At 37.0% G+C, this 57671-nt stretch carries 53 protein-coding genes and 1 pseudogene (2 of these 54 cut by a window edge); 16 read left to right on the top strand and 38 right to left on the bottom strand.

The genetic code is table 11. The features are described 5' to 3' along the window. The 3 genes in view from ACSSV9_RS12960 to bshB1 are tightly spaced (at most 11 nt apart) and all read right to left on the bottom strand, a layout consistent with a single transcriptional unit that may run on beyond the window. On the bottom strand, positions 1–1216 hold the 5' portion of the coding sequence (locus tag ACSSV9_RS12960; protein WP_437347681.1) for an SLC13 family permease. It extends 263 nt beyond the left edge of the window; only the first 1216 of its 1479 coding nucleotides appear in the window; its start codon is at positions 1214–1216; its stop codon lies beyond the left edge, outside the window. 9 nt (positions 1217–1225) lie between these two features. Continuing rightward, positions 1226–2086 carry an NAD(P)-dependent oxidoreductase gene (locus ACSSV9_RS12955; protein ID WP_437347680.1) on the bottom strand — a complete coding sequence of 287 codons (861 nt, stop codon included), beginning with the start codon at positions 2084–2086 and terminating at the stop codon, positions 1226–1228. Positions 2087–2097: 11 nt separating this feature from the next. Continuing rightward, positions 2098–2808, bottom strand: a complete 711-nt coding sequence (gene bshB1 / locus ACSSV9_RS12950) for a bacillithiol biosynthesis deacetylase BshB1 (protein WP_437347679.1) — start codon at positions 2806–2808, stop codon at positions 2098–2100. A gap of 105 nt (positions 2809–2913) precedes the next feature. On the opposite strand from bshB1, the gene gatB reads away from it, so the two are divergent. Beyond that, positions 2914–4356 carry an Asp-tRNA(Asn)/Glu-tRNA(Gln) amidotransferase subunit GatB gene (gatB, locus tag ACSSV9_RS12945; protein ID WP_437347678.1) on the top strand — a complete coding sequence of 481 codons (1443 nt, stop codon included), beginning with the start codon at positions 2914–2916 and terminating at the stop codon, positions 4354–4356. A 6-nt stretch (positions 4357–4362) separates the two neighbouring features. Here gatB and ACSSV9_RS12940 read toward each other — a convergent pair whose 3' ends face one another. Beyond that, complete coding sequence (locus ACSSV9_RS12940; RefSeq protein ID WP_437347677.1) at positions 4363–5244, bottom strand: SDR family oxidoreductase; 882 nt, start codon at positions 5242–5244, stop codon at positions 4363–4365. A gap of 74 nt (positions 5245–5318) precedes the next feature. Between ACSSV9_RS12940 and ACSSV9_RS12935 the strand changes: the two genes are divergently transcribed. Next, positions 5319–6170, top strand: coding sequence for a deoxyribonuclease IV (locus ACSSV9_RS12935; protein WP_437347676.1), 852 nt, complete (start codon positions 5319–5321; stop codon positions 6168–6170). A gap of 1 nt (position 6171) precedes the next feature. Here the strand turns inward: ACSSV9_RS12935 and ACSSV9_RS12930 are convergent, their stop codons facing one another. From ACSSV9_RS12930 to rplM, 16 genes are all read right to left on the bottom strand, one after another. Then, positions 6172–7026, bottom strand: coding sequence for an N-acetylmuramoyl-L-alanine amidase-like domain-containing protein (locus ACSSV9_RS12930; protein ID WP_437347675.1), 855 nt, complete (start codon positions 7024–7026; stop codon positions 6172–6174). A gap of 17 nt (positions 7027–7043) precedes the next feature. After that, entirely contained in the window at positions 7044–8486 is a 1443-nt protein-coding gene (gene dnaB / locus ACSSV9_RS12925; RefSeq protein WP_437347674.1) for a replicative DNA helicase, read from the bottom strand. 4 nt (positions 8487–8490) lie between these two features. After that, positions 8491–9216 carry a uracil-DNA glycosylase gene (locus ACSSV9_RS12920; RefSeq protein WP_437347673.1) on the bottom strand — a complete coding sequence of 242 codons (726 nt, stop codon included), beginning with the start codon at positions 9214–9216 and terminating at the stop codon, positions 8491–8493. Between the two features lie 78 nt (positions 9217–9294). Further along, positions 9295–9585 (bottom strand): DNA-directed RNA polymerase subunit omega, encoded by a 291-nt coding sequence (gene rpoZ, locus ACSSV9_RS12915; RefSeq protein WP_437347672.1) that lies wholly within the window; start codon positions 9583–9585, stop codon positions 9295–9297. Continuing rightward, positions 9566–10156: a guanylate kinase gene (gene gmk / locus ACSSV9_RS12910; protein WP_437347671.1), complete on the bottom strand. Its 591-nt coding sequence runs from the start codon at positions 10154–10156 to the stop codon at positions 9566–9568. The genes rpoZ and gmk overlap by 20 nt, the downstream gene beginning before the upstream one ends. Before the next feature lie 7 nt (positions 10157–10163). Continuing rightward, entirely contained in the window at positions 10164–11039 is an 876-nt protein-coding gene (locus ACSSV9_RS12905; RefSeq protein WP_437347670.1) for a YicC/YloC family endoribonuclease, read from the bottom strand. Positions 11040–11405: 366 nt separating this feature from the next. Further along, a complete protein-coding gene (locus tag ACSSV9_RS12900; RefSeq protein ID WP_437347669.1) occupies positions 11406–13577 on the bottom strand; it encodes an Ig-like domain-containing protein in 2172 nt (723 codons plus the stop codon). Positions 13578–13717: 140 nt separating this feature from the next. Then, positions 13718–15838: a BamA/OMP85 family outer membrane protein gene (locus ACSSV9_RS12895; RefSeq protein WP_437347668.1), complete on the bottom strand. Its 2121-nt coding sequence runs from the start codon at positions 15836–15838 to the stop codon at positions 13718–13720. 8 nt (positions 15839–15846) lie between these two features. After that, complete coding sequence (locus tag ACSSV9_RS12890) at positions 15847–16365, bottom strand: L,D-transpeptidase family protein (RefSeq protein ID WP_437347667.1); 519 nt, start codon at positions 16363–16365, stop codon at positions 15847–15849. A gap of 159 nt (positions 16366–16524) precedes the next feature. Then, complete coding sequence (pta, locus tag ACSSV9_RS12885) at positions 16525–18777, bottom strand: phosphate acetyltransferase (protein ID WP_437347666.1); 2253 nt, start codon at positions 18775–18777, stop codon at positions 16525–16527. A 158-nt stretch (positions 18778–18935) separates the two neighbouring features. Then, the gene (frr, locus tag ACSSV9_RS12880; protein WP_437347665.1) at positions 18936–19496 is read right to left on the bottom strand and encodes a ribosome recycling factor; all 561 of its coding nucleotides are present in this window, start codon (positions 19494–19496) and stop codon (positions 18936–18938) included. Positions 19497–19520: 24 nt separating this feature from the next. Further along, positions 19521–20240 (bottom strand): UMP kinase, encoded by a 720-nt coding sequence (pyrH, locus tag ACSSV9_RS12875; RefSeq protein ID WP_437347664.1) that lies wholly within the window; start codon positions 20238–20240, stop codon positions 19521–19523. Positions 20241–20321: 81 nt separating this feature from the next. Then, complete coding sequence (gene tsf / locus ACSSV9_RS12870) at positions 20322–21191, bottom strand: translation elongation factor Ts (RefSeq protein ID WP_437347663.1); 870 nt, start codon at positions 21189–21191, stop codon at positions 20322–20324. A gap of 60 nt (positions 21192–21251) precedes the next feature. Further along, positions 21252–22163, bottom strand: a complete 912-nt coding sequence (gene rpsB, locus ACSSV9_RS12865) for a 30S ribosomal protein S2 (protein ID WP_437347662.1) — start codon at positions 22161–22163, stop codon at positions 21252–21254. Between the two features lie 116 nt (positions 22164–22279). Then, complete coding sequence (gene rpsI, locus ACSSV9_RS12860; protein WP_437347661.1) at positions 22280–22666, bottom strand: 30S ribosomal protein S9; 387 nt, start codon at positions 22664–22666, stop codon at positions 22280–22282. A gap of 12 nt (positions 22667–22678) precedes the next feature. Continuing rightward, positions 22679–23119: a 50S ribosomal protein L13 gene (gene rplM / locus ACSSV9_RS12855; RefSeq protein WP_437347660.1), complete on the bottom strand. Its 441-nt coding sequence runs from the start codon at positions 23117–23119 to the stop codon at positions 22679–22681. A gap of 258 nt (positions 23120–23377) precedes the next feature. Between rplM and ACSSV9_RS12850 the strand changes: the two genes are divergently transcribed. Further along, entirely contained in the window at positions 23378–24424 is a 1047-nt protein-coding gene (locus ACSSV9_RS12850) for a 1,9-bis(guanidino)-5-aza-nonane synthase (protein ID WP_437347659.1), read from the top strand. 112 nt (positions 24425–24536) lie between these two features. On the opposite strand, the gene ACSSV9_RS12845 is transcribed toward ACSSV9_RS12850, so the two are convergent. From ACSSV9_RS12845 to metH, 6 genes are read right to left on the bottom strand one after another with little or no spacing between them, the layout of a single operon-like run. Continuing rightward, a complete protein-coding gene (locus tag ACSSV9_RS12845; RefSeq protein WP_437347658.1) occupies positions 24537–24992 on the bottom strand; it encodes a NanQ anomerase/TabA/YiaL family protein in 456 nt (151 codons plus the stop codon). Positions 24993–25018: 26 nt separating this feature from the next. Further along, positions 25019–25555, bottom strand: coding sequence for an outer membrane protein (locus ACSSV9_RS12840; protein ID WP_437347657.1), 537 nt, complete (start codon positions 25553–25555; stop codon positions 25019–25021). A gap of 10 nt (positions 25556–25565) precedes the next feature. Then, positions 25566–27428, bottom strand: coding sequence for a CocE/NonD family hydrolase (locus ACSSV9_RS12835; protein WP_437347656.1), 1863 nt, complete (start codon positions 27426–27428; stop codon positions 25566–25568). A gap of 16 nt (positions 27429–27444) precedes the next feature. After that, a complete protein-coding gene (locus ACSSV9_RS12830) occupies positions 27445–28179 on the bottom strand; it encodes a nucleotidyltransferase family protein (protein ID WP_437347655.1) in 735 nt (244 codons plus the stop codon). Beyond that, positions 28179–29606, bottom strand: a complete 1428-nt coding sequence (locus tag ACSSV9_RS12825) for a RapZ C-terminal domain-containing protein (RefSeq protein WP_437347654.1) — start codon at positions 29604–29606, stop codon at positions 28179–28181. The genes ACSSV9_RS12830 and ACSSV9_RS12825 overlap by 1 nt, the downstream gene beginning before the upstream one ends. Positions 29607–29615: 9 nt before the next feature. Further along, positions 29616–33287: a methionine synthase gene (metH, locus tag ACSSV9_RS12820; RefSeq protein ID WP_437347653.1), complete on the bottom strand. Its 3672-nt coding sequence runs from the start codon at positions 33285–33287 to the stop codon at positions 29616–29618. A 120-nt stretch (positions 33288–33407) separates the two neighbouring features. Between metH and rfaD the strand changes: the two genes are divergently transcribed. From rfaD to ACSSV9_RS12805, 3 genes are read left to right on the top strand one after another with little or no spacing between them, the layout of a single operon-like run. Next, positions 33408–34382 carry an ADP-glyceromanno-heptose 6-epimerase gene (gene rfaD / locus ACSSV9_RS12815; protein ID WP_437347652.1) on the top strand — a complete coding sequence of 325 codons (975 nt, stop codon included), beginning with the start codon at positions 33408–33410 and terminating at the stop codon, positions 34380–34382. A 16-nt stretch (positions 34383–34398) separates the two neighbouring features. Continuing rightward, complete coding sequence (locus ACSSV9_RS12810; protein WP_437347651.1) at positions 34399–34749, top strand: four helix bundle protein; 351 nt, start codon at positions 34399–34401, stop codon at positions 34747–34749. A 16-nt stretch (positions 34750–34765) separates the two neighbouring features. After that, complete coding sequence (locus ACSSV9_RS12805; protein ID WP_437347690.1) at positions 34766–35224, top strand: NUDIX hydrolase; 459 nt, start codon at positions 34766–34768, stop codon at positions 35222–35224. 3 nt (positions 35225–35227) lie between these two features. Here the strand turns inward: ACSSV9_RS12805 and ACSSV9_RS12800 are convergent, their stop codons facing one another. Continuing rightward, positions 35228–36133, bottom strand: coding sequence for a DNA-methyltransferase (locus ACSSV9_RS12800; protein ID WP_437347650.1), 906 nt, complete (start codon positions 36131–36133; stop codon positions 35228–35230). Further along, positions 36123–37016 carry a hypothetical protein gene (locus tag ACSSV9_RS12795; protein ID WP_437347649.1) on the bottom strand — a complete coding sequence of 298 codons (894 nt, stop codon included), beginning with the start codon at positions 37014–37016 and terminating at the stop codon, positions 36123–36125. The genes ACSSV9_RS12800 and ACSSV9_RS12795 overlap by 11 nt, the downstream gene beginning before the upstream one ends. 147 nt (positions 37017–37163) lie before the next feature. Between ACSSV9_RS12795 and ACSSV9_RS12790 the strand changes: the two genes are divergently transcribed. Both ACSSV9_RS12790 and ACSSV9_RS12785 read left to right on the top strand, forming a co-directional pair. Then, positions 37164–37694, top strand: coding sequence for a hypothetical protein (locus ACSSV9_RS12790; RefSeq protein ID WP_437347648.1), 531 nt, complete (start codon positions 37164–37166; stop codon positions 37692–37694). Between the two features lie 10 nt (positions 37695–37704). Beyond that, a complete protein-coding gene (locus ACSSV9_RS12785; RefSeq protein ID WP_437347647.1) occupies positions 37705–38100 on the top strand; it encodes a phosphoribosyltransferase in 396 nt (131 codons plus the stop codon). A 35-nt stretch (positions 38101–38135) separates the two neighbouring features. Here the strand turns inward: ACSSV9_RS12785 and ACSSV9_RS12780 are convergent, their stop codons facing one another. From ACSSV9_RS12780 to ACSSV9_RS12755, 6 genes and pseudogenes are all read right to left on the bottom strand, one after another. After that, on the bottom strand, positions 38136–38396 hold the full coding sequence (locus ACSSV9_RS12780) for a DinB family protein (RefSeq protein WP_437347689.1): 261 nt from the start codon (positions 38394–38396) through the stop codon (positions 38136–38138). A gap of 280 nt (positions 38397–38676) precedes the next feature. Beyond that, positions 38677–39980, bottom strand: a pseudogene (locus tag ACSSV9_RS12775) (NCS2 family permease). Between the two features lie 52 nt (positions 39981–40032). Beyond that, complete coding sequence (gene speD, locus ACSSV9_RS12770) at positions 40033–41100, bottom strand: adenosylmethionine decarboxylase (RefSeq protein ID WP_437347646.1); 1068 nt, start codon at positions 41098–41100, stop codon at positions 40033–40035. A gap of 773 nt (positions 41101–41873) precedes the next feature. Beyond that, positions 41874–42326 carry a hypothetical protein gene (locus tag ACSSV9_RS12765; protein ID WP_437347645.1) on the bottom strand — a complete coding sequence of 151 codons (453 nt, stop codon included), beginning with the start codon at positions 42324–42326 and terminating at the stop codon, positions 41874–41876. A gap of 59 nt (positions 42327–42385) precedes the next feature. Further along, positions 42386–43177, bottom strand: coding sequence for an AMP nucleosidase (locus ACSSV9_RS12760; protein WP_437347644.1), 792 nt, complete (start codon positions 43175–43177; stop codon positions 42386–42388). A gap of 8 nt (positions 43178–43185) precedes the next feature. Then, on the bottom strand, positions 43186–43749 hold the full coding sequence (locus ACSSV9_RS12755) for a phosphatase PAP2 family protein (protein ID WP_437347643.1): 564 nt from the start codon (positions 43747–43749) through the stop codon (positions 43186–43188). A gap of 149 nt (positions 43750–43898) precedes the next feature. Between ACSSV9_RS12755 and ACSSV9_RS12750 the strand changes: the two genes are divergently transcribed. Beyond that, positions 43899–46139 carry a PAS domain-containing hybrid sensor histidine kinase/response regulator gene (locus tag ACSSV9_RS12750; protein ID WP_437347642.1) on the top strand — a complete coding sequence of 747 codons (2241 nt, stop codon included), beginning with the start codon at positions 43899–43901 and terminating at the stop codon, positions 46137–46139. Between the two features lie 38 nt (positions 46140–46177). On the opposite strand, the gene rocD is transcribed toward ACSSV9_RS12750, so the two are convergent. Beyond that, positions 46178–47380, bottom strand: a complete 1203-nt coding sequence (gene rocD / locus ACSSV9_RS12745) for an ornithine--oxo-acid transaminase (protein ID WP_437347641.1) — start codon at positions 47378–47380, stop codon at positions 46178–46180. A 120-nt stretch (positions 47381–47500) separates the two neighbouring features. Between rocD and ACSSV9_RS12740 the strand changes: the two genes are divergently transcribed. Genes ACSSV9_RS12740 through ACSSV9_RS12730 form a run of 3 tightly spaced genes read left to right on the top strand, consistent with a single transcriptional unit; the run spans position 47501 to position 49279 of the window. Then, positions 47501–47920, top strand: a complete 420-nt coding sequence (locus tag ACSSV9_RS12740) for a secondary thiamine-phosphate synthase enzyme YjbQ (RefSeq protein WP_437347640.1) — start codon at positions 47501–47503, stop codon at positions 47918–47920. Between the two features lies 1 nt (position 47921). Then, positions 47922–48752, top strand: a complete 831-nt coding sequence (locus ACSSV9_RS12735) for a phospholipase C/P1 nuclease family protein (protein WP_437347639.1) — start codon at positions 47922–47924, stop codon at positions 48750–48752. Further along, entirely contained in the window at positions 48749–49279 is a 531-nt protein-coding gene (locus ACSSV9_RS12730) for an LOG family protein (protein ID WP_437347638.1), read from the top strand. Before ACSSV9_RS12735 ends, ACSSV9_RS12730 begins: the two co-directional genes overlap by 4 nt. Here ACSSV9_RS12730 and ACSSV9_RS12725 read toward each other — a convergent pair. The 3 genes from ACSSV9_RS12725 to ACSSV9_RS12715 form a co-directional block, all read right to left on the bottom strand. Beyond that, positions 49268–50335, bottom strand: a complete 1068-nt coding sequence (locus ACSSV9_RS12725; RefSeq protein ID WP_437347637.1) for a glycosyltransferase family 9 protein — start codon at positions 50333–50335, stop codon at positions 49268–49270. The two genes, ACSSV9_RS12730 and ACSSV9_RS12725, sit on opposite strands and share 12 nt — an antisense overlap. A 78-nt stretch (positions 50336–50413) precedes the next feature. Next, a complete protein-coding gene (locus ACSSV9_RS12720; protein WP_437347636.1) occupies positions 50414–53296 on the bottom strand; it encodes a protein O-mannosyl-transferase family in 2883 nt (960 codons plus the stop codon). 27 nt (positions 53297–53323) lie between these two features. Further along, positions 53324–53560, bottom strand: coding sequence for a hypothetical protein (locus ACSSV9_RS12715; RefSeq protein ID WP_437347635.1), 237 nt, complete (start codon positions 53558–53560; stop codon positions 53324–53326). Between the two features lie 91 nt (positions 53561–53651). Between ACSSV9_RS12715 and ACSSV9_RS12710 the strand changes: the two genes are divergently transcribed. The 4 genes from ACSSV9_RS12710 to ACSSV9_RS12695 form a co-directional block, all read left to right on the top strand. Then, on the top strand, positions 53652–54290 hold the full coding sequence (locus ACSSV9_RS12710) for a glycosyltransferase family 2 protein (protein ID WP_437347634.1): 639 nt from the start codon (positions 53652–53654) through the stop codon (positions 54288–54290). Between the two features lie 67 nt (positions 54291–54357). Further along, positions 54358–55272, top strand: coding sequence for a DUF362 domain-containing protein (locus ACSSV9_RS12705; protein ID WP_437347633.1), 915 nt, complete (start codon positions 54358–54360; stop codon positions 55270–55272). Between the two features lies 1 nt (position 55273). Next, positions 55274–56842: a 4Fe-4S dicluster domain-containing protein gene (locus ACSSV9_RS12700; protein ID WP_437347632.1), complete on the top strand. Its 1569-nt coding sequence runs from the start codon at positions 55274–55276 to the stop codon at positions 56840–56842. Between the two features lie 230 nt (positions 56843–57072). Continuing rightward, positions 57073–57671 carry the 5' end (the start) of a T9SS type A sorting domain-containing protein gene (locus ACSSV9_RS12695; protein WP_437347631.1) on the top strand. The gene runs 2530 nt beyond the window's last position, so only the first 599 of its 3129 coding nucleotides appear in the window; it begins with the start codon at positions 57073–57075; the stop codon falls past the right edge of the window.

Here is a 57671-nt window from a genome sequence, read left to right as displayed (position 1 = left end):
TGGATGTCAGTTCTGTCAAAAAAGTTACGATCAAACAAATTGAAAAAATCAAGTAATAAGGATGAAGTCCTTTTAAAGTAATAAATTGTTTACCTATAATTTCAGATAACCCCGAATCAACGAAAGCGTATGCCAGGCCAAATCCACCTCCAAATAGAAGTACAATATCCCACGGAATTTTATTAATAGCATCCCTTTCGAGTACGAATCCTATATCACTGTTAGAATAACTTACGGGTATCATAAATAGAAGAAGAGCCATTGCAATTGCGATAGTGCCATCATCTATAAATTCACTATTAGGCATCAATTTTGTCCAACCTGGAATTACAAACAAACCGGTATTGATATCACTACGGAAAATCCAGAGAAGCGAAGTGGCGACAAATATAATCAGTACCGATTTCTCACCACCCTTTAATTTACCGAGTGTACTTTTCTCTTCTTTAATAATTAACCTGTCAATACTAATTTCATCCGTAGTTCTATAAATTATTCTATTCAATAGAAACCACACAAACGCAAGCAATGTAATTGTAATTGGCAGAGCAAGCATCATCCAGCGGGCAAAAGTAATTTGCTCATACTCAGGAAAGTTGATCTTGAAGACACGTTGAAAAACAAGATTAGGGGGAGTCCCGATAGGCGTAGTAAGCCCTCCAATCGAACAGGAATACGCTATTGCGAGCATTAATGCAATTGAAAAATTTTTTACATCGTTGTTTTTATTTTCCTCTTCAACTTTTTTTATTACTGACAATCCGATTGGTAGTAGCATTACAGCAGTAGCAGTATTTGAAATCCACATAGAAATAAAAGCAGAAGCCAGCATAAAACCGAGAATTATTTTGCCCGGCGAATTCCCCAGCAAATAAATTATGTTCACTGCTATTCTTTTATGCAGTTTCCATTTTTCCATTGCTATAGCAATAATAAACCCACCTATGAACAAAAAAATTGTCGAATTAATGTAAGCCTGGGAAATTGATTTAGCGGAGATTACACCAGTCAATGGAAAAATTACAAGCGGGATTAGCGAAGTTGCAGCCAGTGGTATCGATTCGGTAATCCAAAGTAGTGCCATCAAAGTAGCCGTGGCAGCAACAATTTCGGCTTTTTCATTTCCAGCACCAAGTTCCAGCAGTAAGTAAACTGCCATCGATAAGACTATACTAACTATAATCGTAATCTGTTTTACTTGGAAAACCCTTTTCATTTATTTTATTTATTCTTGTTTTGGATAAATCACATTGAACAAAGCTGAATAATCTTTATCCGCCAAATTCATATCAATTCCTTGCAGAAGTATGTTTTTGACTTTTTCAATAATCTCTGTATTTACTTTTTTTTCTGAAAATTCTTCGTTAATAAGATTAATGTCCTTTAGCATGTGCTTTAAAGGGAAATTCGCTTTATCGAAATCTCTCTTCAGCATCCCATTCAACTTTTTATCGAATGTAGGAGCATATAGCGAACTCTTTCTAAGAATTTCCATAAATTGATTTACGTCCACATTACTCGAAAGGACATAACCAAGACTCATCGAAAAGACCGAAGTAAGCGATGCGATCATTTGATTTAATGCGAGCTTCATCGCCGAAGCACTTCCTACCTCACCGATGTGATAAACCCCGTCACCAAAGTTCTTCAATAACTTTTTCCACTTATTGTAATTATCTTTCGAAGCGCCAACCATCACAATTAACTGCCCTTCTTCGACTTGCGGGATGCTACCCAGAACCGGGGCTTCGATGTATTCACCTTCGTATTCCTCGATCCTGTTTTTCAGTAAAAGACTCTCCTTTGGTGAAATGGTACTCATCTGAATTAAAGTTTTTCCTTTGAAGGGAATTCTTTCAGCAAACAACGTTTCGTTTATTGCGTTAAAATCCGTGAGCATTGTAATTATCACCGATGTTTCCCTTATTGCATCAGCAGGCAAATCAAATACTTTTGCCTGATGTTTTTTCAGGCGTTCAGTTTTGGATTTTGTTCTATTAAATACAAATAAATTGTAGCCCGCTTTCAACAATCTGAAAGCCATTGGTTCTCCCATTAATCCGGTACCGATAAAAGCTACCTTCATTAACTTACTCCTTATTTAATTAATTGGACTATATCAAGTTCAATTTCTTCTTCGCAAAAGAACGGCTCTCCATAATCCTTCCCGATTTTGAAACCGAAAACTTTTGCACGTGCTTCGATATACTTGAGAAAATTCGGCTGACTTATGAACGTCTCGGGCTCATGACTGTCGGGATTGTAGAACTGAGATTTATATGCACGCACGGCATTCATTTTTGTTTCGAACGTTTTACTTATATCAATTACAAAAGAAGGTTTGAATTCATAAGTTTGCATATAATAAAAAAGTCGTTTGGGTCGATAAGCTTTCTGCTCTGTTGAGATTTTAGGCAATCCCGAAAAGAAGAATGCTTCTTTGACAAGATTTCCAACACCAATATGGTCGGGATGGCGGTCGTTGAAGTAGGGCGCAAAAATTATTTTCGGTTTGTATTCCCGTATTTTACGAATTAATGTACGCAGATAATCTTCGGAGTGTTTAAGATTACCATCTTTAAATCCGAGATTTTCCCTGTGTGTCAGTTTAAGTATTTGGGAGGCTTCCTCAGCTTCTTTTAACCTGAGTTCTGGTGTGCCACGCGTTCCGAGCTCTCCTTGAGACAAATCCACAATACCGACTTTGTATCCTTCGCCGGTTAATTTTGCAATTGTACCACCCATCGATAATTCAGCATCATCAGGATGAGCAGCAAATATAAGTATATCGAGCTCCATAGTATCCATTCATATTTTTATTTATTAATATGTATAAAATTTTTGTGAGTGCAAAATAGTTCATTATGCGAGAAAATAATTATATTCGTGAGACAAATTTTTCTAATCTAAATTATGAACGAAAAATATGAAGCGGTTATTGGACTCGAAGTCCACGCACAATTATTAACCGACACAAAAATTTTTTGCGGATGTTCGACAAAGTTCGGCTCTGCACCGAATACAAATGTGTGTCCCGTTTGCCTTGGACAGCCGGGTGTTCTGCCTGTGTTGAACAAAAAAGTTGTTGAATATACAGTATTAATGGGACTTGCAACAAATTGCACAATTAATCGTAAATCAATTTTTGCCAGAAAACATTACTTCTATCCCGACCTGCCGAAGAATTACCAGATTTCACAATACGAAGAACCGATATGCGAACACGGATATATAACTATTGAACTAAAAGATGGAACAAAGAAAAAAATTGGGATAACTAGAATTCATATGGAAGAAGATGCAGGTAAATCGATTCACGATCAGGATTTCGATACATTGATTGATTTGAACAGAACCGGTACTCCTTTAATGGAAATTGTCAGCGAACCCGATATCAGAACTCCGGAAGAAGCATATTTATATCTGAACAAGTTAAAACAGATTCTTACTTATCTCGGCATTTGCGATGGTAATATGGAAGAAGGGTCTCTACGGTGCGATGCCAACATATCGGTACGTCTTAAAGGAGAAACAAAATTTGGGACAAAAACAGAAGTAAAAAACATGAACTCGTTCCGTAACGTGGAACGCGCTCTGGCATTCGAAATTGAACGTCAAATCGATTTGCTTGAAGATGGGAAAGAAATCATTCAGCAGACACTATTGTGGGATGCCGATGCCAATGTCGCCCAGCCAATGCGTTCCAAAGAAGAGGCTCACGACTATCGCTATTTCCCCGATCCCGATCTTATGCCGGTAGTAATTGAAGATAAAATGCTCGGCGAATTAAAAAGCCACATGCCAGAACTTCCCGACGCTAAGAAAAATCGTTTTATCGAAAAATATGCGCTACCTCCCTACGATGCAGAAATTCTTACATCTTCACGAGAACTTGCAGATTACTACGAAAAAATTCTTACCGTAACAAACGATTTTAAATCCGCCAGCAATTGGGTCATGACCGAAGTTTTGAAAGTTATCAACGAAGAAAAAATTGATATTTCCAGATTCCCCGTAAGTCCAGAAAACCTTGGCAAGTTGATTGAATTGATAAACAACAAAACAATTAGCGGCAAAATTGCCAAAGATGTTTTTTCAGAAATGCTTAAATCCAATAAAGACCCTGAAACTATCGTCAAAGAAAAAAATCTTGTACAGATAACCGACTTTTCCGAAATCGAGTCAATTGTAGAAAAAGTTCTATCCGAAAATCAAAAGCAGGTGGAAGAATTCCTGGCTGGCAAAGAAAAAGTGCTCGGCTTTTTAGTAGGCCAAATAATGCGCGAGACAAAAGGAAAAGCCAATCCACAAATTGTCAATGATATTTTGAAGGATAAGCTGAGCTCCTTAAAATAAAGAGGGTTATTTATTGAATACTTCGGCAATTGATTCTTCAATCGGAGCCGGCGAAAGTCCGTATGATTTGAGTTTGTCAATATTTAGAGAAACGTCATAAACTTTATACGGATAGCCAATCTCATCCATCGTTGTTTTGATCAACAAATTTTCATCGATTCCTGCCTGCTTAGACGCCAGCTTAATTAAATCGTATCTCGATAACCTTTCATTTCCACCAAAGTTTATGGTATCGCCTCTAATATCTTCAATCTCTATTAACTTCTTAATCATTCTTGCTGCTTCAATCAAAGAAAGGGGTGTGCGGAATTGATCGGTGAATAACCTAACTGTCTCGTGATTTTTTAATTTTTTCAGAGTTTCCTGAAAAAAATTAGTCGAATGATTCAGGCCGAAACCAAAGAGTAATGCTTCTCGAAGAATAATATAATTACCTGTAACTTCCTTTATTTTCTGTTCTCCCATCAACTTCGTTTCAGCGTACAATGATACTGGTATTAGTTTTGCGTTTTCGTCAAGGTAAGAACCTCTGTATCCAGCATAGACGAGGTCGGTTGACAAATAAATAATCCTGGCATTATAACGTTCGCATAATTCTGCAATTTTCTTCGTAACATTTACATTAATATCATAGACATATTTACGCGGCAATGAATCTGCTTTTTCGTTGTTCGATACTGCTGCGGTATGAATAACTATTTCAGGTCTAAAATTCTCAAATACTTCCTCAAGTTTAATATAATTATCCAGTTGAAGCTGAATGGAATTGTACTGGTTGCAATTGCCGATATTTTTATAGTATTGAGTTAAGATGATGTGTTTTTCCGAAAGATGATAATTGAGATATTGCCCGAGTAATCCACTACCTCCTGTAATGAATATTTTCATATTTTCTTTTATATCATTTATTATTAAACTTAGATAACAATTTAATATTATTTTACAATAAAGAAGAACTCTAAATGAAACAATTATTAGGCGCACATACATTTGTCAAAGGCGGACCTGCATCGGCTATCGAAACGGCCGAGAAACTTGGATTTACAGCAATCCAGATTTTCACCAAAAACAACAATAGATATTTTGAACGCGATTTAACTGAAGACGAAATTAACGACTATAAAGAGAAACTTAAAAATTCGGGAATTAAGTTCGTTGTTTCGCACGATTCATATTTGATAAATCTTTGTTCAAAAGATCCAGAAGGTTTAAAAAAGTCGCGAGCAGCTTTTATAAAAGAGCTTGAAAGATGCGAGCAGCTCGGCATACCTTATTTGAATTTTCACCCCGGAGCCCACGGAGGACAGGGAGAAGAAGACGGCCTTAAATTAATTGCTGAATCGCTCAATTATGTTCACGAAAAAACTAAAGGATTTAAAGTAAAAAGTATGCTCGAAGCAACAGCCGGGCAGGGGACAGCACTTGGTTATAAATTTGAGCACCTCCGTAAAATTATCGATATGGTAGATGAACCGGAGAGAATAACGGTTTGTATCGACACCTGCCATATTTTTGCTGCAGGTTACAACATTCGCGACGCAAAAGAATATAAAAAAGTAATGAAGGAATTCGACGATATTATCGGGCTCGATTTATTGAAATGTATTCACATGAACGACAGCAAGAAAGAATTGGGCAGTAAGATAGATAGGCACGAACACATTGGAAAAGGATTCATCGGACTCGAAGGTTTTTCGAACATCATGAACGATAAAAAGATTGAACATGTGCCAAAAATTCTCGAAACTCCCAAGGGCAAGGATCAAAAAGAAGATTTGGAAAATATTAAAGTATTATTGAGCTTAATTAAATAGATTAGTTTATACGCAGCACCATTATTCCGGTTTGTTTTGAATGTGATTTGATATATTCAGAGAGAGGGAGTTTTGAAATCTCAACTTTTTTTCCTATGTCTGGAGCATGTAGCAAATATATTCTTCCATCATTCCCTTTAAGTGCAATCCCTGTATGAGAGATATCGAGTCCCGGGATATTGGTAGTTATGCCGATTATATCGCCACTTTTAATTTTATCTTCTATTTGCCCTATCATATTTTGAGGAATGTAAAAGTATTCTCTTGATGAAATCTCATTCTCAATAATAGCAATAGAATCCGTCAATTCCTTGTTACCTGCTAACTGTTTATAGCTTTTCGTATGAGTCGACATAAAATTAATTTTTTTATTGTAGGGAATTCCACCAATTTCTCTTGTTATATCTTTACCAATTCCTCTTTTTTCCATTTCATAAATCCAGTCTGAAAAATAATGGAGACGCGAGGCATAACCATTCATAATTCCATTTCTATATCTTATTTTTTCAATTTCTTTAAGAAATGCATTGAAGGAGGTATCATTATTTTTGATACACCTTGCCAGAGCAACTGTGGCTTCGACAAATGTATAGCAATCAAGACCTTTTAGATTAATAATCAATGATTCTCTATCTGCTGCTTCGAGAGTATGCGCTTGATAATCTGTCCCGATAAAACTTAATCCGATTTGCTCTATTATTTCATTAATTGGTCTTCCACTTAATTCCATTTTGTATGCCAGCTCAAATTTATTACGGCACACAGCAACATCTTCAGGACTGTAAACCTGTGCATTTGTAATAAATGTTATTAACATCAGCAGTAAAAAAAGTAAAAGGAAATTAAGTTTATTCATAATTGCTCTTACGTTAATCAGAACGGTTCTTCAGATTCGGTATCGCCTTGAGTTATTTCTTGTCTAAATTTTTCTAAATTTTCGAATCGGGCGTATTCCTTGATAAATTTCAATTTAATTTCGCCTATCGGACCATTACGTTGTTTGCCGATAATAATTTCGGCAATTCCTTCTGTACTTTCGCCACCAGCTTCACCATTTGTATAAGTAGTAATATTATAAACTTCGGGGCGATACAAAAAAATTACCACGTCGGCATCTTGTTCAATGGAGCCGGATTCACGCAGGTCGGAAAGCATCGGTTTTTTATCTGACCTCTGCTCTACAGCACGATTAAGCTGCGAGAGAGCAATAACCGGCACATTCAATTCTTTAGCAAGTGCTTTCAATGAGCGGGATATCGTCGATATTTCTCTTTCACGACTTTCGAGTGTGGCGGAGGGATTGACTAATTGAAGATAATCTACAATGATCATCCCGATATTCTTTTCATTTTTTAGCCGCCTGGCTTTAGCCCTGAGCTCCAGGACAGTAATACCTGGTGTATCATCGATATAAATTGGAGCTTTACTTAACTTATGTACTGTTCTGCTAATGCGTGCATAATCTTCGGCTTTGAATTTACCTGTTCGCAGGCTATGAGCATTTATTTTCGCCTCAGCAGAAATCAAGCGTGTGGCTAATTGTATGGTGGACATTTCGAGTGAAAAAACTGCTATCGGGACCTGATTATTAACTGCAGCATTACGGGCAATCGACATTGCAAAAGCCGTTTTGCCCATCGAAGGACGCGCAGCAATTATAATCAGGTCAGACTTCTGGAAGCCACCCAGTAATGCATCGAGTTCATAGTATCCTGATGGTACTGCATTGAACGACGTTTTTTTTGAGTGAATTGCTTCGATCAGTTCGAGCGATTCCTTTACCGCTCTGTCCATTGACGTAAAAGATTCTTTGATTCCTTCTTCTGAAATTCTGAATATTTTTGATTCTGCCGCATCGAGTAAATCGAATACATCTTCTTTACCCTGGAATGCCATTTCAGCAATTTCGCTGGAAGTTGAAATTAATTGGCGTAAAATCCATTTTTCGAGCACAATACGCGAATGATAATCGATATTGGCTGCCGATGTTGTATCTTCTGTTAATTGACTGATATATGCGGCGCCGCCAGCTTTTTCGAATTTACCCGACTTTTTCAGTTCTTCATAAAGAGTTACAAGATCAATAGGCTCGTCGGATTCATAAAGCGATAGCATTACCTCGAATATCGTTCTGTTACGCGGATCATAAAAAGCATCGGGTTTCAGTACTTCGACTGCTTTGGGAACAGCATTATTGTCCAATAGCATTGCACCCAGAACAGCACGTTCCACTTCTATTGCAGATGGTGGTTGACGTACACCTTCATCTTTTGGAAGTCGTGTCGAATCTTTGTTGTCTTTTTTAGTTCTGGCCATATTTTCAGTTCAATTCGTCGTACAATTTTTTGAATTTCTTTACATCTTCCCAGCAGCCTTTTTTCCAGCCCGGATTTCTGAGTAAAGCTGCGGGATGATAGGTAACGACAACTTTAATTCCATTGAATTCGTAAATATTTCCTCTCAATGCGGAAAGCGAAAGTTTTTTATTCAACAAACCGTTCGCTGCTATTCTACCAAGGCATAAAATAATTTTGGGATTAATCAATTCAATCTGTTTATATAAGTACGGTATGCAGGTTTCCATTTCTGAGGGCAGCGGGTCCCTATTGCCGGGTGGTCGGCATTTCAAAATATTTGCAATGAATACGTCGTCTCTGGTTAAGTCGATTGCTTTCAAAATGTCGTTCAACAATTTACCGGCCTTTCCGACAAACGGTTCGCCCTGTTTATCTTCATCCGCACCAGGGGCTTCTCCAATTAACATCGCACGCGCGTGTGGATTGCCGACTCCGAAAACAAATTTCGTACGCGATTTTGACAATTCGCACTTTGTGCAAGTGTTTATCAAACTGTCGAGTTCTTCGAGGCTTTCAGCTTTTTGAAATGGTTCATCAAACAGACTGTTGTTCAGGTTTTTTTCTATCTTTTCTGTTGTTTTAATTTCGGATTCCAGAATTTCTTCTTCCTTTAAAACAAAAAGGTCGTCGCCGAAAATTTCTCTTTGAAGTTGCAAGGCTTCTATTAATTTTTTCCCCAGCGACGACATTAACCTACCTTTCTCAATTAAATAATTTAGACAGTCGAAAAGACAGTCTTAAAACTAATAGATCAGCTAAGTAATTTTCTACCTTTCTTTATAACGGTATTCGATGCCTTCATTTAACAATTCATTGATAGCACGAATCTGCGGCTTTTCCCTTTTATCGAACTCTAGAGCAAGTTTAAGTTGTTCGGGATTTTCTTTGTCTTCAAATTCATCGTCGTTGTTCGTTACAACGGTATTGAGAAGAGTATTGAATTCGAGTTTATAGTCGTCGTTAATCTGACGGGCTCTGCGTGCAGCTACGACAACAGCTTCATAGAGATTCGGAATTCTCGACTTTATTTTTCTTAAATCAACCGGTCTGAGTGTCATGATAATTTACCTCCGATATTTCTTTATTTATTATTTTTTTTACTTCTTCAATTGCTCGTTCTAAATCGCTGTTTTCAACGACATAATCGAACTTATCTTTATAACCGAGTTCCATTTCTGCGCGTTCGATTCTCTTTTTAATATCCTCTTCTGTTTCTGTCTTGCGATTTAGCAATCTTTTTTTCAACGCTTCGATATCTGGTGGCACAATAAAAATCAGAACTGCATCTGGAAAAAACTTCTTAATATTTAATGCGCCCTTAACATCCACTTCGAATACTGTATTATATCCATTTGCCAGATTATCTTCAACGGCATTTTTCAAAGTACCGTAATAGCAGTCGTAAAATTTTTCCCATTCAACAAATTCATTATTTTCAATTTTCTTTTTGAATTCTTCTTCGGTAAGAAAGTAATAATCAACCCCTTCGATTTCACCAGGACGTTTTTTACGCGTAGTGGCAGAAACCGAATATTTAAGTTCGGGAAAAGTTTTTAGTAATTCCTTAAGGATCGTAGTTTTACCTGCACCACTCGGAGCAGAAAACACAAAAAGCTTGGGCTTGGTCACTCTTATCTCACTCAATGTTTTGAATTTGTTCTCTTATCTTTTCAATTTCTTCTTTTATTTCGATACCTAAGTGCGATATATGTTCGGAAATCGATTTACTGTTTATAGTATTTGCTTCACGATTCATTTCCTGAAGAATAAAATTGAGCTTTCTGCCCGCATCGTCTGTATTTTTCATTGTATCGAGAAATAATTTAAGATGGCTTCTGAGTCGAATGCACTCTTCAGTAATATCGTATCTTTCGGATATTATCGCAAGTTCATTAATTAATCTTTGCTGGTCATCAACCAATTCACTTACCAGTTGAGCCGCTTTTTCCTTAAACTTTTCGTAATACTCTTTGAGATAAAACTCTTTACTTTTTTCTATTTTCGTTAAAGATTCATCAATCTTATTTATTCTAAGAAGAATGTCCTTTTCTAATTCCTTGCCTTCTGCACATTTCATTTTATTCATTTCTTCAATTGCTGCTTCAATTGAAGCAAGAACAAATTTCATTTCCTCTTCAATTTGGTCATTACTTCCGTCGAAAAAGGCATCCTGAAATACAAACAGATCCGTCAATTTGATTTCATCTTTAAGACCTAATGTGTCTTTTATTTTTAATAATACTTTATATGCATCCCTAACTGCTTCTGTATTTAATTCGCCATATTTATCTTCCAGACCGTCTTTTTTCAGAGAAATGCTCAAATAAACTTTCCCTCGTTTAATACTTTTTTTAATTTTTTCACGTATTTCGAATTCTTTACTCGAGAGTGCTTTGGGCAGCTTTACCGATAAGTCAAGAAACCTGCTATTCAGACTTTTTATCTCGGTTTCAATAGTATAATTTCCGAAATGGGTTTCATTTTTCCCGTATCCGGTCATACTAACGAGCATTTAAAATCTCCGAAAAAATTGACTCTAAATTTAGATAAAAATTGGCTCTTTACAAAATAACGGAGCCTGTTCTGAAGTATAGACCTCTTCATTTACAGTTTTGCAAATCAGACAGGTTCTCTAATGAGTGTTAAGTTAGAAACAATTATTAGCAGATTTAGTCGCAGATAAATTTAATTGCAAGCAACTCGGTTGCAGTTATTTACGAGTTATATTATCCAGTTTGTAAATTCAAAAATATCTTTTATTAATTTATCTTCATTAAATTCATTCCTGAGATAGCTAAATCGGTTCCCTCAATATCAAGTTGATTTAATAAGTCAGGAACCGATTTTTTTTATTTAAGAAGAAAGTGCAAAAAATATTTTACTTCATCAAAAGCATAGTTTTTACATCACTCCAGTACTCAGTTTCTATTCTGTAAAAATAGATACCGCTTGTAAGTCCGGTGCCATCAAATTCGACTGTATAGTTACCAGGAGTTTTAATTTCATTTACCAATTTTTTTACTGTCCTCCCGAGTAGATCGTATACTGTTATTTCTACTTTTGAAGTTTTCGATATTTTGTAAATTATTTTTGTTGAAGGATTAAAAGGATTTGGATAGTTTTGAAGAAGAGCAAACTCTGATGGAATTTTAGCAGTCGTATTGATATCTGTTGCAACATCGCGAGGCACTGCGAGATAATCCACCTGCATCCATCCCCACGACATTCTCATTTCCACTTTATTTTCCCCTTCTTTAAGGTGTACCATAAGAGGAAATTCCTTCCACTCAGAAGTACTGCCTGTAAATTCGTATTGGGTAACAAGCTCGTCATTTACATATATAAACTGGCTTTTCGGTGTATCGTAAGCCAGTCGTGCAGCGAAACGAATTTCGTAGTCGCCTTCCTGAAGGTAATTCACGAATGTCCAGATAATTTTTGCATTCGTGTTGTTTGTTTTAATATCGACGTACGCAAATCCACTGGCGTTCGGATCGCTGACGATATTCATACCAGAACCGAAGCGTTGTGCTCTCTCGGCTTCGATGCGAATAAACGGTGGTTCTCCTACAGTAATTGCAACCGGTTCCGATTCTCTTTTCAATCCTTTGTTGTCGGTTGCCACAGCGGTTAATTTATAATTGTTCGGGGCAATATTTGTCCATACGATTTTATAAGGAGCTTGATTTACTTCGCCTATTTTAATTGTATCGTTAGCAAAAAATTCCACTTTTACCACTTCGCCGTCTGGGTCACTCGCATCGGCTTCGATAGTTACATCTGAACCTTCTTCGAAAACGGTTTTATCCAATGGAGAAATAATTTTTATCAATGGCCAATCGCCACTTATTCCATTCAGGTCAACTTCTGCTTTATAAGAATCCCATAAAGATTTGATGCCTGCAAGAATTTGTTCTGGCTTTGTGACCTGATTGTCTGTCCACGACCAGGCAAGCGCACCAGCATAGCCGTTAAAAAAAAGTGTTTTATAGAGGTCAGCTGTTGCCACACCTAAAGTATTTTTCATATGAAACTCGGCAACGACCAGCGGCTTGGACAATCCCCACTTCGACACTGAATTATGAAAAGGCGAAACTGATGTACCTTCTCCGTGATCATAGTAGTGAACGGAATAAAAATCGAGAGTACCGTCGGGGTCGCCACCAGCTTCGATTAATCTTTCGTCACTGTAATAATTATAATTCATAACGCTTGAAATTCGATTGAGATAGTCGGCCATCTCTTCAGAAGTCAACGACAAATTATGAGAAGAGTTAAATTCATTTGTAATTTCATTTAATCGATTTTCTGGTAATTGTCTATAATCGATTTTAACCATTTTTGCCGTAGGTACGTCAGTTAGAGCTTTTATATGCCACGTTCCATTTGTTACTTGTGTAGTCGAATCGGTTCTGTGAATTGCTCCCGCGCAAAGATTAACAAATCTCTGGATTGCAGACATTGGTACATGGTCAATTTCAGACCATCCAAATTCGTTACTCATTCCCTCCGGCTCGTTAAAAATTTCCCAGGCAATAATTGCAGGATGACCTTTTAATGAGTCAACCATCGGAATCAATGCATTTGAAATATAAGCTTTAGTATAAGTTGTATCAGTGAGTAGCATTTTATTTCTATTGACAACTGAAGTGCCATTATTAATACGCAGCATATCGAAAGACCAGAGGCAAAGTATTACCCCGATTTCATGTTCCCACGCGATATCCAGAGCCTGTTTTAAATCCTCAATAGTTCCATTACCAGGTCCTACGACAAATCCATTTTGATCAAACTCCGGCGTATTTGTGCCATTTGTATGGATCCACCATCTAAGAGCGTTTCCACCGTTATCGTGAAGTTTCAGCAGTATATTACCAAATGTTTTGAAATCTGTCTCACCCGGCCCTACGTCGTTTGCAAAATTGAGCCAGGCTAAATTTGTCCCATTTAAAAACAAACTTTGATTATTGTATTGAATTCTGTTTGATTGCGGAAATATTGTTGCATGAAAATAAATTAAAACCGACAATATCATAGACCAACTTTTCATCTATTTCCTCTGTTTTAGTTTACTTTACACAATAACATATAAAGTGCCAACAAAAAGCAACTGCATATTTTAGAAAAAAAATGAAGATAGGAGTGGAATTGATCATGAGGGAATTATCATTTTAATAAATATTATTAATATCAGAAAGCTTCGCCAATGCCAATATGAAATTGTAATAATTCATTCCATAATTGTTTATGGAAGAAATTGCGTTTGTCGTACGGGTCATAAATTTTAAAACCAAAGTCGATTCTTAAAGGAGCAAATTCGGAATAGTAGCGGAATCCAAAACCTGCGGCAACTGCAAGGCGATCGAATCGAAAATCTGCAGCACCGTTTAATGTATTTCCGAAATCAATAAATGCGACACCGCCAAAATCTCCGATTATTCTGTTCCTGGTTTCAAGAGAACCTTCCAGTAGAAAAAATCCTCCCGAAGGAGCTCCTTTTGCCAAAATGGCTTCTAAATCTTCAAACGTTAGTTGATTTAATTTTTCAAAAGGCAATAAAATTTGTGGCGGCACCAATTGCCTTGTACTCCACCCCCTGATCGAATTACTTCCTCCAGAATAAAAACGCTGGTTAATCGAAATGCCTGCTTTATCTCCATAATAATTAAAAATGTTGCCCGCTTTGAATTTAATTCCAAGTGAATTTCCAGGGGAATTATAGACAGGTATAAAAAAAGTTGAAGTTAAAGATGTCTTAAAGAAAAGAGGTCTGTCGAAACTACTCCCGAAAGTGCGACTAATTAAATATGGTATCGAATTGCCTTCTTCAAGGAGGAGGCTGAGAGTATATCCTTCGGTCGGGAAAAAAATATCGTTAGTTTGATTTGTACCGAATGAAACGCCAATTAATGCGTTCGTACCGGTGCGCACCAATTCGCCGCCTAAAGCATTGTAGATATAGAATTCTGAAAGCGAATCTGCTTCTTCCTTAGAATAATTGAGTCGTTGATAGTCCAGGCTCAGGAGGTTTATTAAATAGACGTCTTTGTATTTATACTCCGCCCTTTCTATATTCAAATATGCATTCAACGAATTGAAATAGGTATACTGGGGCAATTCAAAATCGAAACTCAGCTTTGCGCCGTAAATAAAAGAATTATATTCCTCTTTTCTTTTCTGAGTTGTAAAGTAAGTTTCGTATTTAGTATTTATCGGCTTTCCAAATAGAAAAGGTTGCTCGATAACAATACGCGTGTCGAAATAACCAAAAATGGAAGAGTCCGCAAAGGTAGGATGTTTTATTAATTCCGTAAAGTTCTGTGCCGCAGCTGACGAGGACACCGTAAACTTTCGAGCATCACCGAGAAAATTTTTCTTTGTAAAGCTGAGTCCCAGACCCATATTGAACGTGTTATCCTCGTTGTTCATAATTAGTTCGGGAGAGAGTTCATTTAATTTTCCCACATCGGCGCTGATAACCAGCGGCACATAATTATTCGAAGTATCTGAAATTACACTGTTAATTATTGCAGAGGTAAAAAGGTCGGTTCTGTAAAGTCGGACCTGTCCTCTTTGAATTTGATAGTTGCTGTAATATTCGCCCGGTTTAATTCCAACGATCTGTCTTAAAAGTTCATCGGTTATGTTATCCTCACCTACGCTTGTTATAGAAGTACGCACTTCACTAATACGGTATCTATCGCCAGGTGAAAAAGTAATATTTGCTACGACCTCGTCTTTGACAGTATCAACAAGTATTTCTGGCGGCTCATAAGAAGCCAGCATATAACCGTTATCCCTTAAAAAGCCAATGACATAATTTTTATTATTCTCAATTATATCATCTTTATAAACGCGACCCGTATCTTTTGCTACACGATTAAATAACATCTCTCTGAACGATTCAGGTATTGATTCCAGACCCTTGAGATTAAGTTCTTTTATAATTGCAGGTTCAGATTCTCTTATATAGTAATTTAGTATAATTTCACCATCAGAAATTTGATAATCGTACGATACACTTACCTTGAAAAAACCATTGGAATGATAATAGTCCTTAATTGAATTCAGATCGGCAGCAATAAGCGAAGAATCGAAATAGACGGGCGATTTGCCGAAATTGGAAATGGAATTCAGGAATTGCGATAACCAACCCGGGGTTTCTCTTGAAATTATCACCTGTCTTAATTCCCCTTCTGAGATCGAATTATTTCCTTCAAAATTAATTTTGGCGAGCTCGTATTTCTCTTCCTGCGCATTAATGGTTGGTACCAAAAAAATCAGATTTAGTATGATAATTAATATTTTCACTTTTACCGTTAATGAATAATAGTTACAGGAGTACCGATTTTAACTACATTGCAGAGTTCGTCGATGTCTCTGTTGCTTACGGCGGCCGAGCCATTCGTCCAGTTAAAAGCAAAAGGGAGATTTCTAAAAATATAATCGTATTTACCGATTCCATGTATACCGATATCTGAACCTAATGGAGTATCGCACGGCGGACAAATTTTTTTCTCGGAAGCTTCAATAATTCTGGCACAATCTGTTTCATCGATATATCCTCTTCGAAGAGCTTCTGTTGCGTCGTGTGCATTGGGATAATTAATATGAATAAATTTATGATATCGATGCACAGTATCGATGCCACAAACAAAATACTTCCCAGTAGGTGTAATTAGATCGTGTGCAGATGTTTTAATGCTTCCGTTATTCTGTCCAAACACCACTTTATAATTTTTTATTAATTCATTTTCCGAATATAATTCCAGTCTATAATTTTTTCTGTCTATTAATATCGAGACATTACCTAAACTTTTCACTCCTTTACGGGACATAATACTATCAAGACTCTCTTGCTTCATATTCAAAAACATCCCATAGAGAACAAGTCCCAAAAAAAATACTACAATACTAGCTGATATATAAAAAATATTTCGTAACATCGATTAATATTAAGGTGATAAAAGGAGCGGTATAAAACCGCTCCGCGCTGTTTATTTTTTATTTTCTGCTTCGACAGCTGCAATAGCCGTCATATTGATTATGTCTCTGACAGTATCTCCTCTTTGTAAGACATGAACGGGTTTTTTCATACCCATCAAAATCGGGCCTATAACTGTGGCGTCTGTAAGCCGTTGTAATAATTTATAAGAAATATTGCCCGCATCGAGGTTCGGGAATATCAGCACATTAGCGCCTCCTTTCAAAGCGCTGAAAGGAAATTCTGATTCGAGACGTTCTGGCACTACAGCCGTATCTGCCTGCATTTCGCCGTCGATTATTAAATCCGGTCTTCTCTCTTTAACTATACGAACCGCTTCGGCAACTTTGCGTGATTGCGGACTCGGAGCACTCCCAAAATTACTAAAAGATAACATGGCAATTTTCGGCACGATATCGAATACCTTCACGGTTTCTGCGGCACTAATTGCAATTTCTGCAAGTTGCTCTGCAGTAGGATCCACATTGACGGTAGTATCGGCAAAGAAATAGATTTTTCTTTTAATAATCACTATATACATCCCTGAAACAATCTTAAATCCCTCTTTAACACCAATACATTGAAGAGCAGGTCGAATAGTTTGTGGATAGTGAGAAGTTAATCCACTCAGAAGTGCGTCGGCATCGCCCTTCTCGACCATCATTGCTCCGAAATAATTAGGTTGTTTCATCATTTGTCTGGCGTCTCGTGGCGTAATTCCTTTACGTTGACGTTTTCGATAGAAAGCTTCAGCGTATATATTGAGTTTGTCTGATTTTTCGGGATTAATTATTTCGAATATTTTCTCATCGTATTCGAGTTCTTTTATTTTATTTTTTATTATCGTATCATCTCCCAGTAGAACCGGCAATCCGATATTTTCTTCATAAATTGAGTGTGCAGCACGAATAATTTTTTCTTCCTCACCTTCGGCATAGACAATTTTCTTAGGACTCTTCCTTGCTTTATGATGCATAACTCTTACTATTTCAGTAGAAAATCCAAGCCTTTCTTGCAGTTGTTCTTTGTAGACTTCAAAATCTTCGATCGGCTTGCGAGCTACTCCTGTATCCATTGCTGCTTTTGCAACTGCAGGAGCCACATACCATAAAACGCGAGGATCGAAAGGCTTGGGAATAATATACTCGGGACCGAATGAAAATTCCTTTCCGCCATAAGCGTGCAGTACGACTTCAGGTACTTTTTCTTTTGCTAATTTAGCTAGAGCATTAACTGCAGCCATTTTCATTTCCTGATTAATTTTACGCGCTCTTACATCGAGAGCTCCCCTGAAGATAAATGGAAATCCCAGTACATTATTAACCTGATTTGGATAGTCGCTTCTTCCAGTTGCCATTATAATATCACTTCTTGCATCAATTGCATCTTCATAAGTAATCTCGGGGTCTGGATTTGCCATGGCAAGCACAATTGGATTCTTTGCCATCGACCGTACCATCTCTTTGCTAACTATATTTCCTTTCGAAAGTCCAATAAAAACATCTGCGCCTTTCATTGCATCGGCAAGATCTTTGTAAACGACATCTTGTGCAAACTGCTCCTTGTATTTATTTAAGTCGTTTCTTTTCTTATTAATGTGGCCCTTGGAATCGAACATCGAGATATTTTCAATTGTAACGCCTGCGGCAACATACATATTGCAACATGCAATTGCCGAAGCTCCCGCCCCTGATACAACAATTTTCAGATCTTTCAATTCCTTTCCTGCTATTTCGCAGGCATTAATTAATGCAGCACACGATATTATTGCCGTACCGTGTTGATCATCGTGAAATACCGGAATATTCATTGTACGGATTAATTCTTCTTCGATTTCAAAACATTCAGGCGCTTTAATGTCCTCAAGATTAATTCCGCCAAACGTTGGTTCGAGCAATTGTACAGCTCTTATAATTTCTTTTGGATCTTTAGTATTAAGTTCGATATCGAAAACGTCGATATCAGCAAATCTTTTGAATAATACTCCTTTCCCTTCCATTACTGGTTTACCGGCATGTGGACCAATATCACCTAATCCCAGAACTGCGGTGCCATTCGATACAACAGCCACGAGGTTTCCTTTTGCAGTGTAATTGTAAACGTCGTCGTCGTTGCGGGCTATTTCCCTACACGGCTCGGCAACGCCAGGGGTATAAGCAAGCGATAATTCACGTGCAGTATAACACGGTTTTGTAGGTACAACTTCGATCTTGCCTTTTCTGCCCTCGCTATGATAACGAAGAGCTTCTTCTTTAAGGGTTGACATAAATACCTCAAAAAATTTGTTTGATTTTTTTATTTGTATACTAAAATATGGATTATAGTTATAATCTGCTCGGAGTTTTGACGGTTTTAATTGAGGAAATGTTTAAAGTGAGGAATAAGGTTGCCCCATTAAAATTTTTGAGGCAACCAGTAATTTCATTAAACCTTCATAATTTCTTCTTCTTTATGCTTAATCATTTCGTCGACTCGGGCTATATGTTCGTCGGTAACTTTCTGTACCTCTTTTTCGAGATCTTTTAATTGGTCTTCCGTAATTTCTTTATTCTTTTCCATTTTTTTGAGATGGTCGTTTGCATCGCGTCTTATATTGCGGAGGGCAATTTTTGCATCCTCACCAAATTTTTTTACAAGTTTGACCAATTCTTTTCTTCTCTCCTCGGTTAGAGGTGGAATAGGAACCTTAATATTCGTTCCGTCATTTATGGGATTCAAACCGAGATCCGCAGTCATTATTGCTTTTTCAATTGCTCCAATGACGGATTTATCCCAGGGCGTAATCGAAAGTGTATGAGCATCTAAGACAGTAACGTTTGCAACTTGATTTAGCGGCGACATTGAACCGTAATATTCAATTTTAATTCCGTCAAGGAGTGCAGTTGTAGCTTTACCTGTTCGAATTTTAGCTATCTCGTTTCTAAATGCTTCTAAGCTTTTATCCATTCTGTTTTTGGCATCTTTAATAACAGTATTTGTAGTCATAACAGCCCCGTTTTTATTTTACGATTAATAATTTCCTACTGAGGTGCCTATTTGCTCACCTGTAATAATCTTATAAAGATTATCAGCCTTGTCCATATTAAAGACAATGATGGGTAAATTATTTTCCCTGCACAAACTAATTGCAGTAAGGTCCATTACTCTTAGATTATTCTGTAAAACATCCATGTAAGAGATTTTATCGAACATACTGGCGTTTGGATTCTTTTCTGGATCGGAATCGAAAACCCCGTCGACTCGTGTGCCTTTAAAGATTGCATCGGCTTCAATTTCAACTGCACGAAGAGTTGCAGCAGTATCAGTGCTAAAATAAGGATGCCCTGTGCCAGCTCCAAAAATTACGATTCTCCCTTTTTCGAGATGCCTGATTGCGCGTCGTCTTATGTATGGTTCTGCAATTTCTTCCATTTTTATCGCACTCATCAAACGCGTAAAGACACCCTTTTTTTCGAGTGTATTCTGAAGAGCCAGGGAGTTTATTATAGTTGCAAGCATTCCCATCTGGTCGCCCGTGACACGATCAATTCCCTGCGACGAGGCATTTAAACCTCGATAAATATTTCCACCTCCGATTACCAGTCCGATCTGTACACCGAGGTTGTGCACTTTGATTATTTCGTCTGCAAAATAATTAAGTACCTGGGGATCGATCCCGTATGACTGATCGCCCATTAGAGATTCGCCGCTGAGTTTGAGTAGAATTCTTTTGTATTTCAATTCCGCCATCAAAAACTCGAATTAATTTTAAGGGGTAAGTCAATATAAAAAAAAAGGTCTTATTTGGAAATAAGACCTTTTCTTACACGATTATTTTTTTTCGTCGCTCGTATGGTACCTTCTAAAGGTTTTTAATTTTACCTGGGCACCGTTAGCTTTGTTGAATTCATCAATTAAAGCACCTACTTTTTTCGTATTGTCTTTAACAAAGACCTGTTCAACAAGGCAATTTTCTTCGAAAAATTTATTCAGTTTACCTGTAGCAATTTTTTCGAGCACCTGTTCAGGTTTTCCTTCTTTACGTGCAACTTCCTTATAAATTTCGAGTTCTTTTTCGATCAGTCCTTTGTCTACTTCTTCACGATAGATAGTCAGCGGTTTCATAGCAGCAATCTGCATTGCAATATCTTTCAGAATTACTGCAAGTTCGTCTTTCTTGTCATGTGGTGCATATTCGGCAGCAAGCAATACACCCAATTTAGAGCCATGATGTACATAATCAACAATCAAGCCATTTTCAACATTGACAATATCAAACCTAGAAATTTCGATTTTTTCGCCGATTTTACCGGTAATCTCATTTAGAGCATCCTTGAGAGTGTTACCGTTAATCGACAGATTCAAAAGCATTTCTACATTTTCCGGTTTGTGTTTGAGCAATAGTTCAAGAGCAGTTTCTGCGAATTTAACAAAGTCATCACTTTTGGCAACAAAATCTGTTTCGCAATTAACTTCAAGAATTGCAGCCGATTTACCGTTATCAAATACTTTTGTAAGAATCAAACCTTCGCTTGCGGTTCTTTCTGCTCGTTTAGCGGCAACAGCGGCTCCTTTTTTACGCAATATTTCGATTGCTTTTTCAAAATCGCCGTTGGATTCTTCAAGAGCCTTTTTGCAATCGAGCATACCGGCGCCTGTCTTTTCTCTTAACTCTTTAACTTGTGCAGCACTTATAGCCATTATAAACATTCCTCCATATTTACATTTAACACAAAAGATCGACCTGAAAAAGGTCGAGTATTAATTTTGGGTTCCTTCGCTTGGTGGTTCTTCTGCTTTCTCTTCTTTGGAGTTATCCTCATTCTGAGTATCAGAAGTTTTTCTTGTATCGGATTTCTTCTCGCTTTTATTATCGAATTTTACTTTCCTGATGCGTGGTTTTTTCGGCTTCTCTTCTTTTTCTTCCTCTGTTTCGGTTACTTTCTTTTCTCTTTCTTTTTCGGCGACTTCGTGAGCTTTTAGTTCTTTTGCTTTTGCATTGCCTTCAATAACTGCATCTGCAATTGCCCTGGTTATAATCTCGATAGCCCGAGAAGCGTCGTCGTTTGCAGGAATTACATAATCGATCGGGTCAGGATCACAATTTGTATCGACAATTGCAAAAACCGGGATATTGAGTCTGTTTGCTTCTTTTACTGCTATCTCTTCTTTTTTAATATCAACAATAAAGAGAGCACCGGGCAGTCGTGTCATCATTTCAACGCCGTCAAGAACTTTACGGAGCTTGTCACGCTCGCGTGTTAATTTCAGACGCTCTTTCTTGGTAATTTTGTCAAATGTGCCATCGCTTTCCATTTTATCGATATTTTGAAGGCGTTTAACACTCTTGCGAATTGTAGAAAAGTTTGTGAGCATACCGCCCAACCATCTCTCGCTGACCCAGTTTGAATCGCATCTTTTAGCTTCTTCTGCAATTATTCCTTTTGCTTGTTTTTTCGTACCTACAAAAAGAACCTTTTTACCTTGCGATACAAGCTCAAGCATGGCCTGTTTGGCTTGTTCAATTGCTTCCTGAGTTTTTTTCAAGTCGATAATATGAATCCCGTTCTTCTCCATGAAGATGTAGGGTTTCATTTTGGGATTCCAGCGGCGGGTTAAGTGTCCGAAATGGGCACCAGCTTCAATTAATTCGTTAAGACCTATCTTAGACATAATGATTCTCCTGTTTTTCTTCTACTCTCATCTTTCCTTTTTGTGTGGAAAGTTTGCTCTTCATCCCGATACGTGCGGGACACAGGAAGCAAAACGAGAGTATGAATGTTAATAAATTATCTCTTAGAAAATTGAAATCTTTTACGAGCTTTTTTCTGACCGTATTTCTTGCGCTCGACCATTCTGGGGTCTCTTTTGAGAAGACCTTCGGCTTTTAGTAACGACCTAAAATTGGGATTAATGGCTTCAAGAGCGCGAGCAATTCCTAATCGGATTGCTTCGGATTGTCCCGAAATGCCACCTCCGTTAGTATTAACAAAAACGTCGTATCTACCGAGCGTTTCAGTTACAACAAACGGCAGGAGGATATTGTCTCTGTGTACTTTTTGTGGGAAATAGTTTTCAAATTCCCTGTCGTTTACCGTTACTTTACCGGAGCCGCTTCTCAGAAATACTCTGGCAACTGAATTTTTTCTGCGTCCAACGAATATTTTATCTGCCATCAAATCTCTCCACTATAAACTTATTACTTCTGGTTTTTGTGCTTTGTGAGGATGCTCTTCGCCGGCATAAACTTTTAATTTTCTAAATAGTTTTCTGCCCAATCGGTTTTTCGGAAGCATTCCTTTAACTGCTAACTCAATAACATATTCCGGTTTTTTGGCAAGTAAATCAGAAAAGCTTGTTATTTTGACACCGCCTGGATATAACGAGTGATGGAAATATGTTTTGAGTTGCTCCCTTTTACCGGTTACCTTGATCTTATCGGCATTAATAACAATCACAAAATCGCCAGTATCAGTATTAGGTGTAAATATTGGCTTGTGCTTACCGCGGATAATACTTGCAACTCGGGCTGCCAATCTACCCAGCACCTGGTCTTTGGCATCGATTAAGTACCATTTTTTGTCAGCATCCTCGGATTTAATAAATTTTGTAATTTTCTCCTGCTTCAAAATATCCTCCAAACATAAAATGCTATTTTTCAAAGGTTTCAAATATATTTCTATATTCTAAGAATGTCAAGAAAGGTCAGTTGAAATTTTCAGTTCTGGCATGCTTTCCTTAATGATTGGCTTGATTCTATCCGATTTTGACCTGTTTTATGGATAACGGGGGAAGGGAATTTACCTTGTTTCCGTACATTTTTCATATTTAATCGAGAAAATTATTTATTATATTTCCGCTTCGAATTTAAAAAGGAAAGGGAAATAATGAGACAGAAAAAAGATTATTTAAAGGAAATAATCAAACACATTGATATCAAACAACATAATGTAGTACCATTAGTAGATGCAATGTCATCGATGGCATTCAGCGCCCGCGACTTAAATCGTGCAGCGAAAATTTACGAAAAGATGCTTTCTGATAAGGAGTGCACTGTAATCTTGACGCTTGCAGGTAGTTTATTCAGCGCTGGTCTAAAGAAAGTGGTTTACGACCTGGTCACAAACAACATGGTGGATGTAATCGTTTCGACTGGAGCAATAATGGTAGACCAGGACTTTTTCGAGGCGCTTGGCTTCAAGCATTATATCGGTTCACCTTACGTCGACGACAACGAATTACGAGAACTCCATATCGACAGAATCTACGATACATTCATCGACGAAGACGAACTCAGAATATGCGACGATACAACGGCCAAAATTTTCGATAGTCTTGAACCACGTCCTTATTCGTCGAGGGAATTACTGTGGCATTTCGGAAAATATTTAGATGAGATTGGTGGACCCAAAGTAGACGACAGTGTAGTCTATGCGGCTTACAAAAACAACGTGCCAATTTTCGTACCTGCATTTTCGGATTGTTCTGCTGGTTTTGGAATAGTAATGCATCAACATAATAACCCAGAAAGACATGTTTCCTTCGATTCGGGAAAAGATTTTTATGAATTGACCCAGATTAAATTAAATAGCAAAGAAACTGGAATTTTTATGGTCGGCGGTGGAGTACCAAAAAACTTTACGCAGGATATCGTTGTCGCTGCAGATATTCTTACGGAAAATGCTCCGATGCATAAATATGCAATCCAAATTACAGTTGCCGATGTACGCGACGGAGCTCTTTCGAGTTCGACTCTCAAAGAGGCAAGCTCGTGGGGCAAAGTTGAAACTACCTACGAACAAATGGTTTATTCGGAAGCTACTCTTGCCATGCCGCTGATTGCTGGTTACGCTTACCACAAAGGCATCTGGAAAAACAGAGAAAAAAAAGAATTGCAGAAGTTATTCCTCAAAGACAATGTATCGGTCAAATAAATAAGATTGCAAAAGGGGCTATCTAAAAGCAAAGAGCTCGAATAATTACTCATGAAAATTGGTAAAATTAGTGTTCTCTTTAAAGAGATAACTTTTAGATAGCCCGTTTTTTTTAATCATTCACTTTTACTTTTATCACAACTTTTTTAACCGGAGTTGAAAGATTTACAGCTATACCCGGCATATGAATGTCTGTAGGGAAAAAGATAGCAAAGCAACCACTTTCGAGAATCAAAAACTCACCCTCTCCTTTAAGAAACATAATATCTTTATCTGGATTGTATTCTTCTGTAACAATCATTTTGGTTGGGAAAGAAAATCCAATTTTTTCCTTTCCTGATACTATAAATTGTATATCTGCGTATTTTTTATGCGCTTCCCATTTACCTGCTGTTCGAGGTTTGGTGTCATAATTTTGAACTATCGCAAAAACATTTTCACCATCGATTTCATATTTTCCTTCGCCAATATTTTCCAGGTCGTTGTTTTTTAAAAATTCAAATGCTTTTCGAAAATTCTCTCCCAGTGGGTAATAGTATTCTGCGTGCTTAATTTGATCGAGTATCATATTCCTCCCGTTTTAGTAATATCGGATCAGAGTTCGAAAAGAACTCCAGCGGTTATAATATAAAAATTATTTTTAAATTCGTTAATACCAGGCAGTCGATCGAGCTTCAAATCGAGGAAGACATATCTAATATCACCTGTAAGGATCAAATTTCCCACGCCCAATTCGGCGCCAAGACCGATATGATAACCGAATTCACTCTTAGTTTCGTCTTTGAGCCCCAATAAATTAAATTCTTCGGCAAAATCGATTTTAGTATTGTACCAGCCGGCTCCAACCGTACCATACAAAAGTGGAAAGAAATAGAGCATACCGCTAACCATTACAGGATACATAGTTGTTTTCAAAGTTCCGCCTTCGTATTCTTCTGTACGGTAATTAATAGAGGCTTCGAGAGCTAGTGAGCGAGCAAGATAAAATCTGCCAGCGGCTCCAAGCATAATTGCTCCATCTGCGTCTTCCGACTTGTGATAACCAAGCTGCGGTCCAATTGCAATTGTCTGAGCATTGACTCCGGATGCTATAACAACGGCAAAAAATAGTACGACCAATTTTCGTAGCATAGTGCCTCCGTTATTTATTTGTAAGAAATTTAATATGCGAAGGATATTGACTATTGAAATATACTCTGTGGACCGCTTTATGAAAATCTTCTTCAGACGCTTTATAAATGTCGACGAATTTTTGAGGATTTCGATCGAAAAATGGGAAAAAGCTACTCTGAATTTGTATCATTATTCTATGACCTTTTAAGAACGTATGGTCAATATCATTCAAGCGGAATTTAATATTTGTTATTTGATTGGGGACAAAGGGTTCAGGTTTCTCGTAGCTGTTTCTAAATTTCCCTCTCATTATTTCATAACGTATAAGCCGCTGATAGCCTCCGTATTCCACTTCTGAATTATTCATGTCTTCTTCGTTGTATGGGTAGACATCTATTACTTTTACAACCCAGTCAGCATCTGTGCCGCTTGTCGAAACGTAAATATTGACGTCGATTGGTCCTGAAATTGTGTAGTCTTCTTCGAGTGGAGCGGTTGAATATGAGAGTACATCGGGGCGTGCGTCTGCAAATCTCTGATCTTCACTCATATAAGTTCTATTATACATCCTGCGCGAATCATAGAATGTGGCGGTATAAGGGACTGGATTATCAGGATCACTAATAAATTCATCATAGCGAACATCTGAGTAAACCGGCTTTTCCCATAACAAAGTACCGTTTTCTCCAAGATGCAGTTCGCCAATTATTGATTCTTTCGGTGGAAATTCTTTATACCTTATCCATCTATTGCTTCCAGTTCTATAAGTTAATACTTCTGGTAATTCAATTTTACCTTCGCCTTTTAAATAATAATTAAAGAATGGAAATATTATCGAATCGTTATAGTATTTACTTGTACTATCCGGGAAGATGAAATCGCCAAACGAATTTCCGTCAGAGCGTGCCCATGCGCCGTGACTCCATGGCCCCATTACAAGGCGACAATCATTCGAAGAATTTTTTTCTTCGATGGAGCGATAAATATTTACTGGACCATATAAATCTTCGGAATCGTACCAGCCTCCAACAATTAAAACAGCCGGCTTAGTATTATTAAAGTGGGGCAAATTGTTGCGTGCTTTCCAGAATTCATCATAGGTACCATGCTCCATTATCTGATTCCAGAAAGGCAAGGCTTCGTGGAAATATTTTTGATTTATATTCTTCAAGGGACCTAAATTAAGAAAGAACGTGTACATATCTGGAGAATCGTACGGTTCGATTGTTTTCCATTCAGTAGTAAGAGAATCTCTTGGCTGGTCAAATGATTTAAAGAAATTAAACGACATTGAGAGTGAAAATGCGCCGTTGTGATGCATGTCGTCGCCGATGAACCAATCCGCAATAGGAGCTTGGGGAGATACAGCTTTCAAAGCTGGGTGGGAATCAATAAGGCTCATTGCAGCATAAAATCCTGGATATGAAATTCCCCAGATTCCTACTCTGCCGTTATTGTGCTTTATATTATTTATTAACCATTCAATAGTGTCGTAAGTATCTGTGGTTTCATCAACATCATTATTACTTTTTTTATGCGGGATATACGGACGCATATTTACAAATTCGCCCTCGCTCATAAATTTTCCACGAACATCTTGAAAAACAAATATATATCCATCTTTAGCAAATGCTTCGTTAGGTCCAAGCGAATTCGGATAGTTATCCTCTCCATAAGGTGCTGCCCTGTAAGGTGTGCGCACCATAAGAATTGGATATTTTTTCGAAGTGTCTTTAGGCGTGTAAACTGCTGTAAACAATTTAACCCCATCGCGCATCGGTATTTGATATTCTTTTTTTGTATAGTGTTCTTTAATCCAATCTTTACCCTGCGCAGCAATAAAGTTACAACTGTAAATAACAAGCAATAAAATGAGAGTGAGTCTCTTCATAATATAATCTCGATTTTTATAAATATTGTTCTGCTTTTCTCAAATTGTCAATTTTGCCCAAATCTATGAAAAGAGAATCGGTGTATTCAATATAGCTAATTTTATTTTTTTCAGATAAATTTTTTTGTGATGCAAGTTCCAGATAAAATTCAACCAGCGAGAAGACCTCCCTTTCGGGGAAATAATGAAATACCTCAGGCTGGATAATTTGTATACCGCAGAAAGCAAGGCGCTCGATATTTCCTTCATACTCACGCACTATTTTTGTTTCACCTGTCTTTTCATTCATCCAGCCACATAAGTTTTTCTTTTCGTCGAAAAGAAAATACCTTAACGATTTTCTTTTTTGCACTGCAAGAGTGATTAAATTACCATTCTCGATGTGAAGTCGATAAAATGCTTTAAGATTAATGTCGGAAAGAACATCGACGTTGTGAACCATGACAGGATTTTTACCAGTGAAAAGAGGGGCAGCTTTTTTCAAACCACCACCCGTATCGAGCAATTTACTTGATTCGTCGGAAATTATAATTTCTATTCCGTAATTCTTTTTCGAATTGAGAAAGTTTATTATTTGTTCTGCAAAATGGTGTACATTAATAACAATTCGCCTAAAGCCAGCGTCGATCAATTTCTGAATAATAATTTCAAGGAGAGGCGTTCCTTTAATGCTAACGAGTGCTTTCGGCTTTGTGTCTGTAATCGGGCGCAGTCTCGTACCGAGTCCAGCAGAAAGGATAAACGCTTCCATTATGAAGTTAGCCCTGTATGTTGAAGTATAACTTTTACATTATATTTTTCTTTGAGATGGCGGGCAAGATTCTCTGCACAAAATACAGAGCGGTGCTGACCGCCGGTACAACCGTAACAAACCATCAAATCGCGCCAGCCACGTTCGAGGTAACTCTCCACGACCTGATCTACCATGCTAATCGATTCGTTGAGAAATTTAATTGCAGCTGGCTGAGCTTTCAAAAATTCTGCAACCTTTTTATTACGACCCGTCAGGTGTTTATACTTTTCAATTTTGCCTGGATTCGGTATGGCTCTGCAATCGAATACAAAACCTCCACCGTTACCGCTTATGTCGTTTGGTATTTTATTTCTGTAAGAGAAACTGTATACACGCACAATTAAACGTTTGTGGTTTGGATTCCACTTATAAACATCGAGTTTCTTATTGTGTGTTATTTCGTTGAGAACCCGAAATAATTCAGGAATTTTACGAGAGATTTTAATTTTATTGAGAATCGATTCGAGGTTCTTAACAGCATAAGGGATGCTCTGTAAAAAGTGAGCTTTGCCCTCAAATAGCCCGCGATTACCATACGCTCCGAACATCTGTATAAGTCTTAAAAGCACGATCTCATAATAATATTTCATGAAATCCGTGTGCCTGACTTTATGGAATTTACTCACGATGTTCAGATAATGGTTTAATAATTCCATCCTCAGTTCGTCACTCAGATCAGCTTTCGAATCGTATAGAAAAGAAGCAATGTCGTATTGTAAAGGACCCCGTCTACCTCCTTGATAATCGATGAAATAGAGGTCGTTGTTCTTTACCAAGATATTGCGCGAATTAAAGTCCCTGTACATGAAATGATTGCCGTCTGCCTTAGATAGATATTCAATAAATTTGTTAAAATCTTTTTCGAGTTTATCTTCGTCAAATGGAATACCGCTTGGCTTCAGAAAATAATATTTGAAATAATTCAGGTCCCATTTCATCGACAATTCGTCGAACGATTTGCGGGGGTAACATTTTCGGAAATCAATTTTTCCCATAGTATCTAACTGAAACCTTGAGAGTTCTTCTAAAGCTTTCTTATATAAATTGACAATATCGGCAGGAAGAATTTTACCTTTTCTTTTTTTTCTTAATAAAGAAAACAAGGTTACGTCGCCAAGGTCTTCCAAAAGATAACATTTATTAATGTGATCAATAGAATAAATTTCAGGTACATTTAGACCGAGCTTTTTAAATATGCCAGTCAAATAAAAAAAGGCATCATTTTCCAGAGTATCTTCGTTATAAGCGCCAATTACAGTATTATTTCCTGAGTGCAGTCTGTAATATTTTCTTGCTGAACCGGAAGGCGGCAAGGGAGAAATTTTCACAAGTTTCACTTTGAATTCTTTTCGATATAACTCTTTCAATATTTTTTCTATAATCATAATTAATCCTCAATCGTAATTCAGTATAGTGCGTAACCATTTTTCTGCTTCCGACTTGCTCATTCCCTTTCTTTTTCTATAATCTTCGAGCTGGTCAAAGCCAATTTTGCCCACGTTGAAATATTTGGCTTCGGGGTGTGCAATATACCAACCTGAAACGGAAGCAGCCGGTAACATAGCCATGCTCTCGGTCAATATGATGCCAGCATTTTCTGTGGGATTAAGGACTTTCCAGATTGTAATTTTTTCCGTATGATCTGGCAAAGCAGGATATCCTGGTGCCGGGCGAATTCCAATATATTTTTCAGAGATTAATTCTTCATTCGTAAGATTTTCATCTGCGGCATAGCCCCACAATTCTTTTCTCACTTTAAGATGAAGCAATTCAGCAAAAGCTTCGGCAAGTCTATCTGCAAGGGCTTTTACCATAATAGCATTATAGTCGTCATGTTTTGATTCGTAATATCTTACAACCTCGTCGATTCCTATTCCCGCCGTAACGGCAAAGAGGCCTACATAGTCGTTCACACCGTATTCTTTAGGCATAATAAAGTCAGCCAGTGCGTAATTGGGCTGTCCTTTAACTTTCTTGATTTGCTGTCTCAATGTATGCATTACAGCCAGCAATCCTGTAGATGATTCATCGCAATAAAGTTCGATATCGTCACCTGTAGAATTAGCCGGGAATAAACCGACGACAGCATATGCTTTCAGTAGTTTGTTGCTAATAATTTCTTTTAACATTGACAATGCGTCATCATATAATTTCTGGGCTTCTTTGCCATAAGATTCGTTCTTTAAAATATCAGGATATTTTCCTTTCATTTCCCAGGCTTGAAAAAAGGGTGTCCAGTCAATAAAGCGGCTAATTTCTTCAAGCGGATAATCATTATAAACCGTCAGTCCCAACTTATTCGGTTTTATCGGCTGGTAGCTTTTCCAGTCTGAATGAAATTTGTTGTTGCGGGCTTCTATTAGAGTAACAAAGTTTTTCTCGGATATTTTTTTAACGTGATTTTTTCTTAATTCTTCATATTCATTTTTTACTTGAGCGACGTAATTTTTGTCCATAAGAAGATTATTTACCACCTGAACACTTTTGGAAGCATCGAGCACATGAATTACCGAACCACTATACTCGGGATCGATTTTAACCGCAGTATGAATTCTTGATGTTGTAGCTCCTCCTATCAAAAGTGGTAACCTCATCTTTCTTCTTTCCATTTCTTTTGCAACATGCACCATTTCGTCAAGTGAAGGTGTAATCAATCCGCTCAGTCCAATTATATCTACATTTTGATCGATTGCAGTTTGAATAATTTTATCTGCCGGTACCATTACGCCGAGGTCGATTATCTTGAAATTATTACAGCCGAGAACAACGCCAACTATATTTTTGCCGATGTCGTGAACGTCTCCTTTTACTGTGGCGAGCAATATCGTGCCCGATTTGCTCGAATCAGTATTTTTTTTGTCGGCTTCGATATAAGGGATTAAAACTGCAACAGCTTTTTTCATCACCCTTGCGCTTTTTACCACCTGAGGTAAGAACATCTTGCCCGCACCGAAAAGATCGCCTACAACGCTCATCCCTTCCATCAAAGGGCCTTCGATAATAGAAAGAGGATTTTTATAAATTTTCAGTGCTTCATTTATATCTTCTTCAATATAATCGACAATCCCTTTGATTAAGGAGTGCTTCAATCTTTCTTCTACAGATTCCTTTCGCCACTGTTCGTCTTTAACTTCTTTTTGCCTGGTTTTATCGATACTGTTTGCATACTCGATTAACCTTTCAGTAGCATCGGGTCTTCTGTTCAACACGACGTCTTCGACGAGCTTAAGCAACTGAGGTTCAATTTCTTCATAAACTGCAAGCTGTCCTGCGTTAACTATTCCCATGTCCATACCGGCTTCAATAGCGTGATAAAGGAAAACCGAGTGCATAGCTTCTCTTACCATATCATTGCCGCGGAATGAAAACGAAACATTGCTAACTCCTCCGCTCACTTTAGCCAGTGGCAGGTTATTTTTAATCCACCTTACGGCTTCAATATACGCCAGTGCATATTGATTGTGTTCTTCAATTCCCGTAGCAATTGCAAAAATATTCGGGTCAAGTATAATATCCTGTGGTGGGAATCCTACTTCTTTGGTCAATATATCATAAGCCCTTTTGCAAATAGCTATTTTCCTTTCGTATGTATCTGCCTGACCTTCTTCGTCGAAAGCCATAACAACAACGGCGGCACCGTATTTCATAATTTTTTTTGCTTGCTCTTTAAATTTATCCTCGCCTTCCTTGAGCGAAATCGAATTGATAATACCTTTCCCCTGCAAGCATTTGAGCCCTGCTTCAATAACGCTCCATTTAGAGGAGTCGACCATAATGGGCACGCGTGCTATATCCGGCTCTGAAGAGATTAAATTCAAAAACTTAGTCATTGCTTCTTCAGAATTGATCATCGCCTCGTCCATATTCACGTCGATAATCTGTGCACCGTTTTCCACCTGTTCTCTGGCTACCGATAATGCCTCTTCATATTTTCCTTCTTTTATTAAACGTGCAAATTTTTTAGAGCCGGCAACATTTGTTCTTTCACCAATATTGACAAAATTTGTATCGGGTCTGAATATTAGCGGTTCCAGACCACTTAAGCGAAGAAAGGGTTCCACTCTGGGTATTTTTCGTGGTTGATACCGTTCGGCGATCGTTGCAAATGATTTTATATGTTCTGGAGTAGTGCCACAACATCCGCCCACTATGTTTAAAAATCCTTCGGCTGCGTACTCTTCTAAGATTTTCAGCATTGCTTCTGGCGATTCGTCGTATCCACCGAATTCATTTGGCAAACCCGCATTTGGATAAAGACTTACAAAAACGTCGGCAATTTCGGATAACTCAGAAATGAAGGGACGCATTTGAGCAGGACCGAGTGAGCAGTTTAATCCAACACTAAGTAAATTTTTTGTGTGCGAAATCGAAATCCAGAATGCTTCCGTAGTTTGCCCGGACAAAGTTCTTCCACTCATATCGATAATTGTACCGGAAATCATTATCGGCAATTCCACACCCATTTCTTCGAAAAGCTCCATAATTCCAAATAGTGCAGCTTTTGCGTTCAGAGTATCGAAGACCGTCTCGAGCAAAAGAATATCGACTCCACCGTCGATCAATCCCTTTGCTTGTTCTTTATAAGCGACTTTCATATCATCAAATGTGATTGCACGAAAACCCGGATCGTTTACATCGGGTGAAATGGAAAGGGTTTTATTTGTTGGTCCCAGAGCGCCAGCAACAAATCTCGGTTTGGAAGGGGTTCTTGCTGTGAAGTCGTCGGCCACTTCTCTTGCAATCATAGCCGCTCGATAATTTAATTCATAAACGAAACTTTCCGTGCCGTAGTCAGCTTGAGAAATCGAAGTAGAATTAAAAGTGTTGGTTTCAATAATGTCAGCACCCGCATCGAGATATTGATAGTGAATCGACTTTATTATTTCCGGCTGAGTTATAACCAGTATATCGTTATTGCCCTTCAAAGGCGATTTATGGTCACGGAATTTTTCGCCTCTAAAATCCTCCTCACTCAATTTATGGCGCTGAATCATTGTTCCCATTGCGCCGTCGAGTATCATTATACGCTGCGTTAATATTTCTTTTAATAAGTTAAATTTATTCATAATATTATGTCCGTGATAATATGAACAGAAAAATTCTTAGTTTTGATGTCAGCTTTTATTTTATTTATTGTTTAGTATAATTAATTTTATTTCAAAATATAATAAATAAATGGGAAGAATATGATAGTTGTAACTGGTGGCGCGGGCTTTATAGGCAGCGCTGTTGTCTGGAAACTAAATCAATTAGGAAGAGACGATATTATTATCGTCGACGAACTCGGCACAGATAGCAAATGGAAAAACTTAAACGGACTTTCATTTGAAGATTTCTATCACAAAGAAGATTTCATTAGTTATATCATCAACGACAGTCTCCCCTTCGATACGGAAACAATTATTCATCTCGGCGCTTGTTCTTCAACAACGGAGAAAGACGCCGACTATCTGATGGACAACAATGTACATTACTCTCAGGAATTGGCAAAATATGCTCTTAGAAACAACGCTCGTTTTATCTATGCATCTTCAGCAGCCACATATGGGGATGGTTCAAAAGGTTACGACGACGACGAATCCCATCTGGAAGATTTGAGACCCTTGAACATGTACGGATATTCAAAACATCTCTTTGACCTCTGGGTCAAAAGGAATGGTTTACTCAATAAAGTAGTCGGATTGAAATATTTCAATGTATACGGACCAAACGAATATCATAAAGGCGATATGAGAAGCGTAGTTCACAAAGCATTTCAACAAATAAAATCAGAAGGAAAAGTTAAGTTATTCAAATCTTATCATCCGAACTATAAAGATGGTGAACAAAAGAGAGACTTCGTTTATGTTAAAGATGCTGTGGATATGACTCTATTTTTCATTGAGCATAAAGACAAAAATGGAATATATAACATAGGCACAGGAAAAGCACAAACATGGATTGAACTTGTAACAGCAATATTCAAAGCCCTCGACAAACCAGTTAATATTGAATTTATCGATATGCCCGAGGAGATCAAAGACAAATACCAATATTTTACGGAGGCAAATCTCGATAAGATACGCGCCGCCGGTTACAAAAATAAAATCATGAGTCTGGAAGAAGGCGTAAGTGACTACGTTCAAAATTACTTAATGAAAAAAGAATATCTCGCTTTATAATTTAACGGAGTAAAAATTGGTAAAAGAGCCATCGAGAGGTGAATTTAGAAAGCGTCTCTACTTTTTTACATTAAAACTGATTGAATTTATCGATCAGCTACCGAAAGACAATGTTTCCCAGAGAATTGGAGACGAACTCTTTGGCAGCGGCACAAGCGTTATAAGTAGTTATATCGAAGCCAGCGCCGCTACTACAACAAAGGAAATTAATATCCATACAATTGCCTCTCTTAAATATGCCAATGAATGTAAATTATGGTTAGCACTCGTTAGAGACAGCAAACGCGCCAAACCAGAAAAAGTGAAATGGTTCCTCGACGAGCTCGACGATATTTCCAAAATTTTAGCAGATTCGATTAAAAAATAAAAGGAAGAAATAATTGATGCAGCTTGCAACTCTTTGTTACGTTATTGAGAACAATAAAATATTGATGATGCATCGCGTCAAAAAAGAAAACGATATGCATGAAGGGAAATGGAATGGCCTCGGCGGGAAGTTCGAGGCAGGTGAAACTCCCGAAGAGTGTGTTATTAGAGAAGTTAGAGAAGAGTCGGGATTAATCATTACTAATCCCAGATTAAGAGGTTTTATAACATTTCCTTTGTTCGACGGTGAAAAAGATTGGTATGTATTTGTCTATACAGCAAGTAAATTCAATGGCAATCTGATTAATTCATCAGAAGGTAATTTAGAGTGGATTCCATATGAAGAATTCGGCAAATTGAATTTATGGGAGGGAGATAAAATTTTCATACCGTGGCTTTTTCAGGAAAAATTCTTCAGCGCAAAATTCGTTTACAAAGAGAAGAAACTTGTCGACTATTCAGTTGTGTTTTATTAAATGTTAGTCGAACAATTTCATCTGATTTTTATATTCACTGATCCTTCGATTTGCCAGTTCAATGTATTTTCTGTCGGTATCATAGCCAATATAATGACGATTGTTTTTAAGAGCTGCAAGGCTTGTTGTTCCACTTCCTAGAAATGGATCTAAAATAACGTCATTCTTAAATGAATACATTTTTATCAATCTTTCAGGTAATTCTTCGGGGAAAGGAGCTGGATGACCAATTATTCTGGCAGATACCGCAGGGAACGTCCAGACACTTTTTGTCCATTCCAGAAATTCTTCTTTAGTTATTGTACTTTCTTTGCCGTTGCTTTTCAACGAAAAAGTACCTTTACTAAATACTAATATATATTCATGAATATCTCTCAATACAGGATTAGCAGCGGATAACCAACTTCCCCAAGCTGTCGAAGGACTGGCACTTGAACTTTTATTCCAGATAATTTCTCCACGCATCAAGTATCCTATTTCCAGCATATCTTTAATTATATAGCTGTGCAACGGTATGTATGGTTTTCTACCAAGATTAGCAATATTGATACATGCTCTACCACCAGGAACAAGCACTCTGTAAGTTTCCTTCCATACTCTTCTCAATAAGGTAAGATATTCATCTAAACTTAAGTTTTCATCATACTCTTTAGTAGCATTATATGGAGGAGATGTTATCATTAAATGTACAGAATTGTCAGGTAATTCATGCATACTCTCACTGCTATGGCAAAAATGCCTGTCTAAAACATTTTGTGGAATACTATTCTCAATATACTTTACTTTTTGTTCTTTATTAATACCATCGTATAACTTAGAATTGTAAAATTGCGATGAATCATGATTGATTTTACCTGGAGTACCAAATGAACTTGTTTTAGTACCGTTTCTTCTATTATTAGGACTCATGACTCTCTCTTAGTAATTCTAAAAATCGCTCGGCTTTTTTCTCGATATCAACTTCTTTATTAGCACTCTCGATTAAACGTCCCAACTCCCTGTTTGATTTCATGCCAGAAAAAAATTTTCTATCTTCACTTAATAATCTATTAATATTTTCAACTAATTCATCATAATTATCTATCCTAATAAATCCTTTTTTAATGGTATCTTTAATATTCTCTCCATTGTTATCCAAAGGAGATGGGTTAATAGACCAAAAACCTTGCACAATTCCATATTCACGAAGATTATCAACTTTAGTCCTGTACGTTTCAGTTATCGGTGTATTACCAATAATGATTATTGGTATATAATTCGCTTTATTTGAAGAAATTCTAATGTTAATTGCTTTTCCGATAGCTTTAAGCATTGTATCTGATCTTAAAAAGCTCGGAGTACCTTTATGTGTAGTGTAATCGCCTACATATCTAATTTTTTGTGATGTAGTTAATTTCCAATTCCAAACTAATGACATTTTTACTTCTATTATTATTTTAATATCCTCTGGCTTCTGTTCTTGTTTATTTTCTTTACAAATAGCAACATCTGCAGGAGAATCTTTACTGAGTTCAATTTCTTTACATATGACCTTTCTTACTGCGTAACAATTAATACTTCTTGCATATTCACTTAACAAATCATGAACAAACTTTTCTGTATAATCACCGATGAAAGCATTTCTCGATTGCAGTGTATACTTCCTTCCTTTATATGATTTAGGCCAATATGCATAATAATGATTATCTTTTGTATAGTAAAAAAGTTCATCTGGAGAATGCTCTAAAAGAAACTTTTTAAAGAACATTCTTTCGCATTTTTTATCCCATAAATGCATGTCTACAATATTCACACATTTTTTTTATTTAATATAAAAAAAATCAAGATTAATAACTGGGACTCTTCTTCTATTGATGAACAAAAATTAAGCAGTTTTTTTGGCATATTTATAAGAATCGCTTATATTTGCAGTAATTTTTAAAAAAGGGGGAAACCACTCATGGGAAATTCAAGTACATTATTAGCTGCAAGATTATCAGAAAAACTACAAATTAGAGAAACTCTTGCTATATTTGTCCTGGCTGTTATCCTTCCAATAGTTTTTCATCTTCTGCCTGATATAAATGGAATACCGCTCGGGAAATACGTTCTCCCAGTTTATTATGCACCGTTAATAGCCGTATTGTATTTCAGATTTCATGTAGCATTTGCCGCATCTCTTTTAGCTCCAGTTACTAATTATCTTATAACTGGCAAGCCAGCTTTTGAGATTGTTCAATTAATCACTCTCGAGTTAGTTATATTTGTTACAGCTGCATATTTGCTCAAGCATGTAAGTCGTTTTAAATACGTCATTGCACCATTAAGTTACTTCATATCAGTTATGTTCGTTTATTTCTTTGCATTTTTAAATATTTCTGGACTGCAATTAAGTAACGGTTATTTATTTAATTCATTTTCTACAGCGATTCCAGGAATAGTTATGCTTACAATACTGAATATTATTTTGATTAAAAGAAAAGAGGCTTAAGAAAATCTCGATGAGAGAACTTAGTTTCAGTGAAATCTCTGAGAGAATAAAATTGTTCAAACTTCCGGCTTATGATACCGTCGTCGGTATTCGAGAAGGGGGCGTTGTACCAGCCTCTTTAATTGCTTATAAGTTGAATGCTGAATTGATTACATTAAAGATCAACTTTAGAGACAATAACAATCAACCTATTTACGAAACACCGAAAATATTATCTGAGATAAATAAAAATTTAGAGGGCAAAAAAATTTTGATTGTAGACGATGTATCTGTTACAGGCAAAACACTGGTTACAGCAAAATCGTATTTGAAACTTCCCGAAGCTGACACACTTGTTATGAAAGGGAAAGCCGATTACGTTATCTTTCCTGAAATTGACACATGCGTAATCTGGCCATGGAAGTGATTCAAAATTACACGACACATCAATCAATCAGTTAACTACTCCTGCGGCTCCATACCATAAACAACCCATTCTTCTTTAGCAAGGCCGTATACGCCAGGGACTTTCAGTCTCGCAAGTCTCATAAAAACCGTTAACTGTCCAAGATGATGAATATGATGAGCCATCATTACAGAAAGACTTTTGCCTCGTTTCCAGGTTTCTCCGTATAGAATGTCTTCGCGAAGTAACGTCTCGTCAGTCCACTGTTTCTCAATTTCGTTATAAAGTCCAGATGCTACTTTCTTGAACTTATCGATTTACTCATGAACATTTGACAGCAATTAAGCATCCTTTCCAATTGCTCTGACGTTTAGTTCCATTAATTGAGCCATTTCAACGATAGTTAGTACCATATGCCATACAATTCTTCCACTAGACCTTATATCGTCATGAAATTTCTTGTTAAGACTTTCATCACTTAGTCGTAAAAATCTTTAATTGTTGCTTTCGTTTCCTATTTTCAGTCTTTGAAAAAGTCGTTTATTACACTATAGATATTATCTCCTACCGAAAATTGTTAGAAATTATTTGTACTTATCAATATGGATAAAAAATGTAGAACAAAAGAGAGAATACGAATAAGATCCACATACCAGTTGAGATCTTCTTGAAATTTCCACCAAGAGTCATCGTAAGCGGGTAGATTACAAAACCAGCCGTCATTCCAACGCCGAGATTATAGGTGAAGCACATCATTACGATCGTTACGAACGCCGGAATTGCTTCCGAGAGATTTCCAAAATTGATATTTTTAATTGGCGACATCATAAGAAATCCTACAATGATCAAAGCGGCGCCGTATGCAAACGGAGGAATTGATGTAAAGAAAGGTGAAAGGAATAATGTACCCAAAAATAGGAGCGCCGTTATAACTGCAGAAAAACCGGAACGTCCTCCTGCTTCAATTCCTGCTGCCGATTCAATATAAACTCCGGCTGTAGTAGTACCGAGTAAAGAAGCTACAACTGTCGATAATGCATCGCATAGCATCGGTTTCTCGATGTCTGGTAAATTCCCATTTTCGTCCAGCATCTCGGCTTTATAGGCCAGTCCAAGTAAAGTTCCCAGAGTATCGATTAAATCTGTTATAAATATAACGAGTATCACTGCGATAAATCCCCACGTAAGAGCTCCTACCCAATCGATTTTTAGAAATACCGGTTCGATTGAAGGTGGCATATCAATGATTTTATTTGGCAGAGGTGCAGCGCCCAATAAAAATCCGAGGACTGTAACGCTCAATATGCCTATAATTATTGCACCATGCACCTTTTTAATCATCAATGCAGCAATAATAATAAAACCCAGCACCGCCAGTAGAATTTTTATATCCGATAAATTACCTACTTTTACCGGAGCTTCTGGCACTCCAAGACTTACAATACCAGTATCGTTAAGTCCAATAAAAGTTAAAAACAGACCTATACCCACAGCGAAGGAAATTTTTAGTGATTCGGGGATTTCATTTGCAAGCCAGCTTCTCATTTTTGTTAATGTCAGAATGGTAAACAAAACACCGCTGATAAAGATTGCACCCAATGCTGTTTGCCAGCTATAGCCGAGTACTTTCACTACAGTATAAGCTATAAATGCATTTTCACCCATATATGGAGCAATTGCGAATGGACGTCTGGCATAGACACCCATAATAAAGTACCGAAAAATGAAGTCAAAACTGTTGCCACCATTGAAGGGCCGAACGGTATTCCAGCTGCTTCAAGAATTTTAGGATTTACGATAACTATGTAAGCCATAGTTACAAAAGTTGTAAGTCCTCCTATTATTTCATTACGATAATTTGTGTGGAGTTGATCGAAGTTGAAATACTTGACTATCGACATAATTATTTTCTCTCTTTTATTATAAGTAATAAATTACTTCCGCCAGTCTCTATCATTTACGTGCGGAAGCGAAAATCCATTTTTCGCAGAAAGAGGGAATATAAACAGTGTAGTACTTTATACCTTTGTAATATTTATTCAGAATGGAATCAACAAGAGCATGCGTTTCTGAGTCGAAATGTGAGCAACATTGAAGCGTGAGGATTCCGCCAGGATTCATGCTTTTATAAATATCATTAAAGAAATTATCGAGAAATTTTTCACGCGGAATTTTCGAGAAAGCCTCAGGGTGCATTGTCAGATCATAAACTACAACATCGAAGCCGCTGTTATTCTTTAAATAATGGAGTGCGTCCTGATAGACTATTTCGTCATTCTTATCGATAAAAGACTTTTGAGAGATTTTGAGGAGATACTTGCTACTTACTTCAATTACTTTAGGATCGATATCTACCAGAGTAACTTTACGCGGTTTAATTTTCAATAATTCGTTGAGCACTCCACCATCGCCACCGCCCAAAATCACCGCTTTGTTTATTTTAATATTCGACTTTCTAATCGGATCGACTAATGCTCTGTTATATATATCAGCATCATATTCGGAAATCTGCAGTTCATTGTCGAGAAAAAGCATTCTACCGAAATGCTCGTTCTCAATTATTTCTATCATTTGATATTTCGAATTTTTGGAATAGAGAATTTTGCTGGCATGGTAGCTTACTTCGAATCCGTAGCCGGAGACAGAAGGAATCCAGTCCGGCTCGTGAAATTCGATTATGTTTCCTCTTTTCAAATATCCAAGTCGAACTTTTTTCGGTTTGAGAGCTTTTCGCAGATAGTCAATTAGCTTAATATGCTTATTCGGATCTGAACAGGTAAAAACATCGAGAGATACATGACCCGCTTCTGGATAAGAATGCAAACCGATATGAGATTCATTAATAATTGCAATTACTGGAACGCCGAGTGATTCAAGCTTGTGACTTACTATTCCTACAGAGTGAAGACCGGATTCTTCAATACTTTTTTTCAGAAATGATTTTAACTTTCTTTCGTTATTGAGATAGGTTTTATCGCAGTCAATAAATTCCGCAATATGCTGGGTTCCTAACGGGTTCAATAAACCTCTCCCGCATTTTTTCAAGCAAATATAAACATTTATGGAAAAAATTCATTACCGAGTGTTAAGAATTGTATATAATAGTCCATCTGAATACATATTGCTTCTAGATAATAGCAGAATTCGCTTTGTATGTCGCTTTAAGTAATACTCCAGGAAAAACTTATGTTGTTTTAAGCAGATCAGAATCCTTTTAAAATGAGTAAACTACACTCGTCATTTTAATTAAGAATGATAGCTTGCGAAAGAATTGAAATTGGACGAAGCTGATAAGAAGTAATTAAAGCAAGTTACTGCTTGCTCTAATTGATTATTTCGCCTTTGAGCAATTTTCTGAGTTCATTGTTTAATTTGGTAACTTAACGCTCTCCATTGTTATTGTACTTAACCACTCCATATAATTCGAAGTGATTTGATAGTAAACACAATAAATAAGTTTCCCAGAATCCGAATGATGGCAAGAACAAATACCATTCACCGGGCATACTACATTTTAATAATCTTTAGAAATCTTTCATGCAGAGCTACATTCGTTAAATCTAATGCTAAATCATAAAATCAAACTCACAATTGTCGATAGGTTGAATCTCTAGGTAATCGTGCTTTTTTCAAATAAGGTAAAATCGGACTTAATCGACAAAGTCACTAAAGTATAAATACTCGAAAAAATCACCTAACTACTTTTTTGTTCTTTAAAATATTTCTTAACATCAATATTATTGATTTGTTATCGAGTATTGAAAAAAATACAACAGATTTTGTATGAGATTAGATTAATTCATTTCCAGTAATGCATATCCGGAAGGTAATTTTATAAATTTAAGTGTAACGAGGAGCTCCTGTCCAGCATTTAAAAACGAAACTGTAACTTTGGTAATTTTGTTATCCTGCATATTATCATCTACAATTTCTTTAATTGTGTATTTTTCACTTACATTCAGAAGAGCTGAAATTTTTTTGCATATCCTTCTGGCTGTGTTTAATTCATCTTCATTATTTGGATTTAATACCGACTTGAGTTTTCTGTTTGAATCTTCACCATTGTAAACAATTAAGGCGGCGGCTCTTTCATAATTTTTTTGTTTACTGAGTTTAAAGAGTTCTTCTACGGTGTTATGTATTTTATTCTCTTCCTGTGGTGGTACAATGTTTTTTTGCGGAATAACAAAAACAGTCATCAGAACAAGCAACAAAATCGTCAATATAATATTATAGATCGATTTCATATTTCCCTCCACATCTATAAACGAAAGTTAAACATCAATGACAAAATAGTGTTCTTACCTTAAAAAGTAAAATGTTTTATTGGTTCACCCTTAGCACCAATTTCTGTCATAGCCTCGATACCAATATCAAGATGAATATCGGTATACTTTTTCGTCACATATCGATCTGACTTATCAGTTTTTATGCCTTCAGGAAACATTGGCAAATCTGACACCAGTAATAGAGCTCCGCGTGCAATTTGATTTGCATACCCTACAATAAATAATGTAGCCGTTTCCATATCAATGGCAATAACACCGAGTTTTTTCAAATATGCTTTGAATGACTCGTCCCATTCCCATAGCCTTCTGTTAGTAGTGTAAACAACACCTGTTCTGTATTCCATTTTACGTTCAATAATTTTATCGGAAACAAATTTGTGAAGTTTAAATGAGGGCAAAGCTGGTACTTCTGGCGGAAAATAGTCGTTGCTTGTACCTTCGCCTCTTATAGCAGCAATCGGTAGAATGAAATGACCAATTTCAGTCGAATGTTTTAATCCACCGCATTTACCAAGGAAAAGTACTCCCTTAGGATTTCTGGCAGTCAGTAAGTCCATAATAGTAGCTGCATTGGCCGAACCGATACCGAAATTAATTATTGTCAATCCCTGATTGTTGGTAGCCGTTTGCATCGGTTTCCCGATTCCTTTAATGTCGCAGTTAAATCGTTCTGCAAATCGAGTTACGTAATTATAAAAATTTGTCAATAGAAGGTAGTCGCCAAATTCGTCAATTTTAGTATCAGTATAACGGGGCAACCAGTTTTTTGCAATTTCGAGTTTAGTCTTAAGTTCTTTTTTCTTTGCCATATTTAATCCTATTTGATTCGGACAAAACGTTTGTTGAATTTTTCATCAATTTGAAAGACGACCCACGAAAAGAGATATCCTACAACCGAGCCAATGATTGCTCCTCCTATTACATCAGAGGGGTAATGAACGCCAACATACGGTCTTGAAAATGCCACAATAAAAGCCACTGTGAAAAAAGCTATTTTATAGTTTGGATAAATTCTCGAGAAAAAAATTGCCACGGAGAAATTATTGACTGCGTGAGACGATGGAAACGAGTATGACCCAGTACAACCAACAAGCAATCTTACATCTGACAATGCATTGCAGGGTCTGAGCCTTTCGAATAAATCTTTCAATAAGTTACTGCTCAATTGGTCGGAGATGGCTACAAGAAATATCAAAACAACAGCTGCAATTCTTCCTCTTCTTCCCCCCTTAATTATCAAAGTTAAATAAAGAATAGTATAAGCAATAAACCAATTTCGAGGATCTGTTATAAATGGAAAAAACTTATCGAATAGTGGATTGGACAAAGTATGATTAATAAAATAGAAAAGAGAAATGTCGATGTTCAGTAAAAAGTCCACAATTCATCCTAAAGAAATTTTAATTATGTCGATAATATATTAATTATTTATTTATTAATTTAGTATCGATAATTATTGATATACTCCCGAAGCATGATTATTATCAGAACATAAAATATTTCCCTAACTTTGAAAATAACGGGTAACAAGTGGTAACAGCAGGAAATACAGCTAAAAAATATTCCCGAACATTAGAGCATAAAGTTAATGAATATATAAAGCAAGAAACACAAAAGGAGCTTTTATCTCCATTCAGATCGTTGGCCATTTTTTCTGCTGCATCTGGCGGGATAGCTCTAATTTTCGAAGTGCTCTATTTCAGTGAGCATAGCATTCAACTTTATGTATCGCGTTTATTTTCCGTTTTCATCGCCTTTGTACTACTTGTATTATCTAATTCACGACATGGCAAAGAACATCCCGCCTTGCTGGTACACATTCTTTTAATGTCGATCGTGGCGTCTTTCGGAGTGATGATTTATCTGGAACCACAAACCTTAGTATTCAATTCGCACATAATAAGTCTAATAATATTTACTGCCGCATTATTTCTCAGCTGGGAGGTACGCCATCAGGTTTTAGTTGCAGTTTATTATAACCTCGTGTTTGTTGCTTCGGCAATAGCCAATCAGGCTCAAAATATTCAGCACATGCTCGAATCGATTGTACTGGTAATGATCATAAGCGTTATGGCGGTGGTCGCAAGTTATATTAATTACAGACTCCGTCGCGAGGCTTTACTGAAGAGCTACGAAGTCGTCCTTTCAGAAAAAAAATTCAGAAATATTTTTGAAAATTCGGTTGAGGGAGTATTTCAAATTACTCCAGCAGGCAAATTCACCGCTGTAAATCCCGCTCTTATCAGAATGCTGGGATATTCATCGGAGGAAGAAATTAATAAATTGAATTTTTTCAACGACCTCTTCAAAAGGAAATCGGACGCAGATTTGTTGAATAAATTGCTCGAAAAACAGGGTAAGGTAAAAAATTACAGAGTACAGTTTCTTAAAAAAGACGGCAGTGAAATTGCAGTTAAAATGAATGTAAGGCTGAGTTACGACGAGGAGGAAGACGCAACATTTTTCGATGGCAGCCTTCAGGACATAACTCAACAGGTGCTGGCAGAACACGAACGCCAGAAAGCACTGGAAGCATTGCGACAGGAAAAAATTAAATCTGACATAGCTGCGCAGAAAGCTCGACAAGAAAGTAGCTATAAAACTAAATTCCTGGCTAATATGAGTCACGAAGTTCGTACTCCAATGAACTCGGTTATGGGTTTTCTTACATTGATTGAAAATGACCTTTTTGAAAGTGAGGAGGAACTAAAAAAATTCGCGCGGGATGCCCGTCTTGCAGCTGAATCGTTACTGGACATAATCAACAATATTCTCGATATATCTAAAATCGAAGCAGGTAAGATGGAACTCGAAGAAAACGAGTTCGACCTGAGTGAAGAAATTCATAAAGTATCGTCGATAATTGGTCAAGCAGCTCGACAAAAGGGAATTGAAATTATCGAAGAGATCGATCCAGGTCTGCCCGATAAAATTTACGGAGACGCCACACGCTACCGACAGGTCGTATTAAATCTGGCTGGCAATGCTGTTAAATACACCGACAAAGGAAGCGTTACGATTTCTGTAAAAGTAGAAAATAGAACTACAAGTACAATCGAAATCCTTACCTCTGTAATTGATACTGGTACGGGAATTCCTAATGATAAAATTCCCCTTCTTTTTGAACCTTACGTGCAGGTAAAAGACAAAAAGGACAAAAAGGAAGGCACGGGACTAGGATTGGTTATTGCGAAAGAATTCATTAAACTGATGGGTGGCGATATTAATGTCGAAAGTAAACCCGGTCAAGGAAGTAAATTTTACTTTACAGCCAGGTTCAGGCTCACTCCATCGGAAAGCGAAGAATCCGGAGTTGCAGCAGCTTCAATTTACAATCAAAAAGAGATAGAAAAACAAGAAGCACTAAAACCATCCATTCAAGAATCGAAGTCTGAAAAACGTTTACTACTGGTTGAAGACAATCCGATAAGTCAGGACCTGGAGTTAAAAATCCTCCGCGAAGTCGGTTACACAGTGGAAGCAGTATCGAGCGGAAGCGAAGCTATTGATGCAGTTAAAACAGGCAGATATAATCTTGTTTTAATGGATATCGAGATGACAGATATGGACGGCATTACCGCCACAAAACAGATTAGAAATTTACCCGGCGATGTAGGTAAAATTCCGATTATTGCTGTCACTGCGCACTCAAGTATGAAAGACCGTGAAAAATGTTTAGCAGCAGGGATGAACGATTATATCGCCAAGCCTATTAACATTCAGTTCTTAAAACTTACGATCGACCAGTGGCTAAAGAGACAAATCGATTAAAAGAAGGCTGCACCATATGGAGCACAGCCTTCAACAAATTATGCCATTTTAAGAACCTCTTCAATACGCGTTAAAGCCCAGTCAATTTCCTCTTTTTTAATAATCAACGGGGGAGCAAAACGAATTACATTTTCGTGAGTTTCTTTGCAAAGAATTCCTTTTTTCATAAGAGCTTCACAGAAGCGGCGCGCTCCTCCCGCTTCCGGTATTAATTCTACTCCGATGAACAATCCCTTACCTCGTACTTCTTTGACATGCGGGGATTCGATGCCTTTTAATTTTTCGATGAAATATTTACCTACTTCAGCTGAGTTTTCAATCAATTTTTCTTCGATCAGTACTTTGAGTGATTCTCTTGCTACAGCAGCACCGAGTGGATTTCCTCCGAAAGTCGAACCGTGGTCACCTGGCTTGAAAACGCCGAGTACTTCTCGATCAGACAAGACTGCAGATACTGGATAACAACCACCCGACAAAGCTTTGCCAATTATCACAACGTCGGGTCGAATCCCTTCATGCTCGAATGCAAATAATTTACCAGTCCTTCCCAATCCAGATTGGATCTCGTCTGTAATTAATAAAACATTATTCCTTTTACAAATTTCATAAGCCTTTTTCAAATAGCCCTCCGGAGGCACAATTATACCACCTTCTCCTTGAACAGGCTCGACAATAAAAGCAACTGTATTTTCTGTTACTGAATTTTCTAAATCTTCTGCATTCCCGTACTCGACAATTTTAAATCCAGGAGTAAGTGGACCGAAGCCATCGCGGTACTGTTTTTCAGTAGAGAAACTGATGATTGTAATTGTTCTGCCGGCAAAATTATTTTTGCATGCTATTATCTCGGCTTTATTTTCGGGAACTCCTTTAACTTTGTATCCCCATTTTCTTGCAGCTTTCAAGGCTGTTTCGACAGCTTCAGCTCCTGAATTCATTGGTAATGAAATTTCGTATCCAGTCTGCTCACTCAATTCTTTATAAAGTAAAGGGAGTTGATCGTTACGAAATGCACGTGAAGTCAATGTAACTTTTTCTGCCTGTTTCTTGAGAGCATTTATAATACGTGGATGACAATGCCCCTGATTAACAGCAGAATATGCCGCAAGACAATCCAGATATTTATTTCCCTCGACGTCATACACCCAACAACCCTCCGCTCTTTCAATTACTACATCCAGCGGATGATAATTGTGCGCCCCATATCTTTCTTCCAGTTCAATAAATTCCTTTGTTGTCATATAAATCCTCTTTTTATTTAAATTGTAGCTCTAAATTATTAAAATTGTTTTTCTATTCCGAATGATGATTAATACAAAAATTTATAATTTTGGTTATCAACTTGAGAGTAAGGTGACGAAATGGAGATCAAAACGTATAGTTTTACTGTAAATACCAGGGGTAACAGCGACATAATAGACATTACTGCTGAAGTAAAAGAGAAATTAAATGAAACTGGATTTAAAGAGGGAAGTGTACTGGTTTTTGCTCCAGGCTCCACTGCAGGAATTACAACAATAGAATTTGAGCCTGGATTACTAAAAGATTATCCCGAATTTTTCGAAAAAATAGCTCCATCAAATAAACATTATCATCACGACGAGACCTGGCACGATGCCAATGGATATGCACACGTGCGAGCTTCGTTGCAGGGCAATTCTGTAACGGTTCCATTTACAAATTCAAATTTACTTCTGGGCACCTGGCAACAGATAGTACTTATCGACTTCGATAATAGACCCCGCCGAAGAAATATTATTACACAATTTATAGGACAATAAAATGACAAAATTCAAGTTTTTTCTGACCTGCTTCCTTTTTCCTTTCCTGTTGAACTTTGCGTGGGGAAATGAAGGTCATCAGCTTATAGCCAAACATGCATTAAACTTAATCTCCTCAGAGATTGGCTTATCACAAGATGCAATCAATTACATTATAGAACACTCCGTAGACCCGGATTACAGAAAAAAAGACGATCCCGATGAACCTCAAAGGCATTTTATCGACATCGATTTCTACAGCGAATTTTTAAATGGAAGCATGATAAATTCGAAAGAAACATTAAAAGCTATTTACGGCGATAGCACTGTAAAAAAAATGGGACTGCTACCATGGGCTACTTCAGAAACATTTGATAAACTTGTAAATGCATTCAAGGAAAAAGATCGTGCTAAAATATTGCTATACTCTTCCGACCTGGCTCATTACGTTGGGGACGGCCATCAGCCGCTTCACGCAACAATAAATTATAACGGGCAACTCACAGGTCAGAAAGGAATACACTTCCGATATGAAATTGAGATGTTCAACCGCTATCTGAATGAGATTGAAGCAAACCTGAAGAATGGTCAGGTAGTTGAACTAAAAGCTCCTCTTTTAGATGTAATTTTTGACTATATCTACGAATCAAATTTCGAAGTGGATATAATTTTAAACGCCGACAAAAAAGCAACACAATACAGTAATAATGATGAAAACAAATATTACGAATTGCTCTGGTTTAGAACCCGTCATTTGACAATTGATAAAATAAATCAAGCGTCTATAATGTTGGCATCGATGATTTATACTGCCTGGCTCAAAGCCGAGAAACCTGTTTTGAGTTCATTATGAAAAATAAATTTGTAACCGTATTCGGCAGTTCTGTACCTAAACCGGGCGACGAAGAATACGAAACGGCATATCTGCTGGGGAAACTTCTTGCAGAAGCGGGTTTAAATGTTTGTACTGGAGGATATCAGGGCATTATGGATGCTGTTTCGAAAGGTGCTCGTTTAGCCGGAGCCGAAGCCATTGGAGTTACTATCGACATTTATAATTCCGTACCGAGTAAATATCTGAGCAAAGAAATTAAATGCAAATCCCTTTTTGAAAGACTCGAAAATCTAATGAAAATTGGAGATGCATATATAGTCCTTCAAGGTGGCACCGGCACGCTGGTGGAGCTTGCCATTGTGTGGGAATTTATCAACAAAAAAATGATGCCCAAGAAACCTATAGCATGTCACGGGAAAATGTGGTCCGATATTGTAAAGCTTATGGATACTCAGATAGAGAAAGAAAAACGTGAAATCGGTTTGATAAAATGTTTTAGCGATATTAAGATCTGCGCTAATTATATAATTGACTCACTTTCCTGAATTAAGTAATTCTTCCGAAAGTTTATACACCAGGTCGACCGGCAATTCTTTGATACATTTAAACTTAACGTCTCCCCTTTTACAGGTCAATGGTCTGGGTGAATAATAAAAGCATGGAGCGCAGTCGAGATTAAGCGAAGCAATTCTATACTCTGTTCGCCAGGGATGAATATAATCGGGATTCGTTGGCCCTATTAAGGCAACCACTTTCAACTTTAAAGCCGACGCCACATGCATAAGACTCGAATCGTTTGTGACAAACAAATTACATCTTTTCATAACCGCTGCAGTATGAATTAACGAATCTGTATCAACAGAAATAATATTAGAATTGCCTCCGTACTTTATTATCTCTTCTTTTAATCGATGCTCTTCAGGTCCTCCGAAAATCAACACACGTGCTTTATGTTGATTGATAAAACGAACAGCTAACTCGGCAAATTTTTCAGTACTCCACCTTCTATTAGCATGATTCTTTAATGTAGAGCATCCAGGATGGAATCCAATTACAGTTTCATCTTCACTTATTTTATATCTACTTAAAAAGTTACGCATATATTCTTCATCATCAGAAGAAAAATTCAAGCTCAAGCCTGGAATAGAATCTACTAAAGAGCCAGTTATCTTTTCGATTAATTTGATATTTTCTTCTACATTGTGAAGTTTATCATTCTCTTCAATTCTAACATTATTCAAAAATCCAAGATTCATAAAATCCATGCGGAGATACTTTACAGCAGCTCGTTTTTCTGCTCCGATTAAAAAGTTAATAATATTATATTCCTTTCTGTTTGATGGATACACATTAATCGAAATGTCGTATTTACCTCTTAGACTTATAACATACGAGAGCGATTTTAATTTTGGCTTATTGAGAAAGTCCCAGTACAAAACTTCAGAAATCTCGGGTAAACTATTATATATTTCCGCCACTCCTTTGTACATTACAAGGGAATCGATCCTTGAATCGGAGTAAATCTTCTTTAGCACCGATAGTGCCGGCGTAAACATCAATGCATCCCCGATACCTGATAAAGCTAAGACTAATATTCTCATACCTGTACAGTCATTATTAAAATGAAGAGTCCGCCTTCAAGCGGACTCTTTCTTAGGAAAATTAAAATTTATCGAAGCTTATTTAACTTCGAGCGTGTCAACGCCCGCAAGCCGTCTGTATCTATTGAGCAATTGTTTGACAGATTCGTCGTAAGGCAAATAAATTGACAATTGATTAAGAACTTCGACGGCTTCTTTGTACATTTTCATATTTTCATAATGGGTCAATAATATATCATACGGATTATTCCAGCTCGAATAATCTCGCGGATTGTTCTTTAATTGCAACTTTGCCGTTTCAATTACCTCTTTTGCAATTTCTTTATACTTGTCGTATGCGCCCGCAGCATAATAAAGACGAGCAACATCATGCAGAATTCTGTTGTCAACTTTTACGATATTGCGTGGAATTTTCTTTTCCATTAAATCGAGAGTTTCAACTGTACGTGTACTATCTTTTAAGCTATAGAGATAATGAACGGCAAGCCTCATGAAAGTATTGCGATAGTTCTGTATTAATCGCTCGTGGTTTTCATCGAAAAAGATTGTCGAGTCGTTCAAGCCTCTAAATTTAAATCCGGGACGATAATCTTTCGAAAATCCTTTTGGTTCGTCGAATAATTGTTTGCGCATAATCGGCTCGTTTATAAATTCGATTGAGCCTGTGTTCGACTTATCCGGCACAAGTCGAAGCGCCATACCCTCCATACGCAGATAGTCATCAAGTCCAAGCTTACTATCGTCCGAACAAGTTATTGCAAAATAAATTGGTCTTTCCCATTTGCTTTGCATGATTATATCGAGTACTACAAGGTCTTGAGTTCGAATGGCTTTAATATTCCCATATTGTACTGGATTTTTCATGAGCCATGTAAGTTTTCCTGTTTTTATAATTGTACTATCTTTAACGTGGAATTTTTTAATTACCTCGGGCGGAACGGGAATAGACATTTCAGTGGGTTCCCACCTTTGTACTGTAAGATTATCGATGTCTCTATCGGAAAGGCTCATCTGAACCTTGGGTGCGCCATAAGGTTCGGTATTTTTAAGTTGTTTGATATACCAAGGAGTGTTCAGAAGACTAAGATTCGCAATTCGAACATCTCTACGGACACCTTCGACATCCTGCAAATACCACAACGGGAATGTATCGTTATCTCCGTTAGTAAATAAAATTGCATTGGGAGCGGCACTTTGCAATAGATTATAAGCGTAGTCCCATGGAACGTAATTACGCGAGCGGTTGTGTTCGAAGTAGTTTGCATGGAACATATTTACAGGAACTACAATAATTCCCGCAACCATTATAAGACTTAAAAATGGTTTAAGATTATTAATCTTATCAAATTTTTCGATAATCAATTCAATTATGCCTCTCATGCCGAGTGCAATCCAGATTGAATAAACAAAAAAGGCACCGACATAGAAATAATCGCGTTCACGCGGCTGTGGTTGTTGTTGATTTTGATAGAATGCCGTTAAATAGCCGAGGAATATAAACATAACCAAAAAGACCGAAGCCATCTTCCAATCGCGCCTAAAATGGAAAAACAAACCAAACAGACCAATAAAAAACGGGATGCCATACATATCCGACCAATCGACGCCACTATCTTGATAAGTAGAAACTCGTCCGATATAATTCCAGAATAAATATCTATTGAACATGTGATCCATCTGATAGCGCCACAGGAAATCGAGATCGCTCGAATAATTTGTGTATATACCCATTTGATGCGGTTCGTTGGAAAATCTTCTCTTAAACGTTGGGAAATCACCGTATTGCTCACGATTCAGGTAAGACTCCAATTCGGTAAAGGTTTTGGGAGAATTCATATTAATCGGCGGCTCTTCATTGGCACGTATTATTATCATAGCATAAGTGGTGATTCCAACAAGCCCCAATAAAAAAGCTTTCGATACAAGATTGAGAGTTGGTTTATTATTCTTTGCAGTCCAGTGGATAGCAAAAGCCGTAATGGCAAATAATAATATCGAGGTTATGAGATTTAGTGTGTAGTCATTACCCGATATTAATGATATAAGTCTGGGTACATATTTGACTAGACCTGGATAAACTACAACAAGTGTAATACCTCCGAGAATCATTGGAATATAAAATGAATTTCTCGTAAAGATCTTTTTATACAAAGCCGCCATAATCAAAGCCGAAATGGCGCCCAGCACTATCATAAATCGTTTGTCAACGTCTTTATATTCATCAGGGGTTGGTGGATTGGACGAAGTTTGCGAAGCCCACATTAAAGCCGCTACCACAAGCACAACGGCAGCATGAATAAGAAATATTATTGCGGTCTTTTTAAGTGTTTCTTCATCGTCAATATATTTTCTGAATACAACAATCATAACAATTGGCACAATCGCAAGAACAGCCATCAAATGCACGCCTGTAGAGAGCCCTATTAAATAAGCAATCAAGAGAATATATTTTTCGTTGTCCGGCTGGTCGGCTTTTTCATTCCATTTCATCATTAACCAGACTACAAAAGCAATAAAGAAAGTCGAAGATGCATACACTTCAGCTTCGACAGCATTAAACCAAAATGTATCGCTAAAACTTAACGAAAGGGCTCCAATGGCAGCGGGTATATAAACAGTTAATGCTTCGAATAAACTTCCAGGTTCTTTTTTCCTATAATTTTTTATAAGCATTACGGCGATTAAATATAGGAACATCACCGTAAAGGCACTCGTAACAACTGAAATTAAATTGACTCTTAAACCGATGTTTTCAGCAAAAGGGATCATAGAAAAAAGTCTGCCAACGATTAGGAAGAAAGGTGTTCCAGGTGGATGTGGCACCTGCAGTGCATACGACGATGCAATAAATTCGCCACAATCCCAGAAAGAAACCGATGGCTGAACCGTTATTAGAAAAACAAATAAGCTGATAGCAAATACTATTCCTGCAATAATTCTGTTAAGTAATTTATGATTCATATCCCACCGCTATTAATTTTTCCTGAATTATTCGTCCGTTCTATCTTCCGGTTTTTTAAAAAGATTATCCAGATTTTTCCTTTCCCTGTTAACGTGATACTTTATATAAAGATTTTTGAGCTTCTCAAAGGAAAGTTTGTCGAGGTCTTCGTCGTCTTTGTGTCTTTGAAGGAGTATCTTATATACTTCTTTTTCTTTAGGGTCGAACTTACGTTCATATTTTTTCAATATTTCAAAGTATTTTTTCTGTTCCTGATAGCTCATTTTTTAGTGTGATTATCTGAAAATAGTATTCCAAATTAATTAAAAATTCATACAATAAAAAACTATATTTGGACAAAAAGCGTAGGTTCTTATGCAAGTTTACAAGAACTATACACCCGATGTTTCAATAATTCTACCTACATACAACAGAAAAAATTTGTTGCCGAGAGCAATAAATTCCGTTATAAACCAGACTTATGATAAATGGGAATTGATTATTGTAGACGATGGAAGTACGGACAATTCGCTTGAAATTATCGAGCCGTATTTGGTCAATTATGAAAACATCCGTTATATGAGGCATTCGAACAGAAAACCGCCATTATCGATGAATGCCGGTATACTTGCAGCAGTTGGAAAATATATAACATTCCTCGGCAGCGACGACGAATATAAACCCGAACATTTGAAATTGAGGATGAAGTTACTTTCAGAGAACGCTGAAATAGATTTAATCCACGGAGGTTTGGAAATAATTGGAACCCCATTCGTAAAAGACAAAAATGATCTAACTAAATTAATTCATATTTCAGATTGTATAGTCGGCTGTACATTTATCGGTAAAAAAGAAGTTTTTCTAGAACTTCAAGGCTTTAGAAACCTAAGATATAGCGACGATTCCGACTTTTATGAAAGAGCCTTTAAACGATTTAATATCCTCAAAGTAGATTACCCCACTTACATATATTACAGAGATACGCCGGATAGTATTTGTTCAACTATAGAATAGAATACTTAATATACTTTAATATGTTTACACTTTTTAATATTTTGTACCAACCATTACGAGGTGTAAAATGAAGCGGCGAGACTTTATAAAAAAAGGATTACAGAGTAGCATACTAATTACCGCAAGTGTATCGCTCCCGGCTTTTACGAACAACATATTTGCAGAAAAGCGTGGTAATTACGACTTAGTAGCTATAAAAGGTGGTACACCAGGCGATATGTTCGACAGAGGTATTGGAGCAATGGGAGGTATGAAGAAATTTGTTAAACCAAATTCAAAAGTTGTAATTAAACCAAATATCGGGTGGGATACTTCTCCTGAAAGAGCCGCCGATACTAATCCAGAACTCGTCTCCCGTGTCGTAAAAAGCTGTTTTGAAGCTGGAGCAAAGGAAGTCTATGTTTTCGATCATACGTGCGACGACTGGCGCCGAGCTTATTCCAACAGTGGAATTGAAAAAGCCGTAAAAGATGCTGGTGGTACCATTGTTCCGGGCAACAGCGAGAGTTATTATCATGAAGTAGACATTAAAAAGGGAAAATTACTAAAGCAAGCCAAAGTTCACGAACTAATACTCGAATCGGATGTATTTATCAACCTTCCAATATTAAAACACCATGGTTCGGCACGCATTACAGTTTCTCTCAAAAATTTAATGGGGATTGTCTGGGACAGAGGATACTGGCATAGAACGGGTTTGCATCAATGTATTGCAGATTTCGGAACATTTCGTAAACCCGATTTAAATATTGTCGATGCTTATTATGTAATGACGAAAAACGGTCCGCGAGGTGTATCAATGTCAGATGTTGTTGTTATGAAATCTCAAATAATTTCGACCGATCCTGTTGCAGCGGATTCGGCAGCAGCCATGCTGTTTGGTATTAAACCTGATGATGTTCCTTACATAACTATCGCCGATTCAATGGGTCTGGGCGTAAAAGATCTAAAATCACTCAACATCGAAAGAATCGTAATGTGACATGAATACTGGCCTGTTGAAAAAAATTCGTGTAGTTCTTGCTCTCGTATTTTTTATTCCTGTCACATATATTTTAATCGACTTTACAAATAGCGTTTCGACAAGCCTTATTGACAAAATTCTCTTTTTTCAATTTGTGCCTTCTTTATTAAAAAGTTTAATTTTGTTTTCGTTTACAACAGCGGGATTTATATTAGTACTATTATTAACGACCTTGTTTGGAAGGATATATTGCTCAACCATTTGCCCACTTGGCATTTTTCAGGATGTTATTAATTATATTGTAAAAAAAATAAAAAAACGGAAAAGAAGACTAAGTTTTATCACTCCAAATAAAACCGTTAAACTCACTTTGATGGCAATTCCCTTTCTGCTCCTCATAGTTGGTCTTGCCACAGGATTTCTTATTTTCGACCCATACAGCATTTACGGCAGATTGGCTGGTAACTTCTTGCGACCTGCGATAATTTTCACCAACAATATTGTCTCTTCTGTTCTGTCTTATTTCGACATTTATTCTGTCTATCCTGCAGAAATAAATGCTTTCAACACCGTGCCTTTCATTGTTGCTTTCTTCTACTTAATATTGATTACCTATTTAACCATAACAAAAGGGAGACATTACTGTAATTTAATTTGTCCAGTAGGGACGTTACTGGGATTAATTTCGCGATATTCTCTTTTTAAGATAAAAATTAATAACGAGGATTGTCTTTCATGTGGTTTATGCGAAAGGGATTGTAAAGGCAATTGCATCGACAGCAAAAATAAGAAAGTAGAATCTGAAAACTGTGTGATGTGCTTCAACTGCATTACAGCATGTCCAACAAAAGGTATAGTTTATTCGGCTGGAAATTATTTTAAGAAAAATACAATCGAAACGGATAGTAACAAAAGAAATTTTATCATTAAGAGTGTGGTATATTTATCCTCTCTCACATTCGTTGGACAAAAACTTCAGAATAAAATAGTGGTTACAAAACCAAGTACTATTCCCATTTTCAGAAAATACACAGTGTCTCCTCCAGGTTCAATAAGTCTGGAGCACTTCAACAATTCATGCACGGCGTGTCATCTCTGCATAAGTGCCTGCCCAACGCAGGTATTACAACCTTCTTTTTTGGAATACGGACTAAAAGGGATGTTACAACCGCATCTTGACAATGCATCAGGATACTGCAATTTTGATTGTATTATCTGCAGTGAAGTATGTCCAACAGGCGCGATACTGCCTTTAGCTGTCGAAGAAAAAAAACTCACTCAGTTGGGAATTGCAAAATTTGTAGAAGATAATTGTGTAGTCAAGACACAAAATACTGATTGCGGAGCCTGCGCGGAACATTGCCCAACAAAAGCAGTCCACATGATTCCTTATAAAAATAATCTATTTATACCGGAAGTACGAGAAGAATACTGTATCGGTTGCGGAGCGTGCGAACACGCCTGTCCTGTTAAACCTTATAAAGCAATTTATGTGGAAGGTAATCCAATTCACAAAACAGCCAAGATAAATCCTGAATACAAAGAGAATCATCAAGAAATCGATACCAGTACAGATTTTCCCTTTTAATTTCTTCTCATATCTTTTCCCTGACATCATAAACTTGTTGCAGATCACTCTTTTCAATTTGACTTACCTGTATTTATTTAATAGTTTGATATTGATTTTATTCATACCCTTTTTGCTAATATAACTCAGATCTTCTTTTAGTAAAAAGCTTCGTTAATTAACACGCTATATGTTCTTTACGTACTAATATAATTATCAACAATAAAAAAGATTTACTAAAAGGAGGTTTTATGAGTAAAAGCAAAAAGGTGATTATCCATTTTTTAGTTTTATCCTTCTTTTTTACGAGCAATTTCTTTGCTCAAAAAAAAGCAAATTTTAAACCAGAGAAAATTCAAAATGAGATTAATACCCAGCGCAATTTTTTTGTCGCACTGGAAACAAACGGAACATTTAATACAACCGTTTATACTTTTGGAGATATAACCGTATTCTCGTACTTCGATAATACCGTCGTTTCTATTTACGATGCTTCAAATAATTTTATTAGCAGTGAAACACTTAATATGGATTCATATCATACATTTAATTACGGTAGCGGAATTTTTAGAATTGTCGGGAATAAGACATACACGGTTTTAGTTGGCGATGCAATTACATCTACAGTTAATGGCTTTTATGCTGTTGACGAATCCGGGCGAGCGGTCTCTACTAAATTTAATACCTGGATGTCAAATAGTAGTTTCAACCAAGATGATTTTATAATATTCGGCTATCAAGATAATACGGGATTCACAGTTAAAAATCTTCAAACAGGTACATTAATTGCTGCTGGAACACTTAATGAAGGAGAGAATTATTCCTTTAAAAATGCAGGCAATATCCCATA

This window comes from Melioribacter sulfuriphilus (assembly GCF_051488685.1).
GTDB lineage: Bacteria > Bacteroidota > Ignavibacteria > Ignavibacteriales > Melioribacteraceae > Melioribacter.
This window is presented reverse-complemented; position numbering and strand designations above follow the sequence as displayed.

What these genes read in the sequence shown, in the direction of transcription:
- ACSSV9_RS12955 (WP_437347680.1), bottom strand. Translation starts at nt 2,086, where the DNA reads ATGAAGGTAGCTTTTATCGGTACCGGATTAATGGGAGAACCAATGGCT.
- bshB1 (WP_437347679.1), bottom strand. Translation starts at nt 2,808, where the DNA reads ATGGATACTATGGAGCTCGATATACTTATATTTGCTGCTCATCCTGAT.
- gatB (WP_437347678.1), top strand. Translation starts at nt 2,914, where the DNA reads ATGAACGAAAAATATGAAGCGGTTATTGGACTCGAAGTCCACGCACAA.
- ACSSV9_RS12940 (WP_437347677.1), bottom strand. Translation starts at nt 5,244, where the DNA reads ATGAAAATATTCATTACAGGAGGTAGTGGATTACTCGGGCAATATCTC.
- ACSSV9_RS12935 (WP_437347676.1), top strand. Translation starts at nt 5,319, where the DNA reads ATGAAACAATTATTAGGCGCACATACATTTGTCAAAGGCGGACCTGCA.
- ACSSV9_RS12930 (WP_437347675.1), bottom strand. Translation starts at nt 7,026, where the DNA reads ATGAATAAACTTAATTTCCTTTTACTTTTTTTACTGCTGATGTTAATA.
- dnaB (WP_437347674.1), bottom strand. Translation starts at nt 8,486, where the DNA reads ATGGCCAGAACTAAAAAAGACAACAAAGATTCGACACGACTTCCAAAA.
- ACSSV9_RS12920 (WP_437347673.1), bottom strand. Translation starts at nt 9,216, where the DNA reads ATGTCGTCGCTGGGGAAAAAATTAATAGAAGCCTTGCAACTTCAAAGA.
- rpoZ (WP_437347672.1), bottom strand. Translation starts at nt 9,585, where the DNA reads ATGACACTCAGACCGGTTGATTTAAGAAAAATAAAGTCGAGAATTCCG.
- ACSSV9_RS12905 (WP_437347670.1), bottom strand. Translation starts at nt 11,039, where the DNA reads ATGCTCGTTAGTATGACCGGATACGGGAAAAATGAAACCCATTTCGGA.
- ACSSV9_RS12900 (WP_437347669.1), bottom strand. Translation starts at nt 13,577, where the DNA reads ATGAAAAGTTGGTCTATGATATTGTCGGTTTTAATTTATTTTCATGCA.
- ACSSV9_RS12890 (WP_437347667.1), bottom strand. Translation starts at nt 16,365, where the DNA reads ATGTCCCGTAAAGGAGTGAAAAGTTTAGGTAATGTCTCGATATTAATA.
- pta (WP_437347666.1), bottom strand. Translation starts at nt 18,777, where the DNA reads ATGTCAACCCTTAAAGAAGAAGCTCTTCGTTATCATAGCGAGGGCAGA.
- frr (WP_437347665.1), bottom strand. Translation starts at nt 19,496, where the DNA reads ATGACTACAAATACTGTTATTAAAGATGCCAAAAACAGAATGGATAAA.
- pyrH (WP_437347664.1), bottom strand. Translation starts at nt 20,240, where the DNA reads ATGGCGGAATTGAAATACAAAAGAATTCTACTCAAACTCAGCGGCGAA.
- tsf (WP_437347663.1), bottom strand. Translation starts at nt 21,191, where the DNA reads ATGGCTATAAGTGCTGCACAAGTTAAAGAGTTAAGAGAAAAGACAGGC.
- rpsB (WP_437347662.1), bottom strand. Translation starts at nt 22,163, where the DNA reads ATGTCTAAGATAGGTCTTAACGAATTAATTGAAGCTGGTGCCCATTTC.
- rpsI (WP_437347661.1), bottom strand. Translation starts at nt 22,666, where the DNA reads ATGGCAGATAAAATATTCGTTGGACGCAGAAAAAATTCAGTTGCCAGA.
- ACSSV9_RS12850 (WP_437347659.1), top strand. Translation starts at nt 23,378, where the DNA reads ATGAGACAGAAAAAAGATTATTTAAAGGAAATAATCAAACACATTGAT.
- ACSSV9_RS12845 (WP_437347658.1), bottom strand. Translation starts at nt 24,992, where the DNA reads ATGATACTCGATCAAATTAAGCACGCAGAATACTATTACCCACTGGGA.
- ACSSV9_RS12840 (WP_437347657.1), bottom strand. Translation starts at nt 25,555, where the DNA reads ATGCTACGAAAATTGGTCGTACTATTTTTTGCCGTTGTTATAGCATCC.
- ACSSV9_RS12835 (WP_437347656.1), bottom strand. Translation starts at nt 27,428, where the DNA reads ATGAAGAGACTCACTCTCATTTTATTGCTTGTTATTTACAGTTGTAAC.
- ACSSV9_RS12830 (WP_437347655.1), bottom strand. Translation starts at nt 28,179, where the DNA reads ATGGAAGCGTTTATCCTTTCTGCTGGACTCGGTACGAGACTGCGCCCG.
- ACSSV9_RS12825 (WP_437347654.1), bottom strand. Translation starts at nt 29,606, where the DNA reads ATGATTATAGAAAAAATATTGAAAGAGTTATATCGAAAAGAATTCAAA.
- metH (WP_437347653.1), bottom strand. Translation starts at nt 33,287, where the DNA reads ATGAATAAATTTAACTTATTAAAAGAAATATTAACGCAGCGTATAATG.
- rfaD (WP_437347652.1), top strand. Translation starts at nt 33,408, where the DNA reads ATGATAGTTGTAACTGGTGGCGCGGGCTTTATAGGCAGCGCTGTTGTC.
- ACSSV9_RS12805 (WP_437347690.1), top strand. Translation starts at nt 34,766, where the DNA reads ATGCAGCTTGCAACTCTTTGTTACGTTATTGAGAACAATAAAATATTG.
- ACSSV9_RS12800 (WP_437347650.1), bottom strand. Translation starts at nt 36,133, where the DNA reads ATGAGTCCTAATAATAGAAGAAACGGTACTAAAACAAGTTCATTTGGT.
- ACSSV9_RS12790 (WP_437347648.1), top strand. Translation starts at nt 37,164, where the DNA reads ATGGGAAATTCAAGTACATTATTAGCTGCAAGATTATCAGAAAAACTA.
- ACSSV9_RS12785 (WP_437347647.1), top strand. Translation starts at nt 37,705, where the DNA reads ATGAGAGAACTTAGTTTCAGTGAAATCTCTGAGAGAATAAAATTGTTC.
- ACSSV9_RS12765 (WP_437347645.1), bottom strand. Translation starts at nt 42,326, where the DNA reads ATGAAATCGATCTATAATATTATATTGACGATTTTGTTGCTTGTTCTG.
- ACSSV9_RS12760 (WP_437347644.1), bottom strand. Translation starts at nt 43,177, where the DNA reads ATGGCAAAGAAAAAAGAACTTAAGACTAAACTCGAAATTGCAAAAAAC.
- rocD (WP_437347641.1), bottom strand. Translation starts at nt 47,380, where the DNA reads ATGACAACAAAGGAATTTATTGAACTGGAAGAAAGATATGGGGCGCAC.
- ACSSV9_RS12740 (WP_437347640.1), top strand. Translation starts at nt 47,501, where the DNA reads ATGGAGATCAAAACGTATAGTTTTACTGTAAATACCAGGGGTAACAGC.
- ACSSV9_RS12735 (WP_437347639.1), top strand. Translation starts at nt 47,922, where the DNA reads ATGACAAAATTCAAGTTTTTTCTGACCTGCTTCCTTTTTCCTTTCCTG.
- ACSSV9_RS12730 (WP_437347638.1), top strand. Translation starts at nt 48,749, where the DNA reads ATGAAAAATAAATTTGTAACCGTATTCGGCAGTTCTGTACCTAAACCG.
- ACSSV9_RS12725 (WP_437347637.1), bottom strand. Translation starts at nt 50,335, where the DNA reads ATGAGAATATTAGTCTTAGCTTTATCAGGTATCGGGGATGCATTGATG.
- ACSSV9_RS12720 (WP_437347636.1), bottom strand. Translation starts at nt 53,296, where the DNA reads ATGAATCATAAATTACTTAACAGAATTATTGCAGGAATAGTATTTGCT.
- ACSSV9_RS12715 (WP_437347635.1), bottom strand. Translation starts at nt 53,560, where the DNA reads ATGAGCTATCAGGAACAGAAAAAATACTTTGAAATATTGAAAAAATAT.
- ACSSV9_RS12710 (WP_437347634.1), top strand. Translation starts at nt 53,652, where the DNA reads ATGCAAGTTTACAAGAACTATACACCCGATGTTTCAATAATTCTACCT.
- ACSSV9_RS12705 (WP_437347633.1), top strand. Translation starts at nt 54,358, where the DNA reads ATGAAGCGGCGAGACTTTATAAAAAAAGGATTACAGAGTAGCATACTA.
- ACSSV9_RS12700 (WP_437347632.1), top strand. Translation starts at nt 55,274, where the DNA reads ATGAATACTGGCCTGTTGAAAAAAATTCGTGTAGTTCTTGCTCTCGTA.